Annotated in this window: 47 protein-coding genes, 1 tRNA gene and 1 pseudogene; 11 read left to right on the plus strand and 38 right to left on the minus strand. The window is 38.0% G+C overall.

Features of this window, described 5'->3' with window-relative positions; translation table 11 throughout:
- Positions 1-259: pseudogene (locus DC53_RS0120485) on the plus strand (hypothetical protein); the annotation flags it as partial.
- 192 nt (positions 260-451) lie between these two features.
- On the opposite strand, the gene DC53_RS11875 reads toward DC53_RS0120485, so the two are convergent.
- The 6 genes from DC53_RS11875 to DC53_RS11850 all read right to left on the minus strand — a co-directional run bounded on the left by DC53_RS11875 (position 452) and on the right by DC53_RS11850 (position 7,949).
- On the minus strand, positions 452-1,057 hold the full coding sequence (locus DC53_RS11875; RefSeq protein ID WP_033029354.1) for a DUF1287 domain-containing protein: 606 nt from the start codon (positions 1,055-1,057) through the stop codon (positions 452-454).
- 28 nt (positions 1,058-1,085) lie between these two features.
- Positions 1,086-1,565: a hypothetical protein gene (locus DC53_RS11870; protein ID WP_081824554.1), complete on the minus strand. Its 480-nt coding sequence runs from the start codon at positions 1,563-1,565 to the stop codon at positions 1,086-1,088.
- A 221-nt stretch (positions 1,566-1,786) separates the two neighbouring features.
- A complete protein-coding gene (locus DC53_RS11865; protein WP_007378083.1) occupies positions 1,787-2,509 on the minus strand; it encodes a SapC family protein in 723 nt (240 codons plus the stop codon).
- A 22-nt stretch (positions 2,510-2,531) separates the two neighbouring features.
- Positions 2,532-4,085: a tryptophan halogenase family protein gene (locus DC53_RS11860; protein ID WP_033029358.1), complete on the minus strand. Its 1,554-nt coding sequence runs from the start codon at positions 4,083-4,085 to the stop codon at positions 2,532-2,534.
- A 73-nt stretch (positions 4,086-4,158) separates the two neighbouring features.
- Positions 4,159-6,930, minus strand: a complete 2,772-nt coding sequence (locus DC53_RS11855) for a TonB-dependent receptor (RefSeq protein WP_033029360.1) — start codon at positions 6,928-6,930, stop codon at positions 4,159-4,161.
- Between the two features lie 251 nt (positions 6,931-7,181).
- A complete protein-coding gene (locus DC53_RS11850) occupies positions 7,182-7,949 on the minus strand; it encodes an IclR family transcriptional regulator (RefSeq protein WP_033029362.1) in 768 nt (255 codons plus the stop codon).
- A gap of 235 nt (positions 7,950-8,184) precedes the next feature.
- Here DC53_RS11850 and DC53_RS11845 point away from each other — a divergent pair, with 235 nt between their 5' ends.
- Together DC53_RS11845 and DC53_RS11840 are read left to right on the plus strand one after the other, a co-directional pair.
- Positions 8,185-8,958: a phytanoyl-CoA dioxygenase family protein gene (locus DC53_RS11845; RefSeq protein ID WP_007378079.1), complete on the plus strand. Its 774-nt coding sequence runs from the start codon at positions 8,185-8,187 to the stop codon at positions 8,956-8,958.
- 77 nt (positions 8,959-9,035) lie between these two features.
- The gene (locus DC53_RS11840; RefSeq protein WP_033029364.1) at positions 9,036-10,139 is read left to right on the plus strand and encodes an NHL repeat-containing protein; all 1,104 of its coding nucleotides are present in this window, start codon (positions 9,036-9,038) and stop codon (positions 10,137-10,139) included.
- 235 nt (positions 10,140-10,374) lie between these two features.
- On the opposite strand, the gene DC53_RS11835 is transcribed toward DC53_RS11840, so the two are convergent.
- From DC53_RS11835 to DC53_RS11825, 3 genes are all read right to left on the minus strand, one after another.
- Complete coding sequence (locus DC53_RS11835) at positions 10,375-12,420, minus strand: hypothetical protein (protein WP_033029366.1); 2,046 nt, start codon at positions 12,418-12,420, stop codon at positions 10,375-10,377.
- A gap of 640 nt (positions 12,421-13,060) precedes the next feature.
- Positions 13,061-13,489 (minus strand): hypothetical protein, encoded by a 429-nt coding sequence (locus tag DC53_RS11830; RefSeq protein ID WP_007378076.1) that lies wholly within the window; start codon positions 13,487-13,489, stop codon positions 13,061-13,063.
- A gap of 199 nt (positions 13,490-13,688) precedes the next feature.
- Positions 13,689-13,868: a hypothetical protein gene (locus DC53_RS11825; RefSeq protein WP_007378075.1), complete on the minus strand. Its 180-nt coding sequence runs from the start codon at positions 13,866-13,868 to the stop codon at positions 13,689-13,691.
- A gap of 281 nt (positions 13,869-14,149) precedes the next feature.
- Here DC53_RS11825 and DC53_RS11820 point away from each other — a divergent pair, with 281 nt between their 5' ends.
- Positions 14,150-14,536, plus strand: a complete 387-nt coding sequence (locus DC53_RS11820) for a YkgJ family cysteine cluster protein (RefSeq protein WP_033029369.1) — start codon at positions 14,150-14,152, stop codon at positions 14,534-14,536.
- Positions 14,537-14,565: 29 nt separating this feature from the next.
- Here the strand turns inward: DC53_RS11820 and DC53_RS0120490 are convergent, their stop codons facing one another.
- From DC53_RS0120490 to DC53_RS11810, 5 genes are all read right to left on the minus strand, one after another.
- Positions 14,566-14,934 carry a hypothetical protein gene (locus DC53_RS0120490; RefSeq protein ID WP_033029372.1) on the minus strand — a complete coding sequence of 123 codons (369 nt, stop codon included), beginning with the start codon at positions 14,932-14,934 and terminating at the stop codon, positions 14,566-14,568.
- Positions 14,935-15,273: 339 nt separating this feature from the next.
- The gene (locus DC53_RS22570; protein WP_239462835.1) at positions 15,274-16,260 is read right to left on the minus strand and encodes a hypothetical protein; all 987 of its coding nucleotides are present in this window, start codon (positions 16,258-16,260) and stop codon (positions 15,274-15,276) included.
- A 17-nt stretch (positions 16,261-16,277) separates the two neighbouring features.
- Positions 16,278-17,195, minus strand: a complete 918-nt coding sequence (locus tag DC53_RS22575) for a hypothetical protein (protein ID WP_239462836.1) — start codon at positions 17,193-17,195, stop codon at positions 16,278-16,280.
- Positions 17,196-17,206: 11 nt separating this feature from the next.
- Positions 17,207-18,025, minus strand: a complete 819-nt coding sequence (locus DC53_RS11815) for an alpha/beta hydrolase (RefSeq protein ID WP_033029379.1) — start codon at positions 18,023-18,025, stop codon at positions 17,207-17,209.
- Between the two features lie 11 nt (positions 18,026-18,036).
- On the minus strand, positions 18,037-19,146 hold the full coding sequence (locus tag DC53_RS11810) for a Zn-dependent alcohol dehydrogenase (RefSeq protein ID WP_033029380.1): 1,110 nt from the start codon (positions 19,144-19,146) through the stop codon (positions 18,037-18,039).
- A 141-nt stretch (positions 19,147-19,287) separates the two neighbouring features.
- On the opposite strand from DC53_RS11810, the gene DC53_RS11805 reads away from it, so the two are divergent.
- Entirely contained in the window at positions 19,288-20,037 is a 750-nt protein-coding gene (locus tag DC53_RS11805; protein WP_033029505.1) for a helix-turn-helix domain-containing protein, read from the plus strand.
- Here DC53_RS11805 and DC53_RS11800 read toward each other — a convergent pair.
- From DC53_RS11800 to DC53_RS11780, 6 genes are all read right to left on the minus strand, one after another.
- On the minus strand, positions 20,023-21,300 hold the full coding sequence (locus DC53_RS11800; protein ID WP_033029383.1) for an NAD(P)/FAD-dependent oxidoreductase: 1,278 nt from the start codon (positions 21,298-21,300) through the stop codon (positions 20,023-20,025). The two genes, DC53_RS11805 and DC53_RS11800, sit on opposite strands and share 15 nt — an antisense overlap.
- Positions 21,301-21,316: 16 nt before the next feature.
- Positions 21,317-21,625 (minus strand): 2Fe-2S iron-sulfur cluster-binding protein, encoded by a 309-nt coding sequence (locus tag DC53_RS0120500; protein WP_007378067.1) that lies wholly within the window; start codon positions 21,623-21,625, stop codon positions 21,317-21,319.
- Between the two features lie 60 nt (positions 21,626-21,685).
- Complete coding sequence (locus DC53_RS11795) at positions 21,686-22,858, minus strand: cytochrome P450 (protein WP_008136691.1); 1,173 nt, start codon at positions 22,856-22,858, stop codon at positions 21,686-21,688.
- Between the two features lie 528 nt (positions 22,859-23,386).
- The gene (locus DC53_RS11790; protein ID WP_007378064.1) at positions 23,387-24,496 is read right to left on the minus strand and encodes a mandelate racemase/muconate lactonizing enzyme family protein; all 1,110 of its coding nucleotides are present in this window, start codon (positions 24,494-24,496) and stop codon (positions 23,387-23,389) included.
- Positions 24,497-24,786: 290 nt separating this feature from the next.
- Positions 24,787-25,785: an SMP-30/gluconolactonase/LRE family protein gene (locus DC53_RS11785; RefSeq protein WP_033029385.1), complete on the minus strand. Its 999-nt coding sequence runs from the start codon at positions 25,783-25,785 to the stop codon at positions 24,787-24,789.
- A complete protein-coding gene (locus DC53_RS11780) occupies positions 25,772-28,063 on the minus strand; it encodes a beta-galactosidase (RefSeq protein WP_033029506.1) in 2,292 nt (763 codons plus the stop codon). Before DC53_RS11780 ends, DC53_RS11785 begins: the two co-directional genes overlap by 14 nt.
- Before the next feature lie 468 nt (positions 28,064-28,531).
- Between DC53_RS11780 and DC53_RS11775 the strand changes: the two genes are divergently transcribed.
- Positions 28,532-30,913 carry a TonB-dependent receptor gene (locus tag DC53_RS11775; RefSeq protein ID WP_033029387.1) on the plus strand — a complete coding sequence of 794 codons (2,382 nt, stop codon included), beginning with the start codon at positions 28,532-28,534 and terminating at the stop codon, positions 30,911-30,913.
- A gap of 362 nt (positions 30,914-31,275) precedes the next feature.
- Here the strand turns inward: DC53_RS11775 and bamJ are convergent, their stop codons facing one another.
- From bamJ to DC53_RS11740, 7 genes are all read right to left on the minus strand, one after another.
- Positions 31,276-31,896 carry a BamJ family beta-barrel-assembly machinery protein gene (gene bamJ, locus DC53_RS11770; protein ID WP_007378060.1) on the minus strand — a complete coding sequence of 207 codons (621 nt, stop codon included), beginning with the start codon at positions 31,894-31,896 and terminating at the stop codon, positions 31,276-31,278.
- Positions 31,897-31,965: 69 nt separating this feature from the next.
- Positions 31,966-32,349: a hypothetical protein gene (locus DC53_RS11765; protein ID WP_033029390.1), complete on the minus strand. Its 384-nt coding sequence runs from the start codon at positions 32,347-32,349 to the stop codon at positions 31,966-31,968.
- A 50-nt stretch (positions 32,350-32,399) separates the two neighbouring features.
- Positions 32,400-32,490: transfer RNA gene (locus DC53_RS11760), tRNA-Ser, on the minus strand.
- A gap of 96 nt (positions 32,491-32,586) precedes the next feature.
- Positions 32,587-32,964 (minus strand): hypothetical protein, encoded by a 378-nt coding sequence (locus DC53_RS11755; protein WP_007378058.1) that lies wholly within the window; start codon positions 32,962-32,964, stop codon positions 32,587-32,589.
- A 203-nt stretch (positions 32,965-33,167) separates the two neighbouring features.
- Positions 33,168-33,716 (minus strand): NAD(P)H nitroreductase, encoded by a 549-nt coding sequence (locus tag DC53_RS11750; protein WP_008136700.1) that lies wholly within the window; start codon positions 33,714-33,716, stop codon positions 33,168-33,170.
- Between the two features lie 131 nt (positions 33,717-33,847).
- The gene (locus DC53_RS11745; RefSeq protein ID WP_033029392.1) at positions 33,848-34,534 is read right to left on the minus strand and encodes an HvfX family Cu-binding RiPP maturation protein; all 687 of its coding nucleotides are present in this window, start codon (positions 34,532-34,534) and stop codon (positions 33,848-33,850) included.
- Positions 34,535-34,637: 103 nt separating this feature from the next.
- The gene (locus DC53_RS11740) at positions 34,638-36,599 is read right to left on the minus strand and encodes an oxidoreductase (RefSeq protein WP_007378055.1); all 1,962 of its coding nucleotides are present in this window, start codon (positions 36,597-36,599) and stop codon (positions 34,638-34,640) included.
- A 290-nt stretch (positions 36,600-36,889) separates the two neighbouring features.
- Here DC53_RS11740 and sppA point away from each other — a divergent pair, with 290 nt between their 5' ends.
- Together sppA and ansA are read left to right on the plus strand one after the other, a co-directional pair.
- Positions 36,890-38,755 (plus strand): signal peptide peptidase SppA, encoded by a 1,866-nt coding sequence (sppA, locus tag DC53_RS11735; protein WP_033029394.1) that lies wholly within the window; start codon positions 36,890-36,892, stop codon positions 38,753-38,755.
- Between the two features lie 82 nt (positions 38,756-38,837).
- The gene (gene ansA, locus DC53_RS11730) at positions 38,838-39,848 is read left to right on the plus strand and encodes an asparaginase (RefSeq protein ID WP_007378053.1); all 1,011 of its coding nucleotides are present in this window, start codon (positions 38,838-38,840) and stop codon (positions 39,846-39,848) included.
- A gap of 67 nt (positions 39,849-39,915) precedes the next feature.
- Here the strand turns inward: ansA and gnd are convergent, their stop codons facing one another.
- Positions 39,916-41,289, minus strand: coding sequence for an NADP-dependent phosphogluconate dehydrogenase (gene gnd / locus DC53_RS11725; RefSeq protein ID WP_007378052.1), 1,374 nt, complete (start codon positions 41,287-41,289; stop codon positions 39,916-39,918).
- A 373-nt stretch (positions 41,290-41,662) separates the two neighbouring features.
- Between gnd and pyk the strand changes: the two genes are divergently transcribed.
- Positions 41,663-43,099, plus strand: coding sequence for a pyruvate kinase (gene pyk / locus DC53_RS11720; protein WP_007378051.1), 1,437 nt, complete (start codon positions 41,663-41,665; stop codon positions 43,097-43,099).
- A 64-nt stretch (positions 43,100-43,163) separates the two neighbouring features.
- On the opposite strand, the gene DC53_RS11715 is transcribed toward pyk, so the two are convergent.
- The 9 genes from DC53_RS11715 to thrS form a co-directional block, all read right to left on the minus strand.
- A complete protein-coding gene (locus DC53_RS11715; RefSeq protein ID WP_007379105.1) occupies positions 43,164-43,988 on the minus strand; it encodes a LytR/AlgR family response regulator transcription factor in 825 nt (274 codons plus the stop codon).
- Positions 43,985-45,058, minus strand: a complete 1,074-nt coding sequence (locus tag DC53_RS11710; RefSeq protein WP_033029398.1) for a sensor histidine kinase — start codon at positions 45,056-45,058, stop codon at positions 43,985-43,987. Before DC53_RS11710 ends, DC53_RS11715 begins: the two co-directional genes overlap by 4 nt.
- Before the next feature lie 272 nt (positions 45,059-45,330).
- Positions 45,331-46,887: a SulP family inorganic anion transporter gene (locus DC53_RS11705; RefSeq protein ID WP_033029400.1), complete on the minus strand. Its 1,557-nt coding sequence runs from the start codon at positions 46,885-46,887 to the stop codon at positions 45,331-45,333.
- A 128-nt stretch (positions 46,888-47,015) separates the two neighbouring features.
- The gene (locus DC53_RS11700) at positions 47,016-47,474 is read right to left on the minus strand and encodes an Lrp/AsnC family transcriptional regulator (RefSeq protein ID WP_007375323.1); all 459 of its coding nucleotides are present in this window, start codon (positions 47,472-47,474) and stop codon (positions 47,016-47,018) included.
- Positions 47,475-47,681: 207 nt separating this feature from the next.
- Positions 47,682-49,502 carry a M14 family metallopeptidase gene (locus DC53_RS11695; RefSeq protein ID WP_033029402.1) on the minus strand — a complete coding sequence of 607 codons (1,821 nt, stop codon included), beginning with the start codon at positions 49,500-49,502 and terminating at the stop codon, positions 47,682-47,684.
- Positions 49,503-50,083: 581 nt separating this feature from the next.
- A complete protein-coding gene (gene rplT, locus DC53_RS11690; protein ID WP_002960711.1) occupies positions 50,084-50,443 on the minus strand; it encodes a 50S ribosomal protein L20 in 360 nt (119 codons plus the stop codon).
- Positions 50,444-50,458: 15 nt separating this feature from the next.
- A complete protein-coding gene (gene rpmI, locus DC53_RS11685; protein ID WP_002960713.1) occupies positions 50,459-50,659 on the minus strand; it encodes a 50S ribosomal protein L35 in 201 nt (66 codons plus the stop codon).
- Positions 50,660-50,870: 211 nt separating this feature from the next.
- Positions 50,871-51,431: a translation initiation factor IF-3 gene (gene infC / locus DC53_RS11680; protein ID WP_002960714.1), complete on the minus strand. Its 561-nt coding sequence runs from the start codon at positions 51,429-51,431 to the stop codon at positions 50,871-50,873.
- A 59-nt stretch (positions 51,432-51,490) separates the two neighbouring features.
- Positions 51,491-53,401, minus strand: coding sequence for a threonine--tRNA ligase (thrS, locus tag DC53_RS11675; RefSeq protein ID WP_024606251.1), 1,911 nt, complete (start codon positions 53,399-53,401; stop codon positions 51,491-51,493).
- A gap of 354 nt (positions 53,402-53,755) precedes the next feature.
- On the opposite strand from thrS, the gene DC53_RS11670 reads away from it, so the two are divergent.
- Both DC53_RS11670 and DC53_RS11665 read left to right on the plus strand, forming a co-directional pair.
- On the plus strand, positions 53,756-54,202 hold the full coding sequence (locus tag DC53_RS11670) for a DUF3010 family protein (RefSeq protein ID WP_033029405.1): 447 nt from the start codon (positions 53,756-53,758) through the stop codon (positions 54,200-54,202).
- Between the two features lie 184 nt (positions 54,203-54,386).
- Positions 54,387-56,120 carry an AMP-binding protein gene (locus DC53_RS11665; RefSeq protein WP_033029407.1) on the plus strand — a complete coding sequence of 578 codons (1,734 nt, stop codon included), beginning with the start codon at positions 54,387-54,389 and terminating at the stop codon, positions 56,118-56,120.
- A 152-nt stretch (positions 56,121-56,272) separates the two neighbouring features.
- On the opposite strand, the gene hflX is transcribed toward DC53_RS11665, so the two are convergent.
- Positions 56,273-57,622, minus strand: a complete 1,350-nt coding sequence (gene hflX, locus DC53_RS11660; protein WP_007375328.1) for a GTPase HflX — start codon at positions 57,620-57,622, stop codon at positions 56,273-56,275.
- Positions 57,623-57,671 lie beyond the last annotated feature (49 nt).

A 57,671-nucleotide genomic window follows, 5' to 3' on the forward strand; every position in this document is an offset into this window, starting at 1 on the left:
ATTAATTAGAAGTGGTAACAAATCCGCAGCTGTTAATTCGTTCAAACACGCAATGGGACTTGAAAGTAACAACGTGCAATACGCTTACTTGTACTTTTTAGCACTTGATAGCATTGGCGCAACAGCGCAGGCCGTGAGTGAGTTAAAACTTAAAATTAGTACTTATAATAATGCAGTCCAGCTAAAAAACTTAGGTATGAGCTTTACTCAAAAGCTGCAAAATGCAGAAGGTTATCAATTTTTTAAGCAGTTAAAGTAAGTTTCCCTCTGTAAAAGAGAAACTTATGTAATATAGTAATTATCTATTACTCAAATACAGAATTACATAAGCAAAATTCACACTTAACACTTAACACTTCACACTTAACACTTAACACTTAACACTTAACAACTAAGATACAAAATTTACACATTACCAACAACGCCATTTTATCGCCTAAAAATAGATTACTTAATTAAATGAATTTGTGTGCTTTTTAGGCACAAACCTATAATGTCCTGTAATTTTATAGGCAAAAAGGATATCGCTTTTTTCAGGCCCTCGCCCAATGTTATGTACAATCAACGGACTACCAGAACGTGTATCTTGCTCTTTAATAACCATACCAATGTGCGGTAAATTACCAGACAACATCCACGTGACGATATCGCCTGCCTTGTAGTCACTCGCGTTATTAGATTTAGTAAGCTCTTGTCCATGCCGTTTAAAATATACTTGCAGGTTAGGGACTCGTCGGTGATCTATATTTTTATCAGGTTTGGTTAAACCCCAAATACGCTTAGAGGGATATAGCTCAAAGCTTTTTAGCATGTCCTCATGCACAAGCTTTTGCAAATCAATACCTAAAATTCGATATGATCGAATAACTACGTCGGTACACACCCCAACATTAGCGGGCACATCGCCACCCGGATAAGCAATAGAGCGATAAGACCCATCGTAGGTAACGTTATGTGTTGTTCTTTCAAGTAACGCAGCCACAATATCGTCATCAAACGATGCCGCATAGGCATTTACACTAAGTAAGCTCAGTAAAAAAACAGTAAAGCGTGTCATATGCAATCCTTTGAAAGGTGTTTGTTAGCTACAGCGATTGAGCCACATATACAGGCACGTTTATTTTCTTGCCATTATTTGTAAAGTGCTTATCAAGACCATACGCCATGACTTCAAGTGGCGCAGCATCATAACCAACCTGCTGAATTTCGGTTATGTGACGTAACATAAAAGCCTCGGCGCCAAGTTCACTCCATTGGGCTACGTGAACAAGTTCATGAAAATGCACTGCTAAATTATCAGCTACGTAAGGAAGCATGTAATAAGTGTTTTTGTATGTGGTGCCTGCAGCGTTCATGTCAATAAAATCGCCTAATCCCATTTCACGCAAAAAAGGAAAATTAGGTTTTGGTATTTCATCGACAATAACGTAAAAGGCATTTTTTAAAAATTCGGTAGGATAAAACCCATTAAACTCACTGGCAAATTTTTCACAGCTAATTCTTTGATTTTTGTATTTAATATTTGTTGCATCAATCCATTGTTCTATTTGCTCAAGCATGTCCATTCTCTTAATCATCAATGTTTATTGGCTTGACCTTTCCCATTGCGATACAAGCCGATAAGTTAAATGATACCAAAACCAAGGCGAATAATCGAACTCCAAAGCCTAAGAAGTGAACTTATAATCGTGTCCAGTTCTAGTTCATTTATTATTTCATCGGTATCAGCATTAACTAATGCACACGTAAAACCAGTGGGGGTAAGTAACGCTAATTAATAAAAAATCTATTTTAAATCGTGTAACCATTTTACTAATTTTTTAACATGCCCGCTTGAACATAAGATTAGATGGCAAGCTTGTATATAACCCATTGAGTGCAAAATATTTAGTGTTTCTGCAGGTAGTTGCTGTAGTGTCTCTGCGGCAATAGAATACAAGCCATTGTAGCCTTGTGTTTTGCCATTTGGTTTAGTGATGTTTAGCTGCACAGCTTCAATTAAATCGTGTTTTAGTAAAGTATTGATAAAAGCGGTTGTACGTTCGCCGCCATGCATAAGCTTTATCAATTGCTCACTCACATTATTTAGATATGTGGTTGGCTCCCCTGTTTCGTTAAATAACCGTGTTCCCTCACTATTATTTACTCTTGGGTGTTGTTCGTTAATTGTAACAGCGAGATCTCTTTGCTCGGTCTTGTTAGTAAGTTTATTTCCTATTCCTAACTTAAATGGTTGTCGCTGTAAGTGTAAAGGTACGTATGTGGCATGCCATATATCATTTTGTAAAAATAAGTTTTGCCCCTCATCAAAGCCAGTTAAAGCATACATTTCAAACTGGCCAGTTTGATTATTTTTTATAAAATAGACTGGGTAGTCTAATGCAAGTTGAGCTAACTCATCTGCAATAACGGGAATGCAGTTTATAGCTTCGCCATATTGAGCACCATGGCCGGTTTTTATATAAATGTTTTTGTGCGTATTTTTATCAAGTAATACTGAATTTTCCATAATACGTGCTCTTAAAATTTTATTATATTTGCTGCATACCGAACTGCTTTATTTGTTCCAATAATGCGTTATTAGTGGGCAGTTTTTTAAGTAATTGTTCAGTGTGCCTCAAATTATTATTTACCAGCGCTTGCGCCTTTTTAAAGTAACAGTCTGGATTGTTATGTAGCTCTGTTGAGCTTAAAAATCCCATACCATAAAGCACATATTGATAGCTTGCTGCAGGAAATACTTCTTGTGAATGATCAAAATGGTTATCACTTGGCGTATGAAACGTCCAAATAGCTAGGTTATCTTTTAAACTTTGCGGTATAGTTTGCGTGCAACAATGCGCCTGCCAAAAAGGACTATCGGTACGTTTGCTCAATATATAGTGCAACTTTAAAAAATCGATTATTCGCGCCCACCTGTAGCTAAAAGTACGATTAAAACGCTCTGCTGTTATTGCCATGAGACATTCATTGTATGGAAATTGCTCTGCAACAAATTTAGCGGATATCTCCACCAGTAATAAGGCTGATGCCTCTAATGGCTCTAAAAAGCCTGCAGAAAGTCCTATGGCTACACAGTTTTTATGCCAGAACTTTTCTCGATGACCCGGCTCAAAAGTTAACTTTTTAACCTTATACTTACTTTGCTGCGCTTGATTAATATTTAAGTAGTCAAATAATTGTTGTTTTGCCTCATCGTCACTTATGTAATTACTTGCATACACATGCCCTACGCCACGGCGTGTTTGTAATCCTATATCCCAAATCCAGCCCGATGTTTGTGCTGTAGATAAAGTATGCGAGCATATTGGTTCGTCACCTTTGTATGGCATGTGTATGGCAAGCGCACTATCAGCAAATAATACATCTTTACAAGATTTAAACCCCACCCCTAAGTTCTCACCTAGTAATAACGATTTAAAACCACTGCAATCAATAAATAGATCCCCAGCTATCTCTATTTTATTATTTAGGCTAACGCTTTTAATATCGCCATTTGTACAATTGTTTACACCGGCGACAGTGCCTACAATGTGTTTAACATTAAGATTATCAATGCAGTGGTTTTTTAAGAATGTAGCGAATAAGCCTGCATCCAAGTGATAAGCATAATTTGCTATTGCACTAAATTCGGGGGTGGTGATTTGTTTGGGAGCTAATCCGCTTTCGCATATTGATTGCTGCGCGCTTACATACTGGGCAAAAGGAGGTTGTGCGTTATTAATATTAAGCCAACTGGTGGCTAAATTATTTTCAAACATCCCCGTAGGTAGCTCAAGCGGGTGATAATAGTAATCATCATTTTCTCCGGTTACCCACTTAGCAAATTTAGCACCTTGCTTAAACGATACATTACATTTTTTAATAAATTCAGTTTCACGAATACCCATGTCTTTAAGGGTTCTGCGCATTGTAGGCCAAGTTCCTTCTCCAACGCCAACTGTAGGAATATCTGAGGACTCTAACAGCGTTATATTTATTTTTTTGCTGTGATGTTTTTGCAAATATGCCGCAATTATTCCTGCACTTAGCCATCCTGCAGTTCCACCGCCAACTATTACTATTGATTTAATATCATCGTTCATAGCAACCTCGTTAGTTAAAAGGCAAAAACGACAGTGCTGAGCTGTCGTTTTGTATTATTTGTCAAAAACTAACTTACCATTTAGCACTTAAGCCAATGCTAAAGCGCGGACCATATTGCTCAGCAGATACTAATTGCTCTGCAAAACGACCATGGCGGCGTGTTGTTTCATTCGTTAAATTAAGTGCATCAAAGCTAACACCCAAGGTGTCGTTAATGGTGTAATTAAAACTAAAATCTAGCTGACCATACGCCTCTGTAAATGTAGGCTCAGTTCCCAAAGACAGTAAGAAATCATCGCGCCAGTTATAGGCTAAACGTACTTGGTAATCATCGTTTTCGTAAAAGCCGACCAAATTACCTGAATCGCTTAGTCCTGCTAGTGCAATTGTTTGGTCAAAATCATACGGTTTAAACGATTCATCGCTATTCACTATCGTATAATTAGCAACCACGCCAAAGCCTGTATCAGGCACCATGTACTGCGCATTTAATTCCCAACCATCTACTTCACGATTTTGTAAATTATCTGGCGTTGCAATATCAAATGTAACAATCGGGTCTGTCGCTTGGCTTAAACATGCTGGGTTAGGTGTATCTGAACTATCTGGACAACCAGGGCGGGGGTTAACACTTGGATCGCGTAACGGCTCGCCATTTACATCATTTAGCGTACCTTGCACTACGCCTGCACCAATGAAGTTTTCAACAAACTTTTTAAAGTAACCAACTGATGCATAGCTTCCGTCGTCTCCATACCACTCAACTGAGAAATCAAAGTTATCTGACGTAATTGGCAATAAGTTAGGGTTACCTTGCGATGCATTAAACGGTCCTTCAGGACGGGCGTTAATGGTAGTTGATGGGAACATACCACCAATACCTGCACGAGCTAATGTACGACTATATGAAAAACGAGTTTTAAAGCCGTCATCTAAGTCGGCGCTTATATCAAAGTTTGGTAATATACGTGTATAACCGCCTTCAAGCTCCTGCGGTGTTGCTGTTGCAGCAAATACAGGGCGAAGCTCTTCAGCATGACGATAGTTAAAAGCAACAACCCCAGGCTTGACTGAATAACCTGTTACATCGGTGTCTTCGTAGCGCACACCGACATTCATATCAATTGGAATATCGTTAAATTCGGTTTTAAGATCAAATGATACATATATCGCGAGCGTTTGCTCCTCAACCCCATTTGTAGAAATATTTGGCTCAATAAATAATCCTTCATCTCTGACAATATCTACAAAATCGTTGGCACTGTAACGTGGAATAAACGGAAATAGCTGATCCGAACCTGAAAACTCATCAGCAAAGTCACCTTGTTCATCAAAGGTTAGCCCTAGGTTGTCTAGAGGAATATCGACAAATGAGAACTGCTCAGAAAGATAAGTATCAATTTGGTAATCGGTATACATTACACCAAAATTTATAGCGCTGAGTGCCCCACTCTTCAAATTCTCCCATTGCCCACTTGCATGATACTGCTTAATGGTATTTTTCATTTCATAACCACGGCGCTGATATAAATCTGACACAATATTAGCTGGGTTGTAAGCCCCACCCGCCAATGTTGAATCATCAACCCCAATACTCGGAATGTCACCAGAGAAGTTAGCACTGATGGATTTAACCAAACCTGGGACATTCTTTAAATTTGCAATTGTTTCAGCTGTATCACCATCTGGGTTTGAGTGTGATGTAGAGTTATGAGCGTCAAACGTAAGTTTCAATGAATCGCTTGCTTGCCATGCTAAATTTAAGCCTAATGAATCGTTTTCTTTTTCTTCGTAAAGCTCCCACGCCCAAAAATTCAACTCATCATTTGCATTTTTAATATCGACTAAAGTGCCATTTTCATCGGCGGTGCCTGTTGGGTTATCGAACCAAAATGCCATTTTATTTGTGTTACTAATTTCTTCAAAGCGCGATAAAGTGTAATCAAGTGTAGCCGTTAAGTTGTCACTAGGAGCATACTGTAAAACCAACTGCGCATTTTGGCGTTCTCGCTTAGTTTCAAAGCGCTCCATTTCTGGCGTCCAAGGTACCCAATAAGTACCCGTTGGATTAACTGTGGTATCAATTGCACTGCTATCAACACCGGCAGCATTTGCTCGGTTACGTACCCAACCTTGCGATGTGCCTACGCGCTCTCGGCCACTTTCTCGCTCTGAATGCGACAGCGCAAGTAAAACACCAAACGTATCATCAGCGAATGTTTGGCTAACCATTCCCGAAATTTCTGGTGTTACGTTTGATTTCTCTGAGCTGGTGTCTTTAATTGCCTTTGCATTTGCAAATGCTTTAAAACCGTCAAAATCAAATGGTTTTGCTGTATTTATATTAATGGTTGCGCCAATACCGCCTGAGGCTACATTCGCTTTACCCGTTTTATAAACTGATACACCCGACACACTTTCAGCCGCGATTTCTCTAAAGTTAAAGCTGCGAGAAACTCCCGCTTCTTGTAAAACCGAAGAGTTTGGCATTTGACGACCATTTAAGGTTACTAAATTAAAGCCAGGACCAAAACCCCGAACACTAACTTGGTTGCCCTCATTGTTTGCACGGTCGATTGATACACCACTAATACGTTGCAGCGATTCAGCTAAGTTAGTATCAGGTAACTTACCAATGTCCTCTGCTGATATAGCATCAACTACGCCTGATGAATCTTGCTTTATTGAAGCAGATTTACTTAATGCGCTTCTGATACCTGTTACTTGGATAACTTCAACATCACTTTGTACAGTTGTCTCGTTTTCCTGCGCGGCATAACTTACAGGAGAAGTTATCAGCATTGCTGCGCAAATCGCATTTAATTTAAATTGTGTGTTAGTCATTTTTGCACCTAAATATTGTGTTTATTACGTGTAATCGTTGACGGATTATTTACGGGATGCTTATTGTCATTATAATATTGTTAACAATTAACTTTACAATAAATTAGTTTAGCTAATTAAGTCAAACAAATTGACCATTTATTTTACAGTTAGCGTTGGTTTTTTATTCGACATTGTAAGCAAGCAGTAAAGTACTGAGACTTATACATGACTGTTGAGCGGGTTGCTCCCTACAAAAGCGCTAGTTGGTATTAGCGCTCTAATAATGAAGTTATTTTTTGGGCGGTATTTTTAAGCTCGCTAATTACACTGTGTTTATTAGCGTGAGTGTTTAGGGTTGAGTCAAAAGAAGAAATGGTCAATGCAGCTATTAAATTTGCATTAGACCTGCCAATTAAGACACTAAAATCGTGTACTCCGGCGATAAGTGGATTGCTTTGCATTATGTGCCCTTGCACTTTGATTGTATTTAGCTCATTTAATAATACTTTATAGGCGTCTTTACTAGCACTGTAAATTTCATCGTGTTCGATAAGCATTTGCCGCACTTCGTCATTACTGTTGGCTAAAAGCAGTTTACCAGCGCTTGAGCTACTAAGTGGAAATAAAGCCCCCTCTGCAATACTCAAATGCATAGGGCTTTTGCTACGCGCTTGCACTACCACCATAGCTTGGCTTTGATAAAGCATACTTAGATGACATGACTGTTCAATATTTACAGCTAGATCTTCCATATGTGGCAAGGCCGATTTTAGTACATTATCCATTGGTGAAATACTTCGCGATAAATTATACAACTTTAATGACAAATGATATCGACCAGAGGTTTCAGAGCGAATTAGATAACCGCGTTTTTCAAGCCCAACAAGTACTCTATAGACTTCGTTAGGTGTTTTTAAAATACCAGCCGCTATCTCACTTTGTGTACAAGGCCTTTTATTTTTTGCTAAAAATTCTAATATATCCAACCCCTTATCTAAAGCAGGAACTGCATATTTAGTTTTTGATTTATCGTTCATTTGTACTTATTTATGCCTTTTAAAATTGATAAACAATATGTTTGTTTATATATAAATTTAAAACTTTTTTTTAGCTTTAAATTTTTAATAATGATTTAAAATCAATAGCTTAATGAAAAAAAATTCATTCGTATATGAATTCTATATTTTTATATAAATTACGCTTGACCTAGATGCTTAACCGAGCAACCATTGTTAACAATATACAACTGCAAGAGAAAATGGAACTACATTTATGTCACACACTTATTTAACACCACAACAAATAGCTGATTTTCACCGTGATGGTTATATTATTGTCAAAAATTACTACAGCGCTGATGAAATTGAGCTACTACAACAAACTGCTTTTAATGACGATACACTCTATGAACGAGCATGGGACAAAAAAGACGCCGATGGCGCTGTAAGTAAAGTCTGTTTATGGCAAAAAACAGGCGACGATTTATACAGTATGTTTTCTCGCGGTCGTCGCTTAATTGAAGTATGCGAAACACTTATTGGCGAAGAGGTGTACCACACCAGCACTAAAATTATGATGAAAGAACCATTTGTAGGTGGCGCCTGGGAATGGCACCAAGATTTTGGCTACTGGCATCGTGATAATTACATGCTTTATCCAAAATCAATTAGCTGTATGGTCGCCATTAATAAAGCGACGCAAGAAAATGGTTGCTTGCAAGTACTTAAAGGCTCACATCATTTGGGACGATTGGATCACAGTAAAACCGGTGACCAAAAAGGCGCCTGTTTAGAGTTTGTAGAAGAAGCAATGAAGTACCATGAACTTATAAATGTAGAACTTGAACCAGGTGATGTACTGTTTTTCCACTGTAATTTACTGCATAAATCAAATCAAAACCGCGCTGCCGAACCTCGTTGGTCAATGATCAGTGCTTACAATGCGATTAGCAACCAGCCATTTAAAGAAAACGAAGCTGTTTATTATCCATTAAATCGCGTTAACGATGATGCTATTTTAAATTTTAAAGCAAAAGAACGCACTTAAAGTAACCTTCTAGCCTAAACCAGCTTATGCATTATAGCCCAATGCATAAGCTGGTTTTTTTATATGGAAAATTCTGTATGTTAACCTCAGAGCAAAAACACCTTATACCTCACGCTACTCCTAAAAATGACGAAGACCCACACGGGAAAATAATTGGCCAAGGTAAATTTAAATACAAAATAGACGCCCACTGGGGAAAGTTAAACCCCAATAAATACCCTATAGAAAATTGTCATGCGATGGTGATGGACTCACAAGGGATAATATTTATGATCACCGATAACACGACTAATAATATTTTAGTGTATAGCCAAAACGGTGAATTACTTGACGCTTTTGGAAGCTCTTTTCCTGGTGGACACGCTATAAAAATTGTAAAAGAAGGCGAGCAAGAATTTCTATACGTTGTAGATAGTGGCTGGATTGTTAATCGCCACTGGGATGGTCACAGCACAGAGCAATGGGATAGCCCTACTAACAATGTCATTCCACAGGCTGGCTTTATTGCCAAAATGACCTTAGATGGCAAACTAATATACAGTATCGGCCATCCACAAACGTGCGGTGCTTATAAACCCGAGCAACCTTTTCGCCCTACTGACATTGCCATTGCCCCCAATGGGGATTTATATGTCACCGATGGTTATGGCAGCGACTTTTTGCTGCATTATGATAAACAAGGTCGCTATATAAACCATTGGGGCGGTCACCATAATGAAGACAAAAATTACAATTTACACAACACCCATGGGGTTGAAGTAGACTTACGTGATCCCTTAAATCCTACATTAATAGTAAGCTCTCGTTTTGAGCAATGTTTAAAAGTATTTTCGTTTGATGGTAAGTACCTTGATAGAATTAGCGCTAATGGGGCATATATTGGCGGTCCCGTGTTCAAAGGTGAACTATTTTATGCACCAGTTTGCTGGTCGCATATTGACAATAAAAATGCTGACGATTCTGGTTTTATTAGTATATTTGATAAAAGTAACACGCTAATAGCTAATTTAGGGGCACCGCAACCGCAGTATATAAATGGAGAACTACAGCCGATGCAAAGTAACGGGGACATTTTTAATCACGTGCATTGTATTTGCGTAGATCAAGACGACAACTTATATGTAGGTCAGTGGAACTCCTCTAAAACATACCCAATTAAATTAATAAAACAGTCATGCTAAGTTTAACGCTCTGAGAATAGTGTTTATTTTTAATAATGAGTACCTTGTACTCATTGTAAAGCATAAAACTCACAGGCTTAACAGCAAAAATACACCTAAAGCCATTCCCAGCATATTTAGTATTAGTTTATTTGTATTGTGTTAGGTAGTAGTAGCGATACAAATAAAAAAACTGCGAAGCTATCATATAGATAAACCCGCAGTTTGTTTATTACTAAACCTTTATTACACGTTTTTAGCGAGTAATACGTTTACTCATTTTAAAGTTTTGTAATGTTAGTGAACTAACTGCACCACCACTGTCAGGGAATGTAACTTCAATATTGTTAGTTTTTTTAATGTTATTATATGGCACTGGAATTTCAATAACACCAAAGAAACGCTCACGTCCAAGGCCACCATTTTTTTGATCATATCCTCTAAAATCAGTAGGAATAGCGACTCTATTCCCATTAACAGTTACAACTGGCGTTAACGACTTACCATGAGGGCGGCCAACACCTAAGCGCAATGTAGCCTCGCCATTAGCCCCTTTATCTACATTGTTAATAGTAAAGAACTGGGTCGCGTTGGCTGCAATATTTTTAACTACTGCACTTGCGTAATGCTTAGTCTCTTGATTAATATTGTTAATAACAACATTTTTTTGGTGACTCACTTTAATTATCATGGTTGACTCAGAGCCTAATACAACAGAGCTTGGTAGTGTTGTTCTGTTGCTGTTATCCAATACTGGTTTGCCTTGGGCATTAGGATATAAATGCTTAATATTTACACCCGTTACGTTGTTAGAACCCTTGCCTAAAACACTTAAATCAATATTGGTCGGCGAAAATTCAAGGCTGTTTAATACCAAATAAACATCTTTGCCATCAACATACGCGTCAGCTTGAATATCCATATCGCTTGCCCAGCTATCTATTCGCGTCCCTTTTATATCAGACCATAACTGGTAAAACTTAACCATTTCGGTGTAAACCCATTGCTCGCCGGTTTCACCTTGACCTTCTTTAGCTTGACGCAGTAAACGCCAGTAATAGGGAATAGTGTCGCTTATACGGCCCCATTCTGCTTTTAATGGAATAAACGGAATGGCTTTATCAATACGGTTTGGCCTTTCCATAAAGCTCATCAGCATAGAGCTCATTGCCTTTAGACATAACCAGTCACGTTGCGGTGTCCATTTAGTACCAAATGAGCCTTGTAATTGAGAGCCATATTCGGAAATAACTAACGGCTTAATACTTCCCCATTTATAAGCCATATATTGCTCAACCATATCAAGGGTCGCTTCCATATTGCTGCCTTTTCGGTACTGTATTTGATGCTGACCACCAGGGCCACCTGGGAAATTTGGAAAGTCATATAAGTGCATCGAAATAAAGTCCATTTTATTTCCTGCAATATCTAAAAATGCCTTGTCGCGTTGCTTCCAGTTATCGAAAAATTGTGACCCTTTTTCATAATCAGGAAACGCCACCGTAAAGCCCCCTACTTTCACATCATTCAGTGCAGGGTTAGCATTAATCACATCAGCAACTGAGTTATGCAATCTAAAAATGTCATAGAGGCTTTCTTTATCATAACCGGTATGCGGAAAGTCGTGCAGTTCAAACAGTGGCTCGTTCATTACCTCAACATACGTTGGGCGCTTTTGACCAAGGCTATCTGATGGGCCTGATTTAAAGTATTTTTGTAAAAACTGCGCCATGTAGTCGCCCATGGCTGTACCTAGTGGTTCAGCCGCAGTATCTCTTTGTGAGAAAGACCAATTTTGATTACCAATTTTAGTGCCATCAGGATAATAAGGATGTTGCTGTGCAGCGACAATTAAATCGCTGTTACGCCCTTCATGCTTTCGCATTGTTTTAGCTTGAGCTGTTGTAATATTGGTGTAATTCCATTTTACTCCGCCGCCATTTGTTGTTGCGGTTGCCGCGCTTGCATAACCTGGTTTTGCTGAATCTTCTGGTAATTGTGTTAGTTGATATTTCATGCCCCCTGTATCACGACCAAAGTACACATCGTAATCTTCTAAAAAATGGGTCATTAAATCAGGATCAGCATTAGGCGCATTTAAGCTTTGAGCGTTATTTCCAAACCAGTCACTTTCGGTATTTGATGAATGTAACGTAATAAATTTACGACGATCGAAGCTATCAAACTGTCCTACAGCATGTTTTGTATCAATATTAAACTGCACTTTAACAGCGTGCACATTAAAGGTACTTGAAAGTAATAGCGCACTCGAAACCGTACAATACAATGATCTTTTTTTCATAACTGTTACCTATCTTGGTGTAAAAATTAATCCTTTGTGTAAAGGCATGGAACTCACAATCAATATAATGTTAACAATTAACAAAATGCAACGATTAGTTAAAGTTTTGTTCAAATTTCACACTTTAGTGGTAATTAACGGGACTAAGTTAACGCCGTAAATGAACAAGCTGAACACCCTATTTACAACTAGGTATTTAGAGAGTGTTAACTTTTTGAGGTTGAATTTGCTGCAGCATGCTTGGTTTTTAGCAAAACCAGAACCCAAGCATTTGATAAAAAATATTTTATGTGTGACTTTTAATTACATTCTAATTATTTCAGACGTTTTTCAGTGTTAACAATTTGTTGTTATTCATTCAAAAGGAAGATGACTAATGATCACATTGGCTAACTTATTTTAGTGGGACTCACTCATAAAAAGTAATCTATAGAATTGCTGAATAGAATTTAATAAGTAACAGATCTGATTAACAAATATAAACTTTATGAGTAAACTGGCTCAAAAATAAAGCATTTCTTTTTGTCATTTATAGTAAACATAAAAAAGCGCTGAGGGTATAAACCACCAGCGCGTTATTAATATCAAGTTAAGTCCACAAAAATCACATTCAATGGGGGCTAATTATACTTTTAAATACTTAACCTTCCTCTTCAATAAGTGACTCTAGTAAGTCATGTATTTCAGCTTTAAGCTCTTTGTCTTCAATTTTATTAGCACTGACTTTAGCGTTTTGTAAGTTTTTAATCGCTTCGTCTTTTTGACCTATTTCTAACTGTAACGTAGCCATTGAAAAAGCAACCGATGACATATGATCTTTGTTATTAATTGCAATTGACTTCTCTAACGCTTTTTCATAAGTGGTGATCGCTTCTTCTAGCTCTTCGGTAAAATCAGCTAGGGTTTCCCATTGCACTGGGTGATCTTTAGACGTATTTTCGTTTTCCATACAAATAGCTTTTAATTGAGCAAATAAAGACTCAAACTTTTCACGATCATTTTTATTAGCAGCCGTCATTAGTTCTTCTGCTAAGTCGTGTACCGCTTTGTATACTTTTGTGTTCATCATTACGTGTTACCTTTTAATGCAGCTAAACTCAATTACTCACTCAATTTAGCCAAAATATAGCATTCAGCCATTACAAAACATGTTTTAACAACTGATTTATTTAATTTGGTCTATAGCGTAATAATACATTAATAATAAACATCGGGTAGGCGTTAAACACTTTGTGATTAAAATTTTACCGAAATTATTGCTTGTAACCTTAAATGCGAAATAAACTCGCAAGCCAATCGAAGGTAAAGATGGTTGTAAATACCTTAAGCGCAATAACAGCTATAAACAATAAGAGAATTAGCGCTTTAGCTTTGTTACTTTTAAGATTGTTCCAATACAATAACTTTGCATTAAATTCTGTTTTTAACTTTGAAACAGCTTCTTTCATGATAATTCCTGATCAAATATTTTTGTACAGTAATTGTAACAACCACAAGTTACTCAAACTGATTTCATAACATTTTTAACTACCTTTAGAGTAAACCATTTAATAATGTCTGCACTATATAAAATGTAACAAGGGATTTTTCATCTAGATTAATGCCGTAACTACTGTGTACACACAAATTAAAGGGATGGTTTTTTAATTAAGCAAACAGCGAATAATAAATTCAGTGCTACACTAACAGCTAACTTAAACTCGTTGACAACCAATTCAATTAGCAAATTATGAAACAATGTAATCAATGCGGTAAGTGCTGTATTAAATACGGTGGTGGCGATTTAAGCGCATCAAAAGAAGAAATTGATTTATGGGAGCTTTTTAACCCCGAAATCTATGAATACGTGAAAAACGACGAAATTTGGTTTGACCCAAAAACAGGATTGAGACTAGATGCTTGCCCTTTTTTAGAAATTGCGCCTAAAAAAGATCCCTTGGCTAAAAACATGTACACCTGCAGTATTTATCTCGACCGCCCAGAGGACTGTCGCCACTACCCTAGCCTCATTCCTGAAATGATCAGAGACGAATGCGAGATGATTGAACCTATCGACATAAAGAATCAAACCAGAGCTCAACATAAACTCGATATACTTATGATTGATAGTCGATAATTCTCTTTTAAACTGCAACAGGTTATTGGTTAGTTTTTATTTTTAAAAAAGAGTAAATCTGTATACCAACAACCTATAGCAACTACAATAGAGCCAAAGCAAATTAAAAAAAAGGGCCCTATAGGCTCAACCCAACCTATTGAAATAATTATAATAAATGGAGTTGCACTCGCTAAAAGAACCATAGGTAAATTAAAAACATTAAATTTTTTTAATAAAATTGATATTGGTACCCCATAAACAAGTAGTGCGGGATAGACATAAAATAAGCTTCCGCCGACCATTGCAGCCGAAAATACTATTGTATCTAAATAGCTTTTTGAGGGCTGAGATCCAAACAGAGCAAATACAATAGCAAGTAAGGTACAAGCAGGAAATAAGGCTAAAGGGCCTATCAATATAACAGCAATAAATTTGATAAATAATCCCTTTTAATCAGGTGTTGTTCTGTGCCATTAAGCCTTAAATTAATGTGTATCTATGCAATAGATTTTAAAGAGCTTTTAACACAGTAAATGAGAACCTCAATACGTTAGGACAATCATGCCGATAACAAGGCATCTATATTCTTTTCCGCCAACAGCACAAGTAAGTATAATACACATTAAGATCAATCACTAATGTATACGAATTATGCCATCTATTTTTAAAATTGAATAAGACTTCTGTTACAACTAAGGCCACTAATAATTAGTGACCTTGCTTTTTATAACATAACAAATAGTTAGTTTTTTAAATTAAATATCATCACTGTACTCAAACGCTTGAAGCGTCACGCTACTAACAAATCCGCCATCATCTGGGTATGTAACTAATATCGTATTATTGGTTTTTAACAGCTCGTTTGGAACTTCGATTTCTAGCATGCTAAATACTTGTGGGCGAAATACTTGTTCATCACCGGCATAATCGGTTGGTACAGTAACTAAAGTGCCATTTACTTTAACGATAGGTTGTTGAGCTAAATCATGCTCTCTACCAAAACTTAAACGCAATATACCTTTACCATATTCACTTGTTTTTACATCGTTAATGTTAAATTTAAGCGCTGTATTGGATTTAATTGGCTGTTTGTAGGTTGTTGCATAGTATTTATGCTCGTCAGACTCAGCAGTAATTTTTATATTGTTGCTGAACGTATATTCAATAATTACTGTGGCTTCTGCACCTATGTTAATGCTTTTTGGTAACTCATTTTTTACACCAATATTTTGTGATGTTGTTGTAAGTGTTGACTCACCATTAGCAAAGTGCAAGTGCTTAATTTTAATGTTATTAATCGGATTGCTTGGTAGCTCTGTTAAATTTAGCAAGGCGCTATTAGCACTTGTTTCTAAATTACTGATAATTACATATGCCTTGTTCTTGTTTACGTAACTATCTACTAATAAGTCGGCTTCATTTGAGTCAGTATTAACACGTGTGCCATTTACATCTGACCACAATCGATAAAATTTAATAATGTCGGTGAATACATATTCATCGCCTGTTTCACCTGTTTTTTCGTCATTGTGGCGTAGTAAGCGCCAAGCATAATCGCGTCCCTCATTACCACTCCACTCTGCTTTTGCTAAACTAAATGGAATGGCTTTAAGTATGAGATTAGGTTTAGCCATAAATTGCATCATCATAGGGCTAAACGATTTCATAGTTTGCCAGTCATTTATTGCAGTCCATGGCGTTGCTTCTGTTTTATGGTCACGCCCGCCGTATTCCGAAATCATGAAAGGTTTTACCTTACCTAGTTAAGCTTTTCGTATTGCTCCATCATGTCCATAGTGGCTTCTATACGGGCTCCTTTAAAGTTAGCAACGCCTTTATCGCGGTTTAAATAGCCAAAGTCGTAAAGATGAATCGAAAAATAATCCATGTATTCACCACTGGTATCTAAAAATAGCTTCATTCGCTCATCCCAACGATTAAAATTGTTATCGTCAAACCATGGAAAAGCAGTGGTGAACCCACCAATCTTAATACTTGTATTAACTTTTCGTATGCCTTGGGCTACTTCGTTATGAAAAATAAATGTATCGATAGGCTTACCGTGATGTACATCAACAAGTTCGTAAAGTGGCTCATTAAGTATTTCAAGGTATTGTGGCCGTGCTGGGCCTTTGTTCGGTCCTTGGTTGTCATTTCGATAAAATTCATTTACAAAATTCCCCATATATTGACCCACAGCATCGGTATTAGCAAAGCTCCATTCGCCTTTGCCTTTATGATTACCAATCCAAAACTGATTAATTTGCCCGCCTATCATTACGTGGGATCTATTATCGTATTTATGAAGCTTCGACAACGTTTTACCATAATAATCTTCGCGAGCAGTTTTGCCATAAGCAGCGATACTATCAGGGCTTGCGTACCCTAGATTATTTGGGTTCTGCTCAACTTGAGTCGCGTAATACGGCATAGAACCGTTATCACGACCAAAGTACACATCAAGGTCGTTAAGTAAGTAGTCGAGCTTATCTTCTTCCCCCTTCCAATCGGTTGTTGTTAGCATCGAGTGCATAACAATATATTTGCTTCTATCAAAGGTTGATAGGCCGTCAATACTTCGCTTTACGTTTAAATTTACGGATACTTCTGGCTGCGCGACTAAATTGCATGATGCAGTACATGCAAATGCAATTAAAAGTGAGCTAATGACTTTCATGTGTTATCTCCTTATTTTAATTGTGTGTGAGTTTTGCTTTCTAATTGAGCAAAAAAGATCATAGTTTTAGCTACATGTTCGTGCCAATACTCCCAGCAATGGGTGCCTGCAAAAATATCGAACGTATGAGGAACATTTTCATCAACTAGCTTTTTTGCAAGCGCAGTATTAGCACTAAAAAGTACATCGTCTTTTCCGCAATCAAATCGCAGTGGCGGTAATTTCTTTTTATTCGCGATCAATGTTTTAAACACGTCGCCTTTGTACTTATCAGTGGTTTTTTTTAGTGGCTTTAGAGTATGTTCATCAACAAAGTGATTAAAGTCGTCAAGCTTAGTAATTGATGAATGCGCTGATATACCGCTAAAAATAGTTGGATGCTTTGCACCTAAACATAATGCTCCATACCCTCCCATTGAAAGGCCCGTAATATAAATATTTGATGAGCTCGAGCACATTGGTTGAGTTTGAATAACAGCGCTAATCACATCATCAACTATCCATGCTTCATAATCTGCATTTTTAAGTGGCAAATACCCGCTGCCCTCGGCGTGCGCGCCATCTGATGGCATCACTAATACAAACTCGTTAAGGCCACTGCTACGAAGCTGCTGATACACTTTATGTACACCCCCTAGCTGGCTCCACACCCAGTGGCTACCATACACACCATGCAGTAATACAATTATAGGTACATTTTTATTACTGGTTGCTTCTTGGTAAATGCTTATATCACCTCGCCCTTTTAAGTGACTGCTATACGCGGTTAGCGTTACAAAGTTATCAGCGGTGTAACAGTTATTTGATACCTCTAAACGATGAATTGCCATTTTATGCTCCTTTAATCATCAAACACGACGACACCTTTAGCGATACGCCCTGCTAGCATGTCGTCAAAGCCTGTTTGTAACTCATCTAACGAGTAAGTTTTTGTGACTAGCTCATCGAGCTTGAGCTTTTTTGCGTCATAAAGGTCTAGTATTTGAGCAAAGTCGCGCTTAGGATTACATTGCCCGTAGAGCGGATTTATATAAATTTTATCCCACTCAAATAATTCGCAATCAAAATCTATTTTTTGCTCAATGCCACTCACTTGCACCGCAACGCCCGCGCTGCGTATTAATGCTAATGGCGCTGAACCAAGTGCCGGCACTGCTGTACACTCAAAGGCATAATCGGCTCCGCGACTATTTGTTAGCGCTTTAACTTCGTTTATCATATGAACTAAATCAGGGTCATACTTTTTAGCAAGTACAGTATGTGTAGCACCAAATGCTTTAGCTTGTGTTAATCGCTCCGGTGACAAATCAATTGCTATTATTTTAGCGGCGCCTGAAATTGCAGCCCCTTGTATTGCATTTAGTCCTACGCCTCCACAGCCTAATACGGCCACTGACGAACCTGCTTTTACTTTAGCGGCATTAACCACTGATCCGTAACCGGTCATTACACCGCAACCAACAATACTTGCACTTGGAAAAGGAATGTCACTGTGTATTTTTATAACTGCAGCAGCTTTTACGACGGTGTATTCGCTCATCGTACCTAAATGAAATGAGCGCTCTAAGCTATTGCCATTATGCTCACACGCTTGTTTACCTGCGTGTCCGCATAAACCATTGCCAGTTACGGGGCTATTTACTTCACAAATATGTAAATTACCCTCTTGGCACTGGAAACACTCACCACACGGAATTGCCCAATTTAGTATTACTTTATCGCCAATAGTAAATTCCGTTACACCTTCGCCCAACTCAACAACGGTTCCTGCGCCTTCATGACCAATGATAAATTTTTTATTCCACGTTGTAATTGAATCCCAATCGGTATGACAAATACCTGAGGCTTTTATTTTAATTTTTACTTCGCCAGTACTTGGTTTTCCGACATTAACGGTATCGAAGAAAAAACCGCCTTTTCCATCTGCAATTGCAGCTTTTGCCTTGTACATGTAGACTCCTAAGTCTCTAAATATAAGTATTATGTTATGAAGCAACCGACAATTTACTGTGAACCGTTTTGTATAAAAGACGGTTACGATTTCGAAATTCATCATGTAAGTTATCTTCAGCACGATAGCTATTCATGTTTTATGCACTTTCATCAGGTGCACGAATTTATATTTTTTGAACAAATTGATGGCACGTATTTTTACCATCAGGGTGAATCAACTCTGTCTGATTTTGAGGCCGTTTTTACGCCTGCAATGGAAACGCATGATTTTGCTTTAAACCCACGTCCTAAATCTTGGTATATTGTGCAGTTTATGCCTGAGCGCCTTAACGACCCAGCCCTACAAGAGTTTTTCGATCTATTGAAAACCGGTTTACATCTAACATTTAGCGTTGAACTACAAAAAAGAATCCATAAACTACTCGCATGGATGTTGAGCGAGTTTAACGAAAACCCAAAAAGTAAAACCTGCAAACAACTGTTTAATAGTTTAATAACCATGGTGTGCGAATACGGTAAAAGTAGTTTATCTAACCAGCAAAAACCGTTGAGTGGTTCAGCTAGCTTTAAAAAGTTAACACCCGTTGTTAATGAGCTAAAAACAAAAAATGGCCTCAATCTTTCGCTAGAGCAAGCCGCAGCACTTTGTTATTTATCACCTTCGTATTTTTCACGAGTATTTAAAAAGCATTTTAGAGTGCCGTACTCCGACTACCTTATTCAGCACAAGCTATATAATGCCGCACGACTACTTGGGCAAAGTGATGCCTCGGTAACTGATATTTCTTACGACTTGAGTTTCTCCAGCCCGTCGTATTTTATTAAGCAGTTTAAGCACCATTTTAAAGTTACCCCTCACCAGTATCGCCAGCAGCTACGTCTCAAGTAGGTGTTGCTTTGCAAGCGGTGTTGCTAAATCACTTAATATCCGCTTATTAACCTTTATATTTTGCTTTATAGCCTGTGTACCAAGTACGTAGGCTTTAGCATGATTAACCGCTTCTACACACAACAATGTGTCGTTAATAAAATACCAAAGCGAAAATTGTTCCGGTGACTCTTCGCGTACGACAATTTCGTTATACCCTTGTGATAAACCCACTATCTGTAGTTTGTACTCGTATTGATCTGACCAAAACCAAGGTAAAGCAGGAACCGGTTCACTATTTTTTGCTAAAAACTGTGCAGCTGTTTTGGCTTGTTCTACGGCATTTTGAACCGATTCAAGTCTTATCCATCTCTGATAAATTTTATTAAAATGTGAGGTACAGTCGCCGATAGAAAAAATATCAGGGTGTGAAGTTTGGCATACATCATTTACTTTGATACCTTGTTCGAGCGCTAACTCTGCAGTCACTGCAAGCTCGGTATTAAGCCTTACCCCAACGCCCACTAAAATAAAATCGGCGGGATATTGAGTGCCATCACTGCATACAACATAATGTTTATTAGCTGTGTGCTTTATTTGTACAACATCTTTTGCTGTTTGCAAATCTACCCCTTTGCTTATGTGCAATTGAGTTAAAAAGTCAGACATAACAGCTGATGTAACACGCGAGAGTATGCTTTGTTGCTTTTCAATTACCGTTACTTTTGCACCTAACGCTATAAACGATGACGCCGACTCAAGGCCAATGTAGCCGCCACCAATAATGACTACCTGTTTATCATTACTTTTATTGAGTGCTGTTTTTATTGCCACTGCATCTGCGTGTGTTCGCATCGCAAAATATTGTGCATTTCCTTTATCGTCAACGGTATCAATAAGCCCTTTAATAGGCGGAATAAAGGGCGAACATCCTGTCGCTATTACTAATTTATGAAAGGCTATTTGCTTTCCACATTTCAGCGTAATTGTTTTACTTTGTTTATTAATTGCAGTAACACGCTGGCCCAAGCATAAATCTATATTGCTATCGGTATAAGCTTTTTCTACTTTTAATGGAGTCGATTTTACATCATCCGATTGCAACGTTTTTTTAGACAAAGGTGGCCGATGATATGGCAGCTCTGGATCGCTGTCGAGTAACGTAATTTTACCCAGCCAACCTTGCTGGCGAAGGGTAAAAGCAAAGTTAACCCCGCCATGGCTTGCGCCAATAACCACCACACTTTGCTCAAGTAGATTTGGTTCTGTATGTGTGTTTTGCATAATGCTGTACCCGCTTTTAATTGGCTACTCTGAAGGTCATGCCATCAATATTATCAGACACCTCAATTTGGCAACATAAACGGCTGTATTGCGTTACGTTATCGTCCAGCTCTAGCATGTCGCTTTCTATCTCATCGGGTGTACCTACTTTTTTAAAGTCATCCGGTGTTAAGTAAATATGACACGTTGCACACGAACATACACCGCCACAATCACCATCAATACCAGTAACACCATTTGCTGATGCTAGTTCCATTAGCGAGCCACTGTCGCCCTCAACTTCAACTGCATCGTTTGTTTTGGTTATAAATATTACTTTCGCCATCGTATTAATCCTCTACTTTTACTTGTTACTGTATTTATTTAACTATTTTGTACGGTGTTTTTATTTTGATTTAAAGCTAACGTGCAGACTGTTAAAGCCTACCTTTCTTGAAAACTCACCTAGTTTTTCAATATTTTCATCTGCTTTTATTGTCTCTATTTGAGCAACTTTATTAGCAAGTGATAACACTAGTTGACGCAGAATTTGGCGAGCATGCGTTGCGCCCAAACAATTGTGATGGCTAAAACCAAAACTAATATGCGGATTAACTTTTCGGTCGAAGTCGACATTGTTGGGATCTTTGAATACCTTTTCATCGCGATTAGCCGACGCCCAACATAACGAAACTCGTGTGTCGGCTTTTATAGCGTGCTCACATACGCTTGTGTCTTGCGTAGCGACGCGGCCCATTTGCGTAAGCGGCGAAAAATAGCGAATGAGTTCTTCTACGGCCCTGTTTAATATTTCAGGCTCATCATCAATACGCTTTAAATCACTGATGTTTTCGCTAAAGTAGGCAATAGAGTTTGTGATCGCGTTTATAACGGTGTCGCGCCCCCCTGCAAAGGTGAGGATCATCACACCTTTTACTTCTTCTTTACTCAGCTTTTTACCGTTCGCCTCTGAATTTAAAAGCACTGAATATAAATCATCACCCGGGATTGCAATGGCGTTTTCTATTTGCTCATCAATGTAATCGTATAGAATATTGGCTTTATCGCTATCAAGGTCACTATCTTCACTTCTAAATACGTGCGTACCCCAATCTATCCATGTTTGTGCTTTATCCATTGAGGTATTAAGTAACAGCGTTAACGCTTTAGATTGCAGCGGGAGTGCAAATTGTGACACCACATCTAACGACTCGGCTTTGAAGGCATTGTCTATTGTTTCATCAATAATAGCTTGTAAGCGCGCTTGGTAACCCTCATCTAATGGACGCTTAAACCATGGATTTAATAGTTCACGAAAACCGCCGTGCTCAGGTGGGTCTACTTCAAATGGGATTTGACGTGTTTCACGTATTGCGACTTCTGATGGAATTACAATACGCCCTGGTTTAGCTCCTGATTGAAAAACAGCACAATTATGCGCCGCTTTACGTACATCTTTTAGACCTAATATCATATTGACGGGATCGTTTTGATCGTCCATTTGTCCCATGCCACTTGCTGTGCGTTTTGTTAAAAATGCATCAGGGAAATCGCTCACACCTATTATTTTTGACGTCATAATAAAACCTAACACTGTAATAAATGAATTTATATACAACATATTAAGGGCAACTTTATGATGGAAATACACGCATTTTGCTTAAAAATGGTAGTTTCATGCTTTTTAATACAATTTAAAAGCATAAAAAAGCCAACAGTTTATGTTGGCTTTTAGTGGGGATGTGAGAGTTACTAACTAATTTAATTTGTATTGCTTATTCAGCAAAGAGTGCATTACTTTATAGCAATCTAAAGCTTTACCACTTACTTTGCAATTTGGGTTGTGGTAAATGCCAATTCAGATAAATCTCTGAATAATTAAATATAAAATATTGCCTCTTTAGAAAACAATTTTTTAACGTTAAATACTCCTATTATAGTGGATTTAATATAAACAGCTTGCACTGTAAGTAATGTAACTATTTTTATAAAGGCGCCCACAAGGGCAATGCACATAAGATTTAATTTATGATGGATTATTCATCACTCCTTGTTAAATAATCACTTCACTGCTCTTGTGGCCGCACAACGACTCGTTTATTTTTTACTAGGAGTGCTTAACTAAATGTGGTTTAACGAGTTGTGGGTCAAACTCGACACCTGTACCTATTATATCTGGCGCGCACGCTTTGCCGTTTTCAAGTTTTAAAGGACGCGTTGTGTATTCATCAATAGGAAAAGAATGAACCTCTAAAAAACCAGCATGTGGCTGAGATGCCAGTAGTGATACATGCAGTTCATGCATACCATGACTGCAAATAGGTAAGTTATGGGTATATGCCATACTGGCTACATGTAACCACCCTGTTATACCACCAATATTTGATGCATCTGGTTGTAAAAACCCCAATTTAGCTTGGTCAATTGCATAGCCAAACTCATGCAGTGTGTGTAAATTTTCGCCCATGGCAAGCGGTATTGAGGTTGCTTGTGCTATGCGAGCAAAACCTTTGTAGTCATCTGGTATGGTGGGCTCTTCAAACCATGTAATATCATATTTTTCAATCGATTTTGCAAAGCGAATTGCTTGCTCCACACTCATCGAGTAATTAGCATCGACCATGAGTATTTTGTCATTACCAATTAAATTGCGTACTGCAGCTACACGTTCTATGTCTTCTTTAAAATCTGGTTTACCCACTTTAATTTTTACGGCGTTAAAACCACGATTTAAATAACCACCAATATTATCAAGTAGTTTTTGCTCACTAAAGTTTAAATCTATTCCACCTGCATAACATTTTGTGTTATCACTACTGCCCCCAGCAACTTGCCATAAGGGTGCATTTAAACGTTTACATTTAATGTCCCACAGCGCTATATCAACTGCTGAAATAGCAAAACTAAGTAAACCACCACGGCCTACATAATGTAGATCCCACTGTAACTTATCCCAGATTGCCATAATTGACGTTGAATCTTGGTTAATTAACCCCGGTTTAATTTCGTCATTAAGGAGTGAATAAATTGCACGTCCACCTTTTCCACCAGTATAGGTGTAACCCATACCTTCAAAGCCGTCATGGGTCATTATATGTAATGCAATAATTTCAAAGTGAGTGTGATCGCCATGTTTAGCATCACTTAATACTTCAGCTAGCGGAATTTGGTAATACTCTACTTTTACACTTTTTATTGTTTGTGATGATACTTTCATTAAACCACCGAATTAGTTCACATAACACTGTTCATTGTTAACAATTTACAACACGATTGAATTATTGTAAAGGTCATGTCATTAATAAAATGAAATTAACTTGTGAGACTTTTTAAAGGTAATTGTTTTAAACTGCAAAATGTCAAAAATAAATTTGCAGTTTACTGAAGGTATATTTACTTGAGCCGGATCTGTTTAACAGATATAAAAGTATCACCTTGTTGCCCCATATAAACAACCCAACAAACACTAACAATTAACACTACAATTCAAAGGCTTATGATTTATTTTCACTTTAAATCAAGCGCTAATAACTGTGTATGCGCGGTTATATAAACGCGGTTCTGTTGAGTATTAAATGCCAAATTAGCACTCATATTTGGCGTGGTAATTTTAGCTAATAGTTCAGCCTTTTTATTAAATAGCCATAAACCATTGGGTCCTGTAGCAAAGATAATCCCGCTTTTATGTACTTTTAAACCATCAGGTAATCCTTTGCCGTGCTTTGCAATTGGTGGCAGCTGATAAAACAGTGATTTGCTAATAACACCTCCATTGCTATTTAAATAATACTGGTACCAAGCGGGTTTATTTTTATTCGATGCAGCTACATACAAAATTTTGTTATCATTCGACAACGCAACACCATTAGGATAAATTAATTCGTCGTCTAATAACGTTATTTCTCCTGTATCTTTAACCGAATACACACCTTGAAAACTTAACTCTTTATTTTCGTCATTTAGCTGCTTAGGAAGTCCATAAGGTGGATCACTAAAATAAAGTGTGCCTTTGTTATTAAATGCACCATCATTTGGACTATTAAACTTTTGACCATTAAAGTGACTTACTATAGGTAAGTAATCAGATTTTGGGGTGCTTAAAGGCGCTTTCATTTTAGATACAACACGAGAGCGAGATTGCAAAAGAACAAGCTCGTTTTGTGCATTAACCAATAAGCCATTTGAGTAGCCGCTTTGCGCTAGATATAGGCTAACACCTTTACCTAGCGTGTATTTATATACTTGATGATTAGGTATATCAGAATATAACAAATACCCCCCTTGATTTACCCACACGGGTCCCTCTAGCCATTCATACCCAGAGGCAAGTATTTGCAATGGCATCTTTAAGTTGAGTACCTCAAGCGCTTGTTCATTAAATATTTGATACGGCCCCTGCTCATACAATGGTTTTTCGGTTGGTTCGGCTAATGCTATACCCGTTAAACCAAAAGCACTTAAATACAAAGCAGTTAGAACGTTAATAATGTGTTTAATTTTTATCATTGCGGTACCTGCGCTCATATAAAGATTTATTCACATTTTTAGCTGCATTAACGAGTGGTTCGTAAGGAATATCAGCCACATTTACGAAACCCACATTGTAGTTTTCGCCATCGTATGCACGCCCTGTTAAAGGTGAGTCTATATATTGAAACCAATGCGCGCCGACAAAATAAGGGTTATCAATTACGCTATTCATATAATTTTGGTATTTTGATCCGCGCTCTTGCTGCGATTGAGTATGTATTAGTCCAGGGTTTAGCAGACCCGAATCAAGAGCTCCATTATGAAACTCGCCAATAATACTTGGCATATCTATATCCGACAAAAACTCCCAAAACTCTTGGTTTAAGCCTTCTCGATAATAATTGTAACTCATTACATCAACGTGAGCTGCACTGGCGGCTCTAATTTCAGGAGTCATTCCCCAATCGGCAAAACGCGCTCCCATATTTAACTGATTTGGTAAGTGTTTGGTAATTGCTTCATCCACCACTGCAAAATACTGATTAGCATAATGGAACAACATCGCTGATAAATCGGTATTAACGTGATCGTTAAACTGGGTTAAAGTCACTCCCTCTGCAAACTCATCCCACGATGAGAGTGTTGTATTCCATGCTTTATTTAATTTACTTATTTTGCTGTATTTATTTTTCATTAAAAGTACAAATTCAGCTTTAGTTGGACTATTTTTGGCATTATTTTTAAGTGTATTAATGGCAATGCCGTAACGTGTGGTATCTGAATTCATCATGCCCCAGCTTTTTTCGTTATCAATAAACACTCCAACACACCATGGACTGTTTTTGACTTGCTGAGCTACTTTTGCAAGTGTTATATCGGCGCGCTCAACAAATAAAGGATCGAATGGATCTGGTAGTGGGCTCCAATAATCGTTACCGCTGCTTACTGTTTTAAAGTTACCAATGATCCATGCATTAGCAAAATAAGGTAATTTTTTAGTATGGTAATACTGCTCTTCTATCCAGTTACCAAACGATGTAAAACCCCACGACAACATACGATTAACGGTTGTTTTTTGCCATTGTTTCATTAATTCATTGTTGTTATGTGTCTGATACTTTCGCTCTAAGTTCGCGCGATAAAAGCTAAACGTTTCGCCTTTTTTAACTGCTCCACTGTGTACTTCGCGTCTGTAGCCATAATTATCGGCAAGGGGATCGTCCTGTTTTGGTAGCCAGTTAAACATCTCAGCTCTGAGCTTTGAGCTTTGATAACGTGTTGGCCAAGCAGCTACAGGCGCTGGGTTTAATCCAAGTGAGTCTTCGGGTGTTAAGTCGCCAGCTTCGCGTTGTTTAATATAACTTTGATCAAAATCGTAGCCAGTAATCGTTGAGGTGTTTGCCATGCGGACGTTATCGATACCGGTCGAAAAATACAGATAACCTTCTGGGTCGACTAAACTCCATTTACCTTTGTATTTTTCGGTTCTAAAATACCCTGTAGCCTTTAATTGCGGGCCATTTTTCCAGCCGCTAAACTTAGAGCGCCCTTGCAGTGGTTGTGCTTGCAGCTGAGCTTGTTCCTTTTGTGAGATAACTAATAGCTGCTCAGTTGACGTAACCTTGTTAATAAAGTTTAACTTTGCATTCTGTCCAAATTCATCCACCAACCCTTTGAGGTAATTTACATCAAAATTAGTTGGTTTTATCAAGCGTAAGTTATCAATTAAAAAACGTTTATCTTCAAGTAAGCCCTTTACACCAAGCGACACCTTTACAATGCTGCTTACATCTATATTTTTTTGCCCACCCCTATAAATAATAGGTGTATAACCGCTATGCCAACTGGGTGGATTTGAGCGAATGCCTGAGTTTATATTAAGGTTAGCGCCTTTAAGCTCGATGTAATAAGTGTTTTCTGAGTGCCCGGGTACAACGACACTGCGTGTTTGTGACTTGCCTGACTTATCGGTAGTTTTCACATAAATATGGGTGGATGCGCTATTAGGATTTTGAATATCAATCGCAAGGGCAAAGTTACCAATAGCTTGCCAATCCCAACCTTGTGGATTAACGAACTCAAAATCGCTTTCGGTGTGTGATTTAGAGTATAGATTTACTTGTAATTTATGATTGCCACTTTGCTCAACAAGTTTAGTAGAAGCATTAATGGTATTTATATTATCGCTGTAATTGTTTTTTTCGAAATCAAAAATAACAAGCTGTTTCTTAAAATCAACGACTGTATTGTTCGGTTTTTTTTCTGATATTTTTCCATTATTACACCCTGCAAGTCCTATTAAACAGCAAAGCATTAGTGTCAATCTTACGTCTTTAGGTATGTGATTCATGTTGAGCCTATTATTGTGTTGGTTTAATAGCGAGCTTTAAAGTAGCAAAGCTAAAAGCATTTAAAACTAGGTAGGATAATTACACAACACTGAAACCAAAACAATTAACTGTTAACAATAGCAGTAAATCTAAAGATACACTCTGATTATAAAAAGTTCGAAAATCACTTTGTAAGTGCTTAATAAACAATATCTTATTTATTTTTTATTGTTGAAATGAATTAGTTTATATGATTTAAATATAAATAATTTTAGGCGAATTAATAAAATGTACTGACTACATTTATAGATACTTGATTGTTCATAAAACTGTTTATCGGTGTTTTTAGCCTATTTAACGCAAAAATAAAAGTTATGGTATAACATTGTTGATTCGTTCATTTCTCGGTGTTATATTATATCACAACATAATAACCGCGAACCAATATATCCATGACAAAGCTAACATTAATCTCCTCCGCTATTTTTTCTGTTTTATGTTCTCATTCAGTACTTGCTGCCACAATTAATGGCAAAGTAACAGATAATAAAAATCAACCAATTCAAAATGCGACTATTCATATACATGGTAAGACACAAGGCGTAAAAAGTAATGAGCTTGGCGAATTCTCTATTGAAGTTGATACAGCAAGCCAACTGCATATAAGTAAAAATAATTACATTGATTCTCGAATAGATGTTACAGGTTTATCTAACAATGTAACCGTTTCTCTTAAACCAACCTCGGTAGAAACTGTTGTTGTGTATGCCTCAGCGCTTCATAAAAATAGTCTAGAAATGATTTCTCCAGTGAGTGTTTTATCTGGTGATGAGCTTAGAAATAAATCTAAACCTACACTTGGTGAAACGCTAAAGGGTTTGCCAGGTGTTAACGCCAGCTACTTTGGCCCTGTTTCTTCAAGCCCTATTATTCGTGGTTTAGGTGGCCCTCGCGTTAAAATCATGCAAAATGGTTTAGATAGCAGTGATGCGTCGCGTATTGGTCCAGACCACGCAACATCAAGCGATAGTTTAGCCGCAGAGCAGATAGAAGTATTACGCGGCCCAAGTACCCTACTTTATGGCTCGGGTGCGATTGGTGGTGTAGTAAATGTAGTAGATAACCGCATTCCTACTAGTAACATTGATGAACTAACGGGCGCGGCAGAATACAGTCACGACACTGTATCAAACGCTAATACATATGCTGCAAAATTAGAAAGCGGTTATAACAATTTTAATTTTCATTTTGATGGTACAAAACGTACAGGTGATGATTATCAAACACCTACTTTTACTATCTCAGATGAAGATGGCGATGTAGAAATTGAAAACTCAGTAGAAAATACCTTTATCGATAGTGAAACAGTTAACTTTGGTACTAGCTATGTTGGGGAGCACTTAACGGTTGGTTTTTCATATGGCAATATAGAAACTGATTACGGTATTCCGGGGCATGAACATCATCACGAACATGATCACGAAGACGAAACTGAAGAAGAGCATGCTGAGCATGAAGATGAAACGGCCGAAGACCCAGTTTATGCTCATTTAGAGCAAGACCGCTGGCAAGGACTTGTAAGTTACGCACTGCATAATAACTGGATTGAAACAATCAAATTACGTGTTGGCTACACTGATTATTCGCATAGCGAAATTGAAGACGGTGCAATTGGTACAACCTTTACAAATAAAACGACAGAAGCACGTTTAAATGTAGAGCATAAATTTGCTGATTGGCACGGTATGGTTGGTTATCATTACAGTGATTCTGATTACGATGCTATTGGTGAAGAAGCATTTACACCAGCGAGCGTAACAACAACTAACGCTGTGTATTTATTAGAAGAACGTGAATTTGGTGATGTGACAGTAGAGCTGGGCGCACGTGTTGAAGATTATAAAATAAAAAGCCAAATTTCAGAAGTTGAACACGGCCATGATCATGACGAAGTTGAAGATGACCATGACGATGAAGAAACTATCGGTTACAGCAAAAGTTTTACTAATGTAAGTGTATCTGCTGGCGCTATTTGGCAATACAAACCAGGCCATAGTATTGCGACGAGTATTTCTCATTCAGAACGTGCACCACTCTCTGCTGAATTATTATCCAATGGCTTACACATTGCCACTGGTACGTATGAGCTAGGTCTTGGGTATAACATTGAAGGTAATGAAGCACATTTCGAACCAGAAAATATTAAACAAGAAACCTCAACAAACTTAGATTTAAGTTTTAGACGTTTTAGTGGCGATTTTGGTTATACCGTTAACTTTTTCTATAACGATATTAAAAACTTTTACTTTCAAGAAAATACAGGATTAGTATTTGACGAAGAGGATGGTTTAGAATCAGCTATTGGTGCCCATGACGATGCCGTTGCCGTTTATCAGTTCACAAGTAAAGACGCTGAGCTTTATGGAATTGAGTTTGATGCACATTACCAAATAACACCAAGCGCTATGGTAAAAGTATTTGGCGACTCGACTCGCGCTAAATTAAAAGACGATGAAGGTAATTTACCGCGTATTCCAGCTAATAAGTTAGGTTCTGAATTGCAATACACTTTAGGTGATTTACAGTTGACACTTACTGGCACGCATTACTTTGATCAAAGTGATATAACGGCCTTTGAAACTAAAACAGATGGTTATACATTATTCGATGCACAGGCTAACTACCAATTAGGATTAGGCGCAATAGATGCACAACTTTATCTAAATGTAGATAATATTACTGACGAGTTAGGCTTTGTGCATACCTCTTTTATTAAAGATACCGCCCCACTTCCAGGCAGAAACTTTCGCTTTGGTGTTCGTGGTTATTTTTAATAATTAAAAATCGTTTTAGCTTATATATTTATAAACCGCATTTTATTAATGCGGTTTTTTTATTGTTAGAATACATATCCGTAATAATAGTTAATCAATTTAAGGGATTAAATCTGACTCTAACTGTGTTAAAAATTCTGATATACGATTGCATGGATGTAGGAGGTAGAGCAATGCAGGAGCAATTAGTGATAAAAATTAATTAAAGAAATTTTTGCCTTGTTATGGACACAATTTTCTTAGCGCAAAATAGACCACTTAATTAATCGAATTGGTATAAAACGCTTAGATTACAGATACAAAAAAGCCGTATTCAGATCGAATACGGCTTTTTAAACTCTTAATTTTAAAATTTATTTAAATTAAGAAATGATTTCGTGTAGTTCAACGTCAAATACAAGCGTTGAGAAAGGTGCGATTGCAGCACCTGCGCCACGTTCACCATAAGCAAGCTCATGAGGAACGTAGATACGCCATTTAGTACCTACAGGCATCATTTGTAATGCTTCAGTCCAGCCTTTGATCACGCCACCAACTGGAAATTCAGCTGGTTCACCGCGCTCGTATGAGCTATCAAACACAGTACCGTTAATAAGTGTACCGTGGTAATCAACACGTACTGTAGACTCAGCTGTTGGCTTTTCGCCTTCGCCAGTTGCTAGTACTTCGTATTGAAGACCAGACTCAGTTACTGTGATTTCAGGACGTTTTGCGTTTTCTTCTAAGAATGAAATACCTTCTGCAGAAAGTACTTTAGACTCTTCTTCACGACGAGCTTGAATCTCTTCGTTAATTTTTTCAAATGCAGCTTGGATCTCAGGGATCTCAACTTGAAATGCGCTACCAGCGTACGCATCTTTCATGCCTTCAAATACTGAATTTAGGTTTAAGCCTTCAAAAGGATTAGACTTAAGTTGCTCACCCATTTGTAAGCCAATACCGTAACTTGCTTTTTCAGCATCTGTAGTAAAATTATCTGACATAATGTGTTTTTCACGTTTTGTTAGTTAAAAGACGCGACTATGCTATCACAAAATAAACCGCGTTTGGGGCTAGTTTTTGCTGAGTTTTAGCTTAATTAGGCCAACAATATAACTGCAAAGCGGCAAACTGAATAAAATTCCAACAAGTAGAGGCATTGTTAGTAATCCTGATTCGCCAAGCAGTAAAAATGGCACGACAAGCAGCCCTATACAACCGATAAAAACAGAGCCAATAACTGGCCAAAGCTTATCGTATTTAGTAATAAGATGGGCAGCTAAAACATTAAAACCAACACCATAAATTAAAGCGGTAATTAATGGGTAGTCTGGTTGAGCGTCTATAGCCATTTTTACTAATAAGCTAATAGCACTTTGATAGCAGTAACCAAATACCGTCCATAGTAAAGTATGTTTAATTAGTAATTGTGGGATTGATTGAATTTGTTTTGTCATTTTTAGTTCCACATAGCAAAAAACCGCCAATAAGGCGGTTTTTTAAATAATGGTGGAGAGATAGGGATTTGAAGCCTAGATGGGCTATAAACCCATGCCGGTTTTCAAGACCGGTGCATTCGACCACTCTGCCATCTCTCCGTACGGCGCGGATAATAGAGTGAAATGCATTGCTTGTAAAGAACTAATACACTCTAGTGAGTAAAAAATTAAATATATTTATTAATAATCTACTTGTTAGTAATACTGCTTTGGTCTTCGTGCAATAAACGAACAAATCAAACATGCTAACAAACTCAGTGCAAATAGCGTTATGCTTTGAAAAATCATATCAAATTGATTTAAATCACCACTGGGTATCACAACAAGGATAAGGGTGGGTAATAGACTTAACATTAATACATAGCAACATATTTTAAATGCCCGACCAAAATCAAATCGTTTAGATTGTTGCATCCACCAAGTTAATATTACTAATACACCAATAGCCGAACCTGCCGCAAAATGCGCTATATTAGTACTCATAGCAACATAGAGTGTGACAAGAGCTCCCAAAACACCCCAGATTGACCATGCTAACCAGTTTTCTTTTTCACGTAAAAATAAATTACCCATCGTTTTCGTCTTCTTTATCGTTATTTTTATTAAGACTTTCCATACATTATCAAAAAACAACCGATTAAAAAACAAACTGAAGAAGAATTATTATACTTTATGCTTCCAAGCACTTCTCACAGCCGAACCATTAATTTTTTCTCTAAGCAATATACAACATTAATGATTTAAGACTATTAGAATTAGGAAAAGTTCATACTATTTTACAAATAACTAAAATAATTTTCAGGTTTATGGCGAGCCGATTTTTTGCAATCTACAGTCGGCGTACCTATATATAAATAGCCCACTATTTCATCGTGTTCTTGCAAATTAAGTGCCTTTTTAACAGCCTGACTTTGTGCAAAATACCCCGTACGCCAAACGCCACCTAAACCTTGTGCAAATGCGGCTTGTTGCATTGCCAATACACTGCATCCTGCACTTTGTATTTGCTCTATTCGAGGGACTTTTGGGTGTTCTTGGTATTTTGCAATCGCAATAATAATCATAGGTGCACGCAATGGAAGCTCTTTAGCACGATTAATCACTTTTTCTTCTTGTAGCTCTGTCACTGCACTTTGATGATAAATTTCGCCTAATTTATGGCGCGCATCACCCTGGGCAATAATAAACTGCCAAGGGGCTATACAACCATGATCAGGAACACGTAATGCTGCTTGCTGAATAATTGCAAGTTGCTCCTCATTTGGCGCGGGATCAGTTAATTTTGGATCAGATTGACGGGTAAGTAGAAGCTCGATTGCGTTCACAGCTATTTCCTTAAAATTAAAAACGTTAGGGTAGCATTTTAATGCTGAAAAAATAAATATTGAAAGTCTAAAACGCAAAACGGCTACATAAATAATAATTTAAGTAGCCGTTAGTAATACATGTTAAGTCGTTATTCTTTTAGAGCAACTCGCTTTAGCCAATAATCAATACTGACAAAACGTCCGCCGCCCATAAAAAATAAGCTAAATAGCATAGCAAAGTAGATTGCTGAAAACTCAATGCCATTGTTTAAAATCGATGGTTTACCTTTTTCGTATAAGTAATCGGAAGAACCATGTTCTTCGACTAATCCACGAATTATCCCGATTCGGTTTTGTACTTCTAAAGAGTTATCGAGGCTTTCTTTGGCACCTGGAACAGATAGCCAATCAAGTACTTGTGCTGCACTGGTATCAGGGTTTGTAGGTGCTATTGCAAACCAACCATTATGCCAATGCACTGATGTTGCCGCTACAACCATCGTGAACATCAGCGGAATGCTAACTAAGCGAGTGAGCAAACCAAGCAGTAAAAACCAGCCGCCTAAGAACTCACTCCACCCCGCTAAAAAAGCAAGTAAATCGGGAAAAGGTAATCCTAATCCCCATTCACTATTGCCAAACCATTGAACAACGTCGGGAGAGGCTAAAAAGTTATCAAAAAAACTTTCGGTTTCACCGCTTATCGCAAGTTTATTGTAACCTGCAATAATCATTACTGGCGCTAAAATCAAACGAAATAGTAAAGCGGGTAAACCATCTAAAAATGATAATTTACCCAAAATTGTATCGTAAATACCAATTATTTTATTTTTCATGTGTGTCCTGTTCGTTCATTGTTTATTTAGTTATAGACTATAAACAACCAAGACCGCACTAAAACAAAAAGTATTTCATTGCACAAATATAGCATTATGTTCGTCAAATACTGCGGGCAATTTGCAATGCTTCAAATATCGCGCGCTTAGCGTCAATTGCTGAAGCGAGTTTAGCACCGCCTATGACATGTACTTTAGCATTATCAAGTTGATTTTTGAGCACTTCATTATTTGATACCTGCCCGATACAGGCAATAACAGTATCAACTGGTAAGGTTTGTGTCTCACCTGCAACAGTTATGGATAAACCATTTTTATCAAAACTGTTATATTGGCAATCAGCAATTTGCTTAACACCATGTTGTTTTGCGACTTGGCGATGTATCCAGCCTGTTGTTTTGCCTAACTCACTACCAAAGCGCCCTGCACTTCGCTTTAACATGTATAATTGGCGTTCATCTTTATGTGGTTGTGGCTCACATTCAATGCCCCATTGCGTTTTAAAATCGCTAATAGTTTGTGATTTGTGCTCACTTAAAAATGCGACCATATCAAAACCTATGCCACCTGCGCCTAAAATTGCAATTGATTTACCCAGCTCTACTTCGCCACGAATAACTTCGTCGTAGGCAAAAACACGTTTACCATCATTACACTTAATCGTTGCTTCACGTGGTCTTACACCTGTAGCAAAAATAATATCATCATAGCTTTCAAGCATACTGTCATTATAAGCTTTACCCAATTTAACACTCACATTTAAACGTGCTAACTCATTAGTGTAATAATTTAAAGTGTGGTTAAAGTCTTCTTTACCGGGTATTTGCATAGCTAAATTAAATTGGCCACCCATCTGCTCTTTTTGATCAATTAACGTGACGTGATGGCCTTTTTGCGCTAAATAGCAACTTGCCGATAAACCAGCAGGACCGGCCCCCACTACCAATACATTTTTAGCTTTAGTCGCTTGCTCTAATGGGTAATCTAGCTCAAATGCAGCTTGTGGATTAACTAAACAGGTAGCACGTTTATTCTTAAACACGTGATCTAAACAACCTTGATTACACCCAATACAGATATTGATTTGCTTAGATTGCTTATTTACATACTTATTAAAAAACTCAGGGTCAGCCAATAACGGACGAGCCATTGAAATTAAGTCTGCTTCCCCGGCAGTTAAAATATCATTAGCAATTTCAGGTGTATTAATTCGGTTAACAGCAATTACTGGGACACTAACTACATCTTTTAAGCGTTTTGAAGCTTCTTTAAATGCACCAGGTGGCACCATACTCGCAATAGTCGGTACACGCGCTTCGTGCCAGCCAATGCCTGTATTAAAAATATCAACGCCCGCTTTTTCAAGTTCAATAGCTTGAATTGTCACTTCATCGGGTGTTGAGCCATTTGGGATTAAATCTATTACTGATAATCTAAAAATGATTAAAAACTTTTCAGATACTTTTGCTCTCACTGCTTTAACTATTTCAAGCGCAAGTCGCATTCTGTTTTCTAGGTTACCACCAAACTCATCTTCGCGTTTATTAGTATGAGGCGCCATAAATTCATTAATTAAATAACCCTCAGAACCCATCACTTCTACGCCATCGTACCCTGCTTTTTCAGCCATATAGGCAGAGTGCGCAAAGTCTTTAATTGTTTTTTTAATAGACCCTAATGACATAGCTTTAGGTTTATAAGGATTAATAGGTGCTTGTATGGCACTTGGCGCTTGATTGAATGGATGATATGCATAGCGTCCAGCATGTAATAGTTGCAGGCAAATTTTCCCGCCATGTTTATGCACAGCATCTGTATATGCGCGATGCTTAAATACGTCATAATAACTATTAAATGAGGAAGAAATAGGTGTCAATTTACCGCGTAAATTAGGGCTGTACCCGCCCGTAATTAACATTGCGGTACCGCCCTTGGCACGTGCTTCATAAAAAGCACGCAGGCGTTTTCGGTTATGCCAGCCTTCTTCTAAGCCCGTATGCATTGAGCCCATCACTAAGCGGTTACGTAATTGTGTGTGTTTTAATTGTAGTTGTTGTTCTAACATCCTCTGCCCCGTTAACTGGTCTAACCTGTATACATTAGCTAATTCTGCTTCAATGGCAAGTAATAAGCAATATTTGACTGCATTTAATTGTGAACCTCTTAACATAATTAACTAATTTTTAATGCGCATTAATTTGATGCAAAAAAATTATTAAATACTTCAAAAATACTGTATTTATGGGCACTTAAACACATTCATAAACACTTCGTTACGATTTAGCAGTTAAATTTTTTTTTATTCTAGGATAAGATGGGACAAACGTATTAGCTGTACCAAATTAAGGAGCTATTTTGATAGCAAAAATATTTAAAGGTATTTGGGCTGGGATTAACTTTTCTCGTCGATTAGTACTTAACATTTTGTTTTTATTACTTGTAATTGTTTTTATTGCGGGTATATCAAGCGATGACGATAAAATAATTATTGAAGATGGTTCTGTTCTAAGATTAAATCTTAATGGTCCTATTGTAGAAGAAAAAACATACATTGATCCAATTGAAGCAGCTATCAGCGATGTGACATCAGGTTCAGAAGCACCAAGTGAAATTTTAATAGATGATATCGTTGAAGTAATTAATGAAGCGACTAAAGATGAACGCATTACTGTGTTACTTCTTGATTTACAAGAAATGCCTAAAGCACATTTGAATAAGCTTAAGCAAATTTCAAGTGCCATTGACCGCTTTAAAGAAACAGGTAAAAAAGTTATTGCATCAGGCTATTACTATACGCAAGCGCAATACTATATAGCATCGCATGCTGATGAAATTGCTATGCACCCTTACGGTAGCGTTGCAATTGAGGGGTATGGCATGTACCCACTTTACTTCAAAGATGCACTTGAAAAACTTGAAGTAACGCAGCATATTTTCCGTGTTGGTACTTTCAAGTCGGCAGTAGAACCTTTTATCCGTAATGACATGTCTGATGCAGCGAAAGAAGCTAACCGTGTTTGGTTAGGCGCTCTTTGGAGTGAATACAAACAAGATGTTGCTGCAGTACGCCCTTTTGATGAATCAAACTTTGACGAAACAATGGATGTGTATTTAGCAAAAATGCAAGCCGCAAATGGTGACGCTGGTAAATATGCACTTGATCATCAATGGGTTGATTCGTTAAAAACAAGCCAACAGATCCGCCAACAACTTATAGACTTAGTTGGCACACAAGAAGATGGTAAAACATTTAAGCAAGTATCATTTCGTGAATACTTAAGCTTAGTTAAACCACCTATTGCATTTGATAATCCACTAACTGAAAAAGTAGCCGTTGTTGTTGCAAAAGGCACAATTGTTGACGGTGAACGTAAAGCTGGCGAAATTGGTGGCGACTCTACTGCCGCCCTTCTTCGTAAAGCACGCCTTGATGATAAAGTTAAAGCAGTTGTACTTCGTATCGACTCTGGTGGTGGTAGCATGTTTGCCTCTGAAGTTATTCGTGCTGAAGTGCTCGCACTAAAGGCAGCGGGTAAACCGGTTATTGCTTCAATGAGTTCTGTAGCAGCATCGGGCGGTTATTGGATTGCCTCTGCAGCAAACGAAATTTGGGCAGCGCCGAGTACAATAACAGGTTCTATTGGTGTGTTTGGTACGTTTATGACATTTGAAAAAACCTTGTCTAAAATTGGTGTTTATTCAGATGGTGTTGCAACAACTGAAATGGCAGGTTTTTCTATCACTCGCCCACTAAACGAAAAAATGGGCCAAATAATTCAAATGAGTGTTGAAGAAGCATACGGTCGCTTTTTAAATGTTGTGGCCGAAGCACGTAATATGACCCCAGAGCAAGTTGATAAAATAGCACAAGGCCGCGTATGGATTGCTTCGCAAGCTCTAGAGTTAGGCTTGGTAGATAAGCTTGGTGATAAACAAGATGCAATTGATGCTGCAGCTGCTCTTGCAAAACTAAATCACTACGAAGTTAAAACAATGACGCAAGATTTAAGCCCGCAAGAAAAAATGATGCAAGATATCTTTGGAAATGCGTCGATTAAATCAATGTTAGGCCTACAATCACAAAAAACATCAGTGCTCGCTACGCAAGCTAACTTGCAAAGCGTTATTAACCAATTAAGTACTGAAGTTGAAAACCTTAAAGATTACAACGATCCACAAGGTGTATATGCACGCTGTCTAGTGTGTGACGTTGCACAATAAAAGTGCATCGCTTCGTCTAATCAGCTGTATTTGAAGCTGCTTAACGTTATACTAAGCCCAGTTTTTTTACTGGGCTTTTTTTATGAAACGCAAACGCATTTATATCGCTTACACTGGCGGTACTATAGGGATGAAAAAATCGAGCCGTGGTTACATTCCGGCCGAAGGCTTTTTAACTGAGACAGTGGTCAACAACGCTGAATTTAATCGTGATGAAATGCCTTTATTTGATATTCACGAATACTGTCCTCTTATTGATTCGTCTGATATGTCGCCTGCTCATTGGCAACTTATTGCTGATGATATTAAAAGTAAGTATCAACAATACGATGGTTTTGTTGTTCTGCACGGCACTGACACAATGGCGTACACCGCCTCTGCACTTTCGTTCATGTTTGAAAATCTGACTAAGCCTGTGATTGTAACCGGCTCGCAAATTCCGCTTTCACAATTGCGCTCAGACGGACAAGTCAACTTGCTTAACGCAATGTATTTAGCCGCAAACTATCCGATTGCTGAAGTAAGCTTGTTTTTCAATAACCAGCTATTTAGAGGAAATAGAGCAACAAAAGCCCATGCTGACGGTTTTAATGCATTTGCATCGCCTAACCTTGAACCTTTAGCGCTATCTGGTATTAGTATTCAACTTATTAAAGGTCAGCTTAGCCCTTACGTTGAAAACGAGCTGCAAGTAACGCCTATAACGCCCCAACCTATCGGGGTGCTATATTTATACCCAGGTATTAGCCGAGACGTAGTTAAAAGCTTAGTAAACGACAATATTAAAGCCTTGGTCTTACTTAGTTTTGGAGTGGGTAATGCACCTCAAGATCCAGAATTTTTATCGGTGCTAAGTGAAGCAAGTAAGCGCGGAATGGTCATCGTTAATTTAACCCAATGTTTAAAAGGTCATGTAAACATGGGGGGGTATGCAACAGGTAACGCATTATTAAATATTGGTGTTATTAGTGGATATGATATGACGTTAGAAGCCTGTTTAACTAAGTTACATTACTTATTTAGTCAAAAGCTTGAAATTGAGACTATTCGCCATTTAATGCAAGACAATTTACGTGGTGAATTAAGCAGATAATAACGCACAACTAAAAACAAAAAGGCACGCTAATAAGCGTGCCTTTAAACTTTTAAACAATTGCTTATTATCTAACTTTAGCGTCTATCTCTACTAAATCTGTTAAATGGCACATTTCACCACTGTGGGTTTTAATACCGTGTTCACCAAAGTAATCACGCTGGGCTTGTACTAAATGCCCATTACTTGGTGTAGTTAACGTCGCTAAATAAGTTTGCGATGAGCTAAGCACTGGAAACGCTAAGCCAGACATAATTGCTTGGCCTGTTACCTTACGAAGTGCCGCAGCTTCTTTATCAAGAGAATCAATAAATTCAACGCCTTGCGCTACGCTATCTAAATAATCGGCGCGAATAATACAACCTGCGCGCCAAGTTTGTAATGTTTTAGATAAATCAACTTTCCATTGATGTGTACGCGATGCACCCTTTATAAGCGCTAAACCTTGGCGATAAGCCAATAAGCTTGCAAGCGTAAATGCATCTTTTAGCTCTTCTAAATCAATATCAACGTTGTTGGTTGATTTAGTTGCATATGTCATCTCTTGTGCGGCAGTTGTATCGCATGCATTGGTTAAATGACGAGCTTGCACAGCAGCAACAAGTGAAGGGACAGCAATACCAAGTTCGAGTGCATTTTGCGCAGTCCAGAGACCGGTCCCTTTGGCGCCAACTTTATTATCAATTAAGTCCGCAAGCGGAACATTTTTTTGATTTTCAAGGGATAAGATATGGCTAGAAATCGAAAGCAGGTAACTATTTAATTGACCTTTTGACCAATCATCAAAAATAGCAGCCACTTCTTTGGGTGAACGGCCTGTGCCTAAACGAAGCAATTGGTACACTTCAGCGATTAATTGCATCAGTGCATATTCAATACCGTTGTGAACCATTTTTACAAAATGACCACTCGCAGACTGGCCTACACGCGCAAAGCATGAGTCGCCATTATAGCTTGCAGCTACTTTTTCAAACCAAGGTTCAATACGTTCCCAACCACCCTCAGAACCACTTGCCATCATTGCAGGGCCATGACGAGCGCCTTCTGCACCACCAGAAATACCCATAGTGGCAAATTCAAATTTATTTTGGTACTTAAGTTTACGCGTTATACCGTCTTTATAATTACTGTTACCACAATCAACAATCATGTCATTGCAATCAACGCCCGCATCCACCAGTTCATTACAAACTGTATCAACTAGCTCACCAGCAGGAACAAGCAGTAAGATTGAACGAGGTACTTCTAAACGCTTTACCATGTCTCTTAAATCAGAAACAATATGCAGTCTATCGGCCATACCTTGCGATTTAGCACAACTTAATAACTCTTCACCCGCATGCGGATTTTTGTCATAAGCGACTAGCGTAATCCCTTTTTCAATCAAGTTTAAAGCAAGATTTTTCCCCATAACGCCTAACCCGACTAATGCAACTTGCATTTAGTGTCCTCCTCGGTAACAACTATTTGGTTAGTGAATGTAAATAATACCGTGTGCATTATACTGATACAGTCATAAAAGACTAATCACATAACTAATACAACATGCTTTTTTAATATAGATAAATAAGCTACGCGATTATATCAAACATCAGTGCTCTCAGGGTGACAAAAAGCAATGCTATTTAAAATTTAAGAACATTGACGCATTCTGACACCGGTGTCATAATGATGACACAATAGTTTTGTATAAAATAGTGGCAATAATACAAACATTGTCCATAACTAAAAATATTTTTACCTTTTTGTATTTGTATTTTAAATAACAAAACAACCGTTAACCCGCTTACATCTTAAGCACACAGGAGAATTTGATGCTAAGACGCACAAAAATAGTCGCTACCCTTGGGCCTGCTACCGATAGAGATAACAATTTAGAAAAAATTATTCGCGCCGGCGCTAACGTTGTACGTTTAAACTTCTCACATGGTATTGCACAAGATCATAAAGACCGTGCGCAAGCTGTACGCGATATTGCAAAAAAATTAGGCAAGCATATTGCCATCCTTGCTGACCTTCAAGGCCCTAAAATCCGCGTTTCTACTTTTAAAGAAGGTAAAGTAACGCTTGCTGTGGGTGCAAAGTTCACTCTTGATGCAAAAATGGAAAAAGGCGAAGGCGATGTTAACTCTGTAGGTATTGATTATAAAGAATTACCTAACGATGTTAGCCCTAACGACTTACTCCTCCTAAATGACGGCCTTATCCAACTAAGTGTTGATGAAGTAGCTGGGCACTTAGTACATTGTACTGTAACTGTTGGCGGTGTTTTATCTAACAATAAAGGTATTAACCGTTTAGGTGGTGGCTTAACTGCTCCAGCATTTACTGAAAAAGATAAAGAAGATTTAATCACGGCAGCTGAAATTGACGTAGATTATATAGCAGTTTCATTCCCTCGTAGTGGCGATGATATGCGCTACGTTCGCTCTCTAGCTGAAGCGGCTGGTTCAAAAGCACAACTACTTGCAAAAATTGAACGTGCTGAAGCCGTTGAAACACAAGAAGCTGTTGATGACATTATTTTAGCGTCTGACGCTGTAATGGTTGCTCGTGGTGATTTAGGTGTTGAAATTGGTGATGCTGCACTAATGGGCAAGCAAAAACTAATTATTCGTCGTGCTCGTTCATTAAACCGTACTGTAGTAACAGCAACGCAAATGATGGAATCGATGATCGATAACCCGATGCCCACTCGTGCAGAAGTTATGGATGTTGCAAATGCTGTTCTTGATGGAACAGATGCTGTAATGCTTTCTGCTGAAACAGCGGCTGGTGATTACCCTGAAGAAACAGTTGCTACAATGGCACGTGTTTGTTTAGGTGCTGAATCTCAAAAAGAAACACACGTTTCTAAACATCGTTTAGATAGTCGCTTTTCTAATAATGCTGAATCAATTGCCCTTTCTGCTATGTATGCAGCAAACCATTTAGATTCTGTTAAAGCAATCATCACACTAACTGAATCTGGCAGTACGGCTAAACTGATGTCGCGTATTAGCTCTGGTTTACCAATCTACTCGCTTTCACGTCATGCAAGTACGTTAGGTCAAACGGCACTTTATCGTGGTGTTTACCCAGTATTTTTTGATTCTACAAAAACTGAAAAAGACGGTATGGTAAAAGCAGCACTTGATACTTTAGTTGCTCAAGGCTCTTTAGAATCTGGCGATACAGTGATCATTACTCACGGTGACTCAATGGAAACCGTGGGCGCAACTAACACAATGAAAATCGTAACTGTTGTATAATTACTAAATATAAAAAATGCGAGCTTAGCTCGCATTTTTTGTGCCTGTAATAAAAGCGTTGGCTTTAACTTGCTAATGCCGCTTTTACTTTATCTCGGTAGCTTCGGCTTACTTTTAGTTCTTGTCCATTTTCAAGCACCAACAAGTACTCACCACTAACTTGTGTAACCAATTTACTAATTTGTTTTGTGTTAACAATGGCACTTCGGTGAACGCGGACAAACAAATGAGGATCTAGCTCTTGCTCTAGCTCTTTCATTGTTTTACGTAAAATATGTGTTTGTCCATCTTGGCAATGTAGGCACATATAATCGCCAGCTGCATCTACCCATTGGATTGTTGCTGCCGGAACGCGAATAATTTCCCCCTGCTCTTTTACGGCTAACGACTCTGGGTAGCGTCTGTCTGTCAATGTATCGCCAGTGGCTAACTTCTTAAGTATTTCTTCGCAATTATTACCTGTAATACCGGCTACAAAACTCGCTAGTTTTTTCTTATGGGCGTTGTCTTGCTGCGTTTTTAAATAGGTATGCACTTTTTCTACCGCCTGTTTTAGTCTGTTATCGTCAACGGGTTTTAAAATGTAATCTAATGCATGAATCTCAAACGCTTTCACTGCAAATTGGTCAAATGCAGTTACAAACACAATCGCAGGTAATACTTTCGTACTTTCGCTAAGTGCTCGTGCGACTTCAAACCCATTCATGCCTGGCATTTGAATATCTAAAAATACCAAATCTATTTTTTCGTTTTTACATGTTTCAATTGCATCAGCACCAGAGCTACATAACTTAATTACTTCAATGTCTGTAAATTCTGCAAGCCTTACATCTAAACCTTTACGTGCTAATGGTTCGTCATCAACAATAAGTGTTTTTATTTTTATCATTTCTTCACAGCCTTCTCAAACGGTACTCGCAGATTAACTTTTAATCCACTTGGCGTATTATGTGATAATACAAACGAATAATTATTTTCGTAGAGCGTTTTTAATCTATCTTTTGTGTTTGCGACACCAACCCCTTGGGCATTGACGAGTTGACCATCTTTTATTTCTGTTCCAGGACCATTATCGCCAACCTCTAACAGTAACTCATTAGCAAACACTTGCGCTTTAATATCAATCACACCGCCTTCTGTTAAGTGTGCAATAGCGTACTTAATTGAATTTTCTATAATAGGTTGCAAAATTAAGCTCGGTAATAATGCTTGCTTAGCTTCTTCGCTTACTTCAACGTTTACTTTTAATCGTTCGTCAAATCGCACACGTTCAATTTCAAGGTATAACATAAGCGCATGAAGCTCTTGCTCTAGCGGAACTTTTTTAATCGGATCAGTATTCAATGTATAACGCAAAAAGTCACTAAGTTTAGAGACCATTAAATTAGCATCTTTATTTTCTTTCACCAAAATCAATGTAGAAATTGCGTTAAGTGTGTTAAACAAAAAATGAGGGTTTAGTTGATATCTTAGCATTTTCAATTGCGCTTCATGTGCCATGGTTGTCGCTTTTAACGCCTTTTGCCGTTCACCTTGTAGCAATTGATAATACTTAACGCCAAAGTATAAACCACTCCAACACAGTATAATATAAACTGAATCTAAACCCTGTTGTAAGTAATAAAACCACTCTTCAGGTCTATATCCGTGTCGGTAAATTTCCCATAGATTGAACTTTTGAACCACCGCCCACAAAGTACCGGTTATGTAAGAGGCACCAAATACCACCAATATAAGCACCCAAGGGGAGGCGTTCCATATTGTGCGATAGATATAACGAAGTGGCACTGTCATTAAACAGCCGGCATAAGCATTGAGTAAAATAACAAACACGTAAATATCACGCATTTCAAATACTTTAGAGCCGATGTAATTTACCAGTGCATAACCAATCCAGCCTGCAATTTGCAAAAGCCAAAAAAAGCGTTGTCGGTTATCAACTAACGATTGCCAGTTCAAAATTTACTTTTACTCCACAGTGTTAAAGCCTAATTATATAAAATCAACTTTTCGCTTGGCCTGATATTTTCTTATTTTGATAATAAAAAACAGCGTAAAATTAACTTTTAATAATAATTATATTTACACATTATATCGATTTATAAGAATGTTTAGCACTGCCAACTGTCTTAGTTTTTAAGAGCCTTAACGCAAAGTTCAGCACCGCTGATAATAAAAAAGCGAAAGGCCGTAACCTTTCGCTTTTTTAATGCTATTTATTGAATAAGTAACTATGCAAGCTTGTCTGAAGCAACTTTATAAGTTGGATCTTCAATCACATTCACTTCAACCAAATCGCGAGCTTTATGTAATAACTGAGTACAGTCTTTACTTAAGTGACGCAAGTGAAGTTGTTTACCGGCTTTTGTATATTTTTCAGCAAGCGTATCAATTGCTTCTATTGCACTGTGATCCGATACTCGGCTATGTTTAAATTCAACAATCACATTTTTAGGATCATTTTTTACGTCAAACAACTCAGAAAAGTTTTTAACCGAACCAAAGAATAACGGACCATGTAGCTCGTAGACTTTAGCGCCTTCTTCATCAATGTAGTTAGTTGTATATATTTGTTTAGCATGTTGCCAAGCAAATACAAGTGCTGAGACGATAACACCTACACACACCGCAATTGCTAAATCGGTAATAACCGTGACACCTGATACAAGCACAATTACAAACGCATCCGATAATGGTACACGCTTCATCATTTTAAAGCTTGCCCATTCAAATGTACCCAGTACAACCATAAACATTACACCAACAAGTGCAGCTAATGGGATCATTTCAATTAGGCTTGAGGCAAAAATAATAAAACCAAGTAACATAAGCGCAGCACTTATCCCTGATAAACGAGAGCGCCCACCTGAATTTATATTTATCATAGACTGGCCAATCATTGCACAGCCCCCCATTGCACCAAACATACCACAGGTAATATTTGCAGCGCCTTGACCTATACATTCTTTGTTGCTGTGGCCGCGTGTTTCTGTTATTTCGTCAATTAAACTAAGCGTTAATAACGATTCAATTAAACCAATAGCTGCTAAAATAAGTGCATACGGAAAAATAATTTGCAGTGTTTCAAAGTTAAAAGGCACCATAGGAATATGAAATTCTGGTAAACCGCCGGCTATTGTTGCCGCTTCGTCGCCCGTCATTCCTTTTAAGAAATCAAGCACGGTATGCGCTTCTAAATCAAAACCAATCACTAATCCTGTCACTGTTACTATGGCAACTAATGACGAAGGAACCGCTGTAGTCAGTTTTGGTAAAAAGTGAATTATTGCCATTGTTAATGCCACTAATCCCAGCATGATAAACAATGGACTGCCTGTCATCCACTCTTGCCCGCCCATACCGTCAGGCACTTTAAATTGCCCTAGCTGGGCTAAAAATATAACAATTGCTAAACCATTTACAAAACCCAGCATTACCGGATGAGGCACCATACGGATAAACTTTCCGAGCTTAAATATCCCCGCTAGTATTTGCAATATCCCCATTAGGAGTACGGTAGCAAATAGGTACTCTAAACCATGATCAAGTACTAAACTTACCATAACAACAGCTAAGGCACCGGTTGCACCTGAAATCATACCAGGACGGCCACCAAATATTGCCGTAATTAAACCAACGATAAACGCGGCATATAGACCAACTAAAGGTTCTACATTTGCTACAAAGGCAAACGCAACAGCTTCTGGAACTAAGGCTAACGCCACAGTCAATCCAGAGAGTATATCGTTTTTAGCAGAGCTTGGCGCCCTACTGAGTAAGTTAAACATTGAGTTCCTCAAATGGTATAATGGGTATAAAAAAAGCGCTAAATTCTATCAAATCAGCGCTCAGTTAACAATTGTCATGGTGTGGTTAAGCTAAACTAAAGCAGTTTAACTTTAAAAAGAAAGTGCTTTTATAAAGGAAGAGAAGTACTACGTTTTACACATGTCATTGTTACATTAGAATGTACTTCTTGTACGTATTCTAAGCTTAATAAATTATCACGGACAAAGTGCTCATAGCCTTCAATGCCTTGTGAAATAATACGTAGCATGAAGTCCATTGTTCCAGCCATAGTGTAACACTCAGTCACTTGGTCGTAGCTCATAATCAGCTTTTCAAACTCAGCAAGGTTCTTTTTACCGTGATTTGATAACCGCACATGCGCATATACCAACATATCAAAGCCTAGTTTTTTCTCATCTAAAAGAGCTACTTTGCTTTTTATGTATCCATCTTGCTCAAGTTTAGCGATGCGTCGCCAGCAAGGTGATTGTGACAAGCCGACTTTATCAGCAATTTCAGCTGTTGATAAACTGGCATCTTGTTGTAAAAGTGCCAAAATTTGGCGATCTACGTGATTTAGAGACATTTTATTTCTTATTTATCAAATAAACTGGTTAAATTATACAGCTATTTTAAAAAACAGTCTGCTTATTTTTATCTTTTATACTTATATGTTATTTCAATCATCAAAGTAAAAAGTCAACCATACTAGCCGATTATAAATGAGCTAGTATTTTCATAACACACCTATTATGCCCTACAAGTATTTGTGTATTGCACGCCCTAGGGCGTATTATATTTCTTTATTCTTTTGATCCGGTATAACAACCTTCTCTTCAAACGACATGAGTATCGGATATTTTAAATAAGCTTGGTCGTAAAACGGACTTTGCTCATATAGCCAATTCAAACGCGCGTCCGCATCTTGAGCAAACGTCTTATCGTCATTGATTTTTTTATCAAACGCGAGTGCAAGTTTCGGATTATCTTTTAGCATTTGACGAGCATATGGAATGAGCGCATAATTTTCCATGTATTCTGTTCGCTGAAAAATTGTATTAAATTCCCCCCAAGCAAAAAATGAGTCTGGCGCTTCAGGATGTAATAAATGCACTGCAAGCTCACCTGCTTTTTGTTGAGTTGTTACTTGGTACCAACCATCTAAATCAACATTAATTGCAGGGATATAATCAAAACTCGCTGATACTCTAAAACGACCTTCAAATGGCGCTTTGTCAAACGTATACTCTGCCACCTTTGCTACTTTTAAAGGCTGTTTATTTTCACCTTCCAGCTTATTAATAGAGACACCGTGTAGTTTCAACTTTTCTATAATATCAATGTATACAGGCGGAATAAAGAACGCTTTGGGTACTTCAACTGTATGTTGTACATCTTTTTGCCAATAAATAGGTAAGTCAGTATATGCATGTGCTTTACCTAAATACTTAACTTCATTTTGGCCCGAGAGCGCATTCATGCTTGATGAATATTCAATACCTTTAAATTGTGTAATCGTATCAGCCTGCTTGGCATAGCCACGCTTGACTATTAACTGTTTAGGAACAAATTCTTGTTCTTTTTTAACTGCATTAGCTAACTCATGACCATGTTTAGATAGTGCATTAATAGCACCATCTAAAAATACGTAAGTTCCTAAAACACGTTGCTTGTATGGCTTTAATGAATGATTTTCTACTAAAATAGTCGGTAATGACTTTAAATCACCCCAACCATTTGAAAAGCGCGGCGTAGCAACCCACCCCGCTAACCCTTTTTTAAAATCTCGCTTATCCATAACAAAAACAAGTGGCCCTGGCGTATGTCCTTGTTTAGCTAGCGTCTCATCTATTAGGGGTTTAAAAAATTGATTTAAAGCATCAGATACCGCAGGCGATTCGCTCGAAAATACTGGATTGTAACCATAAGTCACATCGTACTGGTAATCTGCACCATCGGTTACGTGTACATCAATGTATAAATTTGGGTTGTAGTCGTTAATAACCTTTAAAACGCTTCTAACTTCTGGGGTATCTAATTTAGTAAAATCACGATTTAAATTAAGGTTATTAGCATTTGTTCTAAAGCCCATTTTTGTAGGGCCTCGCTGATTGATACGATTGAATGCACTGCTACGTTCGTGTCCATCTACATTTAAAATAGGAATAAATAATATGTTTACCTTTTTTAAAATGTCACGACGCTTACCCGTGGCTATGTCTCTGAGCAGCATAAACATGGCATCTTTACCGTCTATCTCTCCAGAATGTATTCCCGCTTGAATAAAAATAGTCGGCTTAGTGCTATTAGCCATTTGTCCTGATTCAAAAAAACCTTGCTCGCTCGCTATCAACATCTTAATTGCACGTTTGCTGTTACTGTAGCCAATAGTTTGAGATTGAAACTGAGTAGGGTTTGCTGCAACGAGCCTATCAACAAATGCCATAGTATCTGCATAATTAGGCGATATCTCACCGTTAGACAACTCAAAATCGGTTGTTAATGGGCCCTGTTTTTGTAAAAGCTCTACACTTTTTCCCTGCCACTCAATGAGTGGAGGTAAATGTGCGTCATACGCCACACTTGCAGATAAAACGAGTAAACTTGCAAACATAAAATTCTCTAACAAACGCCTTAATTATATAAATTATATCAACTTAATTTTTTATAATGAGAAAACTGCGGTGATTCAACAAAAAAAAGCAGCCAATAGCATATGACTCACTTATGTTTGAAATTTAAGGCTTTATTACGCTAACGAACAATCGGTATAAAGTTTTAAAAAAAACAACTGGTTCAAACTCTTCTTCATTGTTGAACTGAATCAGAATTTTTAGCGCCGTTAACGCTAGGTTTAATAACAATCTGCTCATATATAGGTCTATATAACATTAAGAAAATTACGCTAGAGCTAGGCAAAAATTTCGTTATACAGTTGTTCTATATAAGAAATATTTTAACGCAGTTAACGTAAAATTTAATCCCTTAAACTGATTAGGTATTATTGCGGATTGGTATAATTAGTTAAATTACTCAAAGATTTATGCAGGTTGGTTTAATCTCCCAACTTGAGCAAATATTATTACGGATAGGTATTTGTAATTGAAATTGAAATTGAAATTGAAATAAAACTACTAAATAGCAGGCACAAAAAAAGGAGCCATAGGCTCCTCTTTAATACTTATACAAAAAAGCTTAAGCGGCTAGGCCTTCTTTTGCTTTTTCTACAAGCGCTGCGAATGCAACTTGGTCGTAAACAGCGATATCTGCAAGGATCTTACGATCGATTTCTACAGAAGTCTTTTTAAGACCATTGATAAAACGGCTGTAAGACAGACCATTTTGACGTGAAGCAGCATTGATACGTGCAATCCATAATTGACGGAAAGTACGTTTCTTCGCACGACGGTCACGGTAAGCGTATTGACCCGCTTTAGTAACAGCCTGGAAAGCTACGCGGTAAACACGTGAACGTGCTCCGTAGTAACCTTTTGCTTGTTTTAAAACTTTTTTGTGACGTGCACGTGCGACAACGCCGCGTTTAACTCTTGCCATTTCTAAAAACCCCTATTAAGCGAACGGTAACATACGTGAAACTAGACCATGGTCATTTTTATGAACCATCATCTTAGGACGTAGGTGTAACTTACGCTTAGAAGTTTTCTTAGTCAGAATATGACGAAGATGCGCTTGTTTACGCTTGAAACCGCCAGAAGCAGTCTTTTTGAAACGCTTAGCAGCGCCACTGTGACTTTTTAGCTTATAAGCCATTGCAATAACTCCAATTGTATTGCTTTTAAATTAGTAAGCAGGCGTGAGATATATTTCTATAGCTCCACTTTTAGGCCTAACTTACTGCCATGTTCCGGTGAAGACCCAGCATAAATGCCGCAATCTTACTTTAAAACCGGTTAACTCAGGTGAATATTCGCATATTGCTTGCAGACCTGAGCTAATTTCGGTGCGTATTATCGCTTAAAAATTATTTTTTAGCAACAGGCGCCATCATCATAACCATTTGGCGGCCTTCAACACGATTTGGGAAAGACTCAACTACTGCAAGCTCTTCTAAATCGGCTTTGATACGGTTTAATAATTCTATACCAATTTCTTGGTGAGCCATTTCACGACCACGGAAGCGGATAGTAATCTTAGCTTTATCACCAGCTTCTAAGAACTTACGTAAGTTGCGAAGCTTAACCTGATAATCACCTTCATCCGTACCAGGACGGAATTTGATTTCTTTTATCTGGATTTGCTTTTGCTTCTTCTTCTGCTCTTTTAGTTCTTTGCTTTTTTCAAAGATGAACTTACCGTAGTCCATGATTCTACAAACAGGCGGCTCAGCGTTTGGACTGATCTCAACAAGATCAACACCCGCTGCATCGGCCATAGTTTGCGCGTCTTGTAATGACTGAATTCCAGCTTGTTCGCCTTCAATGTCAATTAAACGAACTTCTTGCGCTGTAATTTCTTCGTTAATACGATTTTTTTGAGCTGTTTGTTGCCCTTTCTTGCCGCCTCTAATAGTACGTTCCTCCAAGAATATCAATAATATAAGCGTGTAAATGGCTGTTTGTTAATGCCCTACACGCTCGGTTTTTACTGTCGATTTTTAATTTCTTCGCTAATTTTAGCTACAAAATCATCAACATTAAATTTGCCAAGGTCTTCACCTGTGCGAGTACGCACTGCTACTTCTTGCTGTTCAACTTCTTTATCGCCAACAACAAGTAAATATGGAATACGCTTCAGTGTATGCTCACGGATTTTAAAGCCAATCTTCTCATTTCTCAAGTCAGCAGCGGCTCTAATTCCAAGTTTATTTAATTTTTGTACAACTTCTTTAACATAAGGAGCCTGTTTATCGGTAATATTCATAATTACCACTTGCTTTGGTGCAAGCCACGTCGGGAATAAACCAGCGTACTCTTCAGTTAAAATGCCAATAAAGCGTTCAATTGAACCTAAAATAGCACGATGTATCATTACAGGTGTACGACGCTCGTTATTTTCTGCTACATAAGTAGCACCTAAACGACCCGGTAATGCAAAGTCTAATTGCACTGTACCACACTGCCACGCTCTGTCTAAACAATCGTACAAAGTAAATTCAATCTTCGGACCGTAAAACGCGCCTTCGCCCGGAAGATAATCAAATTCAATATCGTTTAGCTTAAGTGCATCAGCTAAAGCAAGCTCTGCTTTATCCCACATATGGTCTTCACCAATGCGTTGTTCTGGGCGAGTAGATAGCTTAACTACAATCTTCTCAAATCCGAATGTTTCATATGTATCATAAACCATCTTAATACACGCTGATACTTCGTCCATTATCTGCTCTTCAGTACAGAAAATGTGAGCATCATCTTGTGTAAAGCCACGTACACGCATTAAACCGTGTAGTGCACCTGATGGTTCATTACGGTGACAACAACCAAATTCAGCCATACGAAGTGGTAAATCACGGTACGATTTTAAACCTTGGTTAAAGATTTGCACGTGACCAGGGCAGTTCATTGGTTTAATTGCGTATTCACGTTTTTCAGACTCAGTGGTAAACATTGCTTCTGAATATTTTTCCCAGTGACCTGATTTTTCCCAAAGTGAACGGTCCATCATCATTGGACCTTTTACTTCTTCGTACTCATATTCGCGTAATTTTTCACGTACAAATTCTTCAAGCTCGCGGTAAATGCTCCAACCATCGTTGTGCCAAAATACCATGCCTGGTGCTTCTTCTTGCCAATGCCATAAATCAAGCGCTTTACCGATACGACGGTGATCGCGTTTTTCAGCTTCTTCAAGGCGCTTTAAATACGCTTTAAGTTGCTTTTTATCGCCCCATGCGGTGCCGTAAATGCGTTGTAGCATTTTGTTTTCTGAATCACCACGCCAATATGCACCCGCCACTTTCATTATTTTGAAGTTTTGGCAAAATTTCATGTTAGGAACGTGAGGTCCACGACACATGTCTACATATTCTTCGTGATGATATAAACCTGGGCGGTCATCTTTAGCGATGTTTTCGTCCAGAATTTCTATTTTGTATGTTTCGCCACGCGCTTCAAATGTATCGCGTGCTTCTTGCCAGCTTACTGTTTTTTTCACTACGTCGTAGTTGGTTTTTGCAAGTTGCAGCATACGCTTTTCAATTGCTTCAAGATCATCTTGTGATAATGAGTGTTCCATATCGATATCGTAGTAAAAACCGTTATCAATGGTAGGACCAATTGCCATTTTTGCGTCTGGGAAAAGTTGCTTAACTGCATGACCGATTAAGTGAGCACAAGAGTGACGAATGATTTCAAGGCCGTCATCGTCTTTAGCGGTAATGATCTCAAGACGAGAATCTTCACAAATTTTATCACATGCATCAACACGGTCGCCATTTACACGGCCCGCAATGGTCGCTTTAGCTAAACCAGGACCAATGTCGTTTGCAACATCAAGCGTGCTTACAGGGTTTTCAAAACTACGTTGACTTCCGTCTGGAAGAGTAATAACTGGCATTATAAATCCTTGCTACAGTGGTGACACCTACAATGTATCACGTGTATTTTTAATAAATTAAATGAGAATGACTCGACAACGCTTTTACGAATAAGCATTGACTAATATATGTAGATGAGGAGTCTATTCAACTACAAAGATATATTGTCGCGTGCCGCGCATTTAATTACAAGTTTAAAGGGGTGAAATCCACCCGTTTTATCCACAAAATGTAGCTTTTAAAGCAAAAAAATCATTTTATTAAAATATAAAAGCATCAATGCATTAATTACGCGCCTACAACTATACCCGCACTCGCATTTTAATGTGCGTTGCGTATAATACTGCGTAATTAAGTTATTTTAGAGAATAGACATGAGAACATGTGGTGTAGAAATTACCGGTAGTGATGTACTACTTTGTATTTTAAGTAAAGATAATGACGTATTTGATATTCGCGATGTGCGCCAAACACGCTTTACCTTAGGTAACGGTAACGACACTGAAGTAATGCGTAAATTTCAATTCGATTTTGCAAAACTAATGCAAGATTACCAAATTGATTCTGTTGCAATTCGTGAGCGTCAGCCTAAAGGTAAGTTTGCTGGCAGTGCAAAAGGCTTTAAAATGGAAACTGCAATTCAATTAATTGAAGGCTTAGACGTTCGCGTGTTTTCTACAACAGAAATTAAAGAACAAGTTAAACGTAATCCAATACCTATTGCCTTTGAAGAAACAGGCCTTAAAAAGTACCAAGAAAATGCTTTTGTAAACGCTTACGTTTACATCATGAAAAAAACATACCGCAGCGACGAAATGTAAACTCATTACTCGTTTAAAAACGCGTACTTACATTGTAAGACGCGTTTTTTTATGTCTAAAAAGTAGTATTAGCTTTTATTAATCGAATAATACATTAGTCTAACCGCACTTCTCTTTGTCGACAATATGTGTTTATTTTAACTTTGTAGTTTAATAACTCACACACATTTTCATGGAGAGAGCAATGCACACACACACTATTGTGGTAAAAGAAGTAGAACAAATAAATCACTTGCCGTTATCTCAAAGCTACTTTAAAGGTATACAAAGCACACCTTTAACAAATTCAACTATAGGCGAGTACTTTGACTTTATTGTCGACAAAAACCCAGAGGCGTTAGCTGTTGTAGTTCATCATCAAGGTATTAGATTAACGTATAAAGAATTTCAAAAAGAAGTTAATCAGCTTGCTATGGGGTTACTGGCACTTGGCGTAAAACCAGGTGAGCGCGTTGGTATTTGGTCTCCTAATAATATTGAGTGGTGCTTAACCCAATTTGCAACGGCAAAAATTGGCGCAATCATGGTGTGCATCAACCCGGCATATCGTCCTAACGAATTACAATATGCTTTAAATAGTGTTGAATGCTCTACTCTGATCACAGCATCAAATTTTAAAGGCAGTGATTACTTAGAAATGCTTAATGGTTTAGCGCCAGAACTTGCAACTTGCGATAAGTACACACTCAATTTAAAAGCACTACCCACTCTTAAAAATATAATCCGCATTGGCGATGAAGCATCACCTGGTATGCACTCTTTTAACGATGTTATTAACTTGCCAACAGCTGCTCATGAGCTGGAATTAAAAGCAATAGGTGAAAACTTAAATGCTGAGCAATACATCAATATACAATTTACATCAGGCACAACAGGCAACCCAAAAGGCGCAACGCTCACGCATAAAAATATTTTAAATAATGCGCTATTCGTCGCCGAATCTATGCACTTTACGAGCGATGACAAGTTATGTATCCCTATCCCGTTATATCATTGCTTTGCAATGGTATTGGGTAGCTTATTGTGTGTTAGTAAAGGTGCAGCAGCCATTTACCCAAGTGATTCGTTCGATGCAAAAACCACACTAGATGTAGTTCAACAAGAAGGATGTACAGCACTGCACGGTGTACCTACTATGTTTATTAGTGAACTTGAGCTGAGTAATTTTAAAGATTATGACCTAAGTACTTTACGCACGGGTGTAATGGCAGGCTCTACATGCCCAGAGCAAGTAATGCGCAAAGTACAAACACAAATGAATATGCATCAAGTACTGATTGCTTACGGGCAAACGGAGTGCAGCCCCATAAACAACATTACCGAAACAGACTCTTCTATAGAGCGGCAAGTAACGACAGTTGGCCGCGCCCTTGCCCATACCGAGGTTAAAATAATTGACGAGCTGGGTAACATTCAAAAAATTGGTCAACCTGGCGAAGTGTGTAGTAAAGGTGCAGGCATAATGCGCTGCTATTGGAATGACGAAGCTAAAACAAAAACCACAATAGATGACGAAGGTTGGCTGCACTCTGGCGATTTAGGTGTCATGGATACAGAAGGGTTTGTCACGATTGTTGGGCGTATAAAAGATATGATTATTCGCGGCGGCGAAAACATTTACCCTCGAGAAATAGAAGAAGTACTTTACACCTACCCAGGCATTCAAGATGCTGCCATATTTGGTATAACCGATGAAAAGTATGGCGAAGAAGTATGCGCTTGGATCCAACCAAAAGAAGATGCTGTGCTTGATGAGCAAGCAATTCGTGAGTTTTTAAAAGACAAACTAGCCTACTTTAAAATGCCACGACATATCCGTTTTGTAGAAAACTACCCAATGACAGTAACAGGTAAACTGCAAAAATTTAAAATGCGCGAGCAAATGCAAGAAGAGCTAAGCGAAAATCCTTTTTCCTAGTTTCGTCTTTAAGTAACTGAGACTCTGGATAGGGAATTTATCTCAGAGCTATATTTAGAGCTAGCAGCGTTAAATTTACGTATGTTAGGACTAATACTAAAAAGCACAGCCAATTGGCTTTGCTTTTTATGAACTGAATTGTACTGAATTTATTATAAATTCAACATTCTCTTTTTTAAACGTTCTAAATCAATCGCACTCGAGCGTACTGTTAATTTAATATGGCTGTATTCATATTCTTCTTTAACAACACTCATACTCGATCGGATTTCGCCCACGATACCTTTGGCTGTGTACGGTATAACAATCTCTTCTTCAATCATGTCCTCTTGAGCAATGCCAATAATGTATTTGTGCAATTTACTAATATCATCTGGATTACGCGTAGAGGTCATCATCGCATCAGGAAATTCATCCATTAGCGACTGCTGCTGTTCAGTACTTAATTGGTCTGACTTATTCAGTACTAATAATTTTTTGCTGCCTTCCACCCCAACTTCTGCCAGTACTTTATGTACTACTTCAAGTTGTGAGCGAAAAGAAGGATCTGAAGCATCTACAACATACAACAATAACGACGCATCATGAGCTTCAGCGAGCGTTGAATGAAATGAAGCCACCAAATCGTGAGGTAACTTTTTAATAAAACCAACTGTATCTGATACGAGTATACGAGGCTGGGTAATGGGATATAACGCACGAACTGTAGTATCTAGCGTAGCAAAAAGCTTGTTTTCGCCCTCTACATCACTGCCTGTAATAGCACGCATCATTGATGACTTGCCTGCATTGGTATAACCAATTAAAGCCACTGAAAATAGCTCAGAGCGCTGCGTACGTCTGTCCATCATTACATCTTGAACACTAACAAGTTCGCGCTTTAATTCTGCTAACTGATCGCGCACCTTACGGCGATTAAGCTCAAGTGTGGTTTCACCCGCACCTTTACCCATTTGGCGTTCTTTATCGCCTGTTGATGTTTCACGCAGTCGTGGCGCGACATAATTAAGGCGAGCAATTTCAACTTGTAATTTTGCTGTTTTAGTACGCGCATGACGGCTAAATATTTCAATGATAATACCAGTGCGATCAAATACTTCTACACCTAATTGGTTCTCAACATTACGCAGTTGAGAGGGCGTTAAATCGCAGTCAAATACCACTACATCGGCACATGCAAAATCTAAATCGTTTGATGGGATTTCTGAGGATATTTCGGTTAAAGGGTCTTCATCAAGTAAATTATCTTCTTGCTCGTCTTCAACCATCCCTTTATTGCCGGTAAGGTGAGCTATTTCAGCTAGTTTACCCGAGCCCAGTACATTAACTTTTTGAGTTGAGCTTTGCTTTTGCGATTGCGTACCTACTACTTTAAATCCTAACGTAGTCACCAAACGCGCAAGCTCTGCAAGCGACTCTGTTGCTTCGTCACCTTTAAATTGTGGTGTGCTAATAGAAATAAGTAACGCATTAGGAAGTGATGGTTTTGCAGTTAGTTGCATAATTTTTTATATGTTAATGCACCTGAAGTGCAAACCTAATTTTCATTCG

The sequence above is a fragment of the Pseudoalteromonas fuliginea genome (assembly GCF_000690055.1).
Taxonomy (GTDB): domain Bacteria; phylum Pseudomonadota; class Gammaproteobacteria; order Enterobacterales; family Alteromonadaceae; genus Pseudoalteromonas; species Pseudoalteromonas fuliginea.

Bases quoted from the DNA above. Each gene is read 5' to 3' on its own strand.
- ansA (WP_007378053.1), top strand. From the start codon at position 38,838: ATGAAACGCAAACGCATTTATATCGCTTACACTGGCGGTACTATAGGG.
- DC53_RS11845 (WP_007378079.1), top strand. From the start codon at position 8,185: ATGTCACACACTTATTTAACACCACAACAAATAGCTGATTTTCACCGT.
- DC53_RS11670 (WP_033029405.1), top strand. From the start codon at position 53,756: ATGAGAACATGTGGTGTAGAAATTACCGGTAGTGATGTACTACTTTGT.
- DC53_RS11765 (WP_033029390.1), bottom strand. From the start codon at position 32,349: ATGACAAAACAAATTCAATCAATCCCACAATTACTAATTAAACATACT.
- DC53_RS11715 (WP_007379105.1), bottom strand. From the start codon at position 43,988: ATGATAAAAATAAAAACACTTATTGTTGATGACGAACCATTAGCACGT.
- DC53_RS11665 (WP_033029407.1), top strand. From the start codon at position 54,387: ATGCACACACACACTATTGTGGTAAAAGAAGTAGAACAAATAAATCAC.
- bamJ (WP_007378060.1), bottom strand. From the start codon at position 31,896: ATGTCAGATAATTTTACTACAGATGCTGAAAAAGCAAGTTACGGTATT.
- DC53_RS11755 (WP_007378058.1), bottom strand. From the start codon at position 32,964: ATGGGTAATTTATTTTTACGTGAAAAAGAAAACTGGTTAGCATGGTCA.
- rpmI (WP_002960713.1), bottom strand. From the start codon at position 50,659: ATGGCTTATAAGCTAAAAAGTCACAGTGGCGCTGCTAAGCGTTTCAAA.
- DC53_RS11840 (WP_033029364.1), top strand. From the start codon at position 9,036: ATGTTAACCTCAGAGCAAAAACACCTTATACCTCACGCTACTCCTAAA.
- gnd (WP_007378052.1), bottom strand. From the start codon at position 41,289: ATGCAAGTTGCATTAGTCGGGTTAGGCGTTATGGGGAAAAATCTTGCT.
- DC53_RS11780 (WP_033029506.1), bottom strand. From the start codon at position 28,063: ATGCTTTGCTGTTTAATAGGACTTGCAGGGTGTAATAATGGAAAAATA.
- DC53_RS11855 (WP_033029360.1), bottom strand. From the start codon at position 6,930: ATGACTAACACACAATTTAAATTAAATGCGATTTGCGCAGCAATGCTG.
- DC53_RS22575 (WP_239462836.1), bottom strand. From the start codon at position 17,195: ATGAAAGTCATTAGCTCACTTTTAATTGCATTTGCATGTACTGCATCA.
- DC53_RS0120500 (WP_007378067.1), bottom strand. From the start codon at position 21,625: ATGGCGAAAGTAATATTTATAACCAAAACAAACGATGCAGTTGAAGTT.
- DC53_RS22570 (WP_239462835.1), bottom strand. From the start codon at position 16,260: ATGATTTCGGAATACGGCGGGCGTGACCATAAAACAGAAGCAACGCCA.
- pyk (WP_007378051.1), top strand. From the start codon at position 41,663: ATGCTAAGACGCACAAAAATAGTCGCTACCCTTGGGCCTGCTACCGAT.
- DC53_RS11795 (WP_008136691.1), bottom strand. From the start codon at position 22,858: ATGACGTCAAAAATAATAGGTGTGAGCGATTTCCCTGATGCATTTTTA.
- DC53_RS11865 (WP_007378083.1), bottom strand. From the start codon at position 2,509: ATGGAAAATTCAGTATTACTTGATAAAAATACGCACAAAAACATTTAT.
- DC53_RS11850 (WP_033029362.1), bottom strand. From the start codon at position 7,949: ATGAACGATAAATCAAAAACTAAATATGCAGTTCCTGCTTTAGATAAG.
- DC53_RS11775 (WP_033029387.1), top strand. From the start codon at position 28,532: ATGACAAAGCTAACATTAATCTCCTCCGCTATTTTTTCTGTTTTATGT.
- DC53_RS11790 (WP_007378064.1), bottom strand. From the start codon at position 24,496: ATGAAAGTATCATCACAAACAATAAAAAGTGTAAAAGTAGAGTATTAC.
- DC53_RS11695 (WP_033029402.1), bottom strand. From the start codon at position 49,502: ATGTTTGCAAGTTTACTCGTTTTATCTGCAAGTGTGGCGTATGACGCA.
- hflX (WP_007375328.1), bottom strand. From the start codon at position 57,622: ATGCAACTAACTGCAAAACCATCACTTCCTAATGCGTTACTTATTTCT.
- DC53_RS11745 (WP_033029392.1), bottom strand. From the start codon at position 34,534: ATGAAAAATAAAATAATTGGTATTTACGATACAATTTTGGGTAAATTA.
- DC53_RS11740 (WP_007378055.1), bottom strand. From the start codon at position 36,599: ATGTTAGAACAACAACTACAATTAAAACACACACAATTACGTAACCGC.
- DC53_RS11700 (WP_007375323.1), bottom strand. From the start codon at position 47,474: ATGTCTCTAAATCACGTAGATCGCCAAATTTTGGCACTTTTACAACAA.
- DC53_RS11830 (WP_007378076.1), bottom strand. From the start codon at position 13,489: ATGATGAACACAAAAGTATACAAAGCGGTACACGACTTAGCAGAAGAA.
- DC53_RS11785 (WP_033029385.1), bottom strand. From the start codon at position 25,785: ATGATAAAAATTAAACACATTATTAACGTTCTAACTGCTTTGTATTTA.
- DC53_RS11835 (WP_033029366.1), bottom strand. From the start codon at position 12,420: ATGAAAAAAAGATCATTGTATTGTACGGTTTCGAGTGCGCTATTACTT.
- DC53_RS11805 (WP_033029505.1), top strand. From the start codon at position 19,288: ATGCACTTTCATCAGGTGCACGAATTTATATTTTTTGAACAAATTGAT.
- DC53_RS11705 (WP_033029400.1), bottom strand. From the start codon at position 46,887: ATGTTTAACTTACTCAGTAGGGCGCCAAGCTCTGCTAAAAACGATATA.
- thrS (WP_024606251.1), bottom strand. From the start codon at position 53,401: ATGCCAGTTATTACTCTTCCAGACGGAAGTCAACGTAGTTTTGAAAAC.
- DC53_RS11800 (WP_033029383.1), bottom strand. From the start codon at position 21,300: ATGCAAAACACACATACAGAACCAAATCTACTTGAGCAAAGTGTGGTG.
- DC53_RS11860 (WP_033029358.1), bottom strand. From the start codon at position 4,085: ATGAACGATGATATTAAATCAATAGTAATAGTTGGCGGTGGAACTGCA.
- DC53_RS11810 (WP_033029380.1), bottom strand. From the start codon at position 19,146: ATGTACAAGGCAAAAGCTGCAATTGCAGATGGAAAAGGCGGTTTTTTC.
- DC53_RS11875 (WP_033029354.1), bottom strand. From the start codon at position 1,057: ATGACACGCTTTACTGTTTTTTTACTGAGCTTACTTAGTGTAAATGCC.
- DC53_RS11870 (WP_081824554.1), bottom strand. From the start codon at position 1,565: ATGGACATGCTTGAGCAAATAGAACAATGGATTGATGCAACAAATATT.
- rplT (WP_002960711.1), bottom strand. From the start codon at position 50,443: ATGGCAAGAGTTAAACGCGGCGTTGTCGCACGTGCACGTCACAAAAAA.
- DC53_RS11820 (WP_033029369.1), top strand. From the start codon at position 14,150: ATGAAACAATGTAATCAATGCGGTAAGTGCTGTATTAAATACGGTGGT.
- DC53_RS11825 (WP_007378075.1), bottom strand. From the start codon at position 13,868: ATGAAAGAAGCTGTTTCAAAGTTAAAAACAGAATTTAATGCAAAGTTA.
- DC53_RS11815 (WP_033029379.1), bottom strand. From the start codon at position 18,025: ATGGCAATTCATCGTTTAGAGGTATCAAATAACTGTTACACCGCTGAT.